This window comes from Polynucleobacter arcticus (genome assembly GCF_013307205.1).
In the GTDB taxonomy this organism is placed as follows: Bacteria; Pseudomonadota; Gammaproteobacteria; order Burkholderiales; family Burkholderiaceae; genus Polynucleobacter; species Polynucleobacter arcticus.
On sequence record NZ_CP028940.1, the window covers coordinates 351,787 to 409,457 of the forward strand.

Here is a 57,671-nt window from a genome sequence, read left to right on the forward strand (position 1 = left end):
TAAACAAAGTGTATGACGGTAATACGACTGCAACTGTCAATCTGAGTGCAACACCGCTGGCTGGCGATACTGTTTCTTCAAGCTATACAGCAGCGAGTTTTCTAGATGCGTCTGTGGGTGGTGATAAACCAGTAAGTGTTGTGGGTATTGCAATAGCTGGAGCTGATGCAGCTAATTACCAGGCAAACAGTAGCGCCAGCACTACCGCTAGCATTACTCCGAATGGGGCGCCTGATCCTAGCAATAGCATTGTTGGACTAGAGGTAGTTCCAATAATCCCACCGGGTGCTAGCAACCAAGCACCCCTTGCCTTACAGGAAGATATGCGTAACGGCGTCTCGAGTCCGTCCATAGTACCCTTGGTCGGAACTGGGCTTGCATCTGGATCTTTACTTGCACTACGGGGATCAAATCAATCCAGCCTCCTGATCATTGCAGATCCACAAAAAGGGGCTGAGCTTCAATCACTCTTTCCTGCCCCAGTAATTACGCCCTATCGAGCACCTTACCGAGCCCCAAAACAAGGGCGTAATTAATAGTAGAAGAATGTGAAAATCTACACTAAACGTCTCGTCGCGTTGATGGCACTTGCTTCTATCACTAGCGCAGCCCATTATCTCGACAATCACATTGACCTCAGTCGTGATGCCAGAAACCTTGCGGCTTGGGTCATTGATTCGGCAAACAATCAAGATCTACCATTTATCATTATTGATAAGAAAGAGGCTAAGGTATTTATATTTCGGCCTAATGGCACCTTCTTGGCATCAAGTCCTGCATTAATCGGTAGAAAAATTGGCGACGATATCACTCCGGGGGTAGGACAGAAGAGATTAGCTGAAATTAGCATCGAGGAGAGAACAACGCCTGCTGGCCGCTACTTAGCTGGACTAGGTACAAGTATAGATAAATCGGAGTTAGTTTGGATAGACTACGAATCAGGTGTATCAATACACCCTGTGACCACAAGCAATCCGTCTGAACGTCGCCTTGAACGTCTAGCAAGCTCAAGAATCTCGGATCGTCGCATTACCTACGGCTGCGTTAATGTATCAAATCGCTTCTACAAAGAGGCTATACACCCGACATTTGAAAACAGTAGCGCAATTGTTTACATCCTTCCTGAAGTTCACTCTATAAAAACAGTGTTTGGAGCTGAAGCAGATTCATTCAGTCATCATGAATGATGATGCACCACGGCTAGTGATGTTAAGACAGAGGTTACTCAAATACTTTGATCTTTATTTGCAAAGATAGAGAGCCCGCCACTCTATTAGGAATGGTTGGAATCAGTAGTAGGTTCAGACCAATCAAATCACCCTCAAGCGATAAGGCGGGTAACACCGCAGGGAACCAGCCTCCATTATTGGTATTGGGATATCCATTAAACCCGCCTGCTACTACCCCGACATGGATTGGGCCTATAGCGATGGGCTGCCAATAGGCACCAATATAGTTTGACTGATGGTAATGACTATTGCGGTAGGTACCGGCAGTGAGTGAGGTAACCGAGGAAAACTTGTATTCAGCACCAAATCCATAATTGAAAGAATTAAAGTCTTGATTACGATCAAAGTGATATGAATACATCCCTGGATTTAGCCATAACTCGTTTTTTTTCGTAGGCTCAATAATCTCAATCAAGCTATATGAATCGGCTAAACAGTGAGAGCTTAATAGAAGAAGAGAAGTGAGGATTGATGCAGTAAATGACTTAATCATTTCGAATGCTTCAAATTGGAAAGAGGCGGTACTGCGCGCTTAGAAATCGCCAAACAACTAAATGCCCGTAACAGCACCGACCCCATGAGAATTATTTCGTTGCTGCTGGCTTGAGATCTTTTATTTGATCTTCAAAGAGCTTAATTTGCATCTCTACTTCGTCTTTGGTGATCCCATAAGCCTCCTGAATTTTTCCAGCTAACTCAATACGCTTACCTGCAATCAGATCAAGTTGGTCGTCTGTTAACTTTCCCCAGCGCGAGCGAATCTTACCCTTAAATTGTTTCCAATTTCCTTCGACGATATCCCAATTCATAAAAATTCCTTTCGTTGTATGAGGAATCATCGTAGGTTAGATTCATCCATTTCTTAGTGCGATGTCGTACAAAGCAGAATGTATTTTTATTCGCTGCCATATGTCTGCTACCGAACTGTGTTGAGTAAATTATTCCCGTAAATTGAACTTTTAGAAACTGATAAAAAAGGATCTCCCATGCTAGGAACGATTGTTTTAGTACTCTTAATTTTGATGTTATTGGGCGCCATTCCTGCATGGCCGCACAGTAGAAATTGGGGATATGCACCAAGCGGAGGACTGGGTTTAATTGTCATCGTGCTATTGATCCTTCTCCTCACCGGCAGAATTTAAATTCTTTACGAAAGAAATAAAATGAAAATTGATACTAGTTTTAAAGCGGTATTTGCCTCAATGATGATTGTTTCCGGACTAGCTGCCTGTGATAAGCCAGGCCCAGCCGAAACAGCAGGTAAAAAGATTGATCAAACAACTGAGAGCGTCAGCGCAGCTGTATCTAACTCAGCCGATAAGGCCAGCACAACTATCGCAGCACAAGGTAAAGAAGCTGGTCAAGCAATGAGCGATACTGAAATTACAGCAAAAATCAAAGCAATCTTGCTTAATGAACCTGGACTGGATTCTCTTAAAGTTACGGTTGATACAGTTAAGGGTATTGTGACCCTATCAGGATCTGTGGCGAGCCAAGACAAGGCGGATAAAGTGATTAAATTATCTAAATCAGTAGATGGCGTTAAATCAGTCAATAGTAAATTAATGATTTCTAAATAATTTAATTGATGACAATAAAAAAGCCGCTTCAAGCGGCTTTTTTATCTAGTAACTAAATCAGTTAACAGTAGATTTAGTCGAGTTTGATTTTGATTTTGGAGGATTTTTCTTTTGATCTTTTTCATACTGGTCATAGATATACCCTCCAGCTGCGCCAACTGCAGCACCGCCGGCAGCACCCCATAAGAGTCCACCACCTGTCAGAGCGCCGATACCAACGCCAGCTGCGGTACCGATGGCCGCCCCAGAAAGGGTTCGCTGTTGAGTGTCACTCATATTAGTGCAGGCAGATAACGCCAAGATGGATGAAGCTGATAAAACGAGAATGGTTGTTTTCATGATATTTTTCCTATTCGCTTAACGAACGATTTTGTTCACTGCATTTGCAGGCGACATACTTGAGGCATTGCAGGGAAAGCGTACCGCTAAAAAACGTAGCAATGTATCTGCTGCAGGTGCAGTGTTGTAGACGGGATTAGCCTTGACCCAATCAACAAATTGACCCATCACTTCTCTGCGCGAGGGTGCTGGCTGAGTTACACAAACGAAATCGGGTGCTCTTTGGGGATAACGCGTAACCAAATAACTGTCAAAAACCCCTTGACCATAGATATCGCAATACGTCTGTGGCGCTGGGCTAGACTGGTCACTACAAACACCCACTAACTCTGAAGTGCTGATTGCCATGGGGCTACCTGTAGCAGCCACTACTACTCCCGCAGACATCAGCAATGAAGCTACAACTATTGATAACTTTTTCATAAGCACCTTCTCTTTCCAATTTAGACTAATAAGAATCCAGTCTATTAAGCTCAATGGCATTGGTCTGTCTGCTATCAGACATAGGAAATTTAGCTTTGTAGGCGCTTTAATTAGAAGCTGAGTATTTCTCTTTGGCTTTTAAATACCCTATCTTGATGTGTTATCGGGTCCTTAAAATACATCTCTTTTGCTAAGAGCTGCAGCGGTTTTGAGAAGTCTAGGTCATATTCCTGATACGGCGTTAGGATTGGGTAGATCTGATCATGGCGTATTGGAATTCCGAGAGCGTTGAGGTGGCAGCGTAGTTGGTGCTTTTTACCGCTACCTGGAGTTAAGCGATATTTAGCCCAGGGTGTATTTACTTCAATCAACTCAATATACGTATCTGTATTTGCTACACCTTCCACCTCCTCCATTTGCAGGAAATGTTCAGACTCTTGAATATTACTCTGATAAGTCATGGGCAATTTATCAATCAGATCTTCTGAATATGGCGCGATAGCCTCATAGACTTTCTTCACTACCCGATCTCTAAAGAGGTTTTGATACTGCGCCCTCTCATTTGGATTGATTGAAAAAACCACTAAGCCAGCGGTATCACGATCGATACGATGAATTGGGCTCAATGTCTGTATACCGGTTTTCTTCTTGAGGCGATTGAGCAGCGTTTGATGTAAGTAAAGTCCACTTGGTGTGACTGGTAAAAAATGGGGTTTATCTACCACGAGAATATGTTCGTCCTGAAATAAGATTGACTCTTCAAAAGGAAGCTCTGGTTCACGGGCTAAGCGCCGAAAATACATTAAGTGGATATTAGGCAAGTAGGCATCACTGGCGGCGACCGCCTCCCCCTCCTGCGTGAACACCAAACCCTCTGCAAAACGGGCCTCCCACTCACTGGCGTCAATATGGGGGAAGTTCCCAATGAAAAAATCCAGCAAGCAAGGGTAATTCTGCCCTGCAGGCAAATAGACTCGAGAGGAGGAAACGCCTTCAGAGTTAACTTTCATAAACCTTGGATTTCGCTTTCAATTAGATTGATGGGATTATCGCCTCCCCAATAGCTATCCTCCAAAAACCCCTCTAAAATGAGGCGGCATTACATCAAAGAATAATCGGATCCAACAGAACTACAAGAACCATGTTTGAACTCTCCGCCTTCGACATCAGCTTACTGCTCGCCTGCGCCTTGTTTGCAGGACTGGTTGATTCCATTATGGGTGGTGGTGGCATGATTCAGGTGCCCGCTCTCTTTGCCGTGCTACCCGGCTTTCCACCGGCCACCCTACTCTCCGTTAATAAGTTTGGTTCGATTGTGGGTACCATTGGCTCAGCTATTCAGTACAGCAGAGCCAATAAAAGCCCTCGGGGCTTAGTCATGATTTCTTCTGCGTTTGCGTTCTTTGCCTCGGTTGCCGGCGCCTATCTTGTGACTCAACTGCCCACTCAATGGCTCAGGGGCGCCCTGCCATTTTTATTGATAGGCCTGCTCATTGTGAATATTAAATCCAGTGCAGGACTGATTCATGAACCCAAGCACCAGCACCATAAACAAAAAGCGATAGCCTCAACTGGTGCCGGAATCATTGGTTTTTATGATGGCTTTTTGGGGCCTGGGGCCGGTGCTTTTTATAAGTTGCTTTACACCCGCTTTTTAGGGTTTGATTTTTTACGCGCTGCAGCGCCCGCCAAGTGCCTCAATATTGCCTCCAATTTAGGGGCGCTTTGCGTCTTTTTCTATCTAGGATATTTTGACTGGAAGCTCGGCATACTCTTAGCCAGTGCCAACCTGATAGGCGGTCAAATCGGTACTAAGATTGCTATCAAACACGGTAATGCTTTTATCCGTAAGGGTTTCTTTATTCTGGTAACCGTACTCATCATTAAAACCTTCTATGATGCTTTCCTGAAATAGCTTGTCGTCTAAGCAACAACCGCCCTCGATCAGTCAATTTTTAATAGATTTATCATAATTTTCATAGTAAATTAGAACGATGCAGGTGCAGTTTCTTAACTAAAAAAATAGAGGGACAAATGAAAATACTATTACCAGTAGACGGCTCCAAATCCGCACTCAATGCAGCAAAGTATGTTGCTAAGTTAGCCAAAGATTTGCGTACCAAGCCTACCGTGACATTAATTAGCGTTCACGATGACATTGGCCTGGGCCATGTGAAGCAGTTTGTTGCCGCCAGTGTAGTCAATGACTATCTTCATGAAGTGAGTGAAAAAGAATTAAAGTCTTCTCAAAAGGCGCTGGATGCAGCTGGTGTAAAGCACAGCATGGTCATTAAGCGTGGCAATGTTGCTGGTGAAATTCTTGCTCTAGCAAATAAAGAAAAGTTTGATCTCATTGTGATGGGCTCAAAAGGTAGAACTGGCATTATTGATGCCTTGATGGGCTCCATTGCTCAAAAGGTTAGCAATACGGCCAAGCAGCCTGTTCTATTAATTAAGTAATGGTTAAATAGAACTCGGAGATTCATGCGTAACAGGCCGTCTTCATGACGGCCTTTTTTATGGGCTACACAATGAGCATTCTGCTTCTCTTATTTGCACCAGGCCTCTTCGCCATTTACTGGTTTATTCGCCTACAAATCTGCCTATCAAGAGTGCGCTACCTAGTCGATACCTACGGCATGGACCGTAAGAAGTTGCGTAAACTTTCCTGCAAAGAAATCAAAACACTGCGCAATTCAATTGATGCTCTTAGGCATACGGATGATGCATTTAGCCTAGAGAATCTTGTGAGGCCTTACAGAACTTAAAGTCTATCTTTTTGTAAAGTAGCGCTCTTTAAACCACAAAGCAACAGTTACCAAACCAATCATGATGGGTACCTCAACTAGCGGACCAATCACGGCTGCAAATGCGGCTCCAGAATTGATTCCAAATACGGCAATCGCTACGGCTATAGCTAGCTCAAAGTTGTTACTTGATGCTGTAAAGGATAAGGTGCAGCAACGCTTGTAATCAATACCCATCTTGCCTGTGACCAAGAAGGTCAACAGGAACATGATGAGGAAGAAGATGAGTAGAGGAACTGCAATCGTCAATACATCCATTGGCAGACTGAGAATGAGCTTACCCTTCAGGCTAAACATCACTACAATGGTGAATAGCAGAGCAATTAAGGTGAGCTTTCCGATACGGGGTACAAACTGCTCGTGGTATCGATCCTTGGACATGAACTTGAGCAGGACTACTCGAGTCAAAATACCAGCAATGCATGGCACGCCAAGATAGATAAAGACACTCTCTGCAATCTGCCCCATACTCACGCTGACAGTCGATGCCGCTAAACCAAAGTATGGCGGCAGAACTGTGAGAAAAACATAGGCGTACACACTAAAGAACAAGACTTGGAAGATGGCATTAAATGCCACCAGTCCCGCTGCATACTCCGTTGAGCCCTTGGCAAGGTCATTCCATACGATCACCATGGCGATACATGGCGCAATACCAATCAGAATCAAACCGGCCATATACTCCGGCTGATCTGGCACAAAGATGATGGCCAAAAAGAACATTAATACCGGCGCCACAATCCAGTTCATCAATATCGATATCAGAAAAATGCGCTTGTCTTTGAATACATCGGGTAAGTCTTCGTAACGCACTTTTGCAAACGGCGGATACATCATCAATATCAGTCCAATGGCGATGGGGATATTGGTAGTACCAACCTGAAATGAATTAACCAAACCCTCAATGCCAGGAAATACAAAGCCTAGGGCGATACCAAAAGCCATAGCGGCAAAGATCCATACCGTGAGGTAGCGATCAAGAAAAGAGAGTTTTTTAGTTAAGGTATTCATACTTGTGTTTAAGTTGTATTTAGACTGCGCTTAGATTGCGTTTAAATTGATATATGGATTGATTTCAGGGTCATAGAGTCTAATTTCTCCAGAGGCATGCTAGCCAGAATATCAATCCGTTTCTTGAGACCATTCATCACCGTATTAAATGCAGCTCTTTTTTCTAACTCAGTACCCTGCACTTGCGAGGGATCAGGAAAGCCCCAATGGGCTGTAGCCGGTTGCCCAGGCCAGAATGGACAAACCTCACCGGCAGCGTTGTCGCAAACCGTGATGATGAAGTCCATCTTTGGTGCATCGGGCTGCGCATAGACATCCCAGCTTTTAGATTTCAATAGTGCACGATCCATTCCTAACTCTGCCGCAATATCTGCCGCAATCGGATTAACGCTCGTCCCTGGAGTGGATCCTGCCGAGTAACCTGCAAACTTACCACTAGGGTGAGTAGATGCCAAAGCCTCGCCTAGTATCGAGCGTGCGGAGTTGTGGGTACAAAGAAAAAGAATGTTGTAAGTTTTCATATGGCTTTGGATTTCTTGAGAGTTTTATTAGGGGTGCATGGCTGTCCGCCGCAGCAGTTATCCAATAAGAATGCACTTAAGTCCTGCACTAAAGAGGCATTAGGGCGGTAAATCAGATGACGACTTTGGCGCTCGACGAGTAGTAAATTAGCCTGTACTAATTCCTTCAAATGAAAGCTCAGAGTCGCATTGGGAATGCCCAGCTTTTCAATAATTTCACCGGGAGTTAAACCAAGTTCACCACGCTGCACAATCAGTCGGAATATATTGAGGCGGGATTCTTGGCCTAAAGCTAAAAAGGCGGCAATAGCATGAGTGTTTTTCATATTTCCAATTATATGGAAATATATGACAAATTGATGACGAATTTCGTATGAAATAGGGGCATTAAAGCCCCCATCATCACTTGGACTACTTTTTCAACTTCCCAAAGGCTGCTGCCATTGCATTATTCATTGGGGGCGCAGATCTTCTATCTTCCTGGGGCTTTCTGGCTTCTGAGGGTCTTGGAACTACGGGGCGATTTACTCTTTGCTCAGGTTTTGTACCTGGGGTGGCTTTGGGAGCCTCATCAGATAGGCGCATAGTCAGTGCAATGCGCTTGCGCTTTTCATCCACCTCTAGCACTTTAACCTTAACGACCTGCCCCGCCTTTACTACGGTGTGTGGATCTTTAACAAAGGTATTAGCTAAGGCAGAGATGTGCACGAGACCATCTTGATGCACGCCGATGTCAACGAATGCACCAAATGCTGCAACGTTTGTTACAACACCTTCCAAAATCATATCCACCTTGAGATCGCTGACTTTTTCCACGCCATCCTTAAATGTCGCTGTAGTGAACTCAGGACGTGGATCGCGTCCAGGCTTTTCTAGCTCTTTGATGATGTCCGTCACTGTTGGCAAGCCGAACTTTTCATCGGCATACTTTTCAGGACTGAGGCCTTTGAGTATTCCTGCATCCCCAATCACTTCCTTTACACCCTTCTGGATATCCTTAAGAATCTTCTCTACCAAGGGATAGGATTCTGGATGAACTGCGGAGGCATCTAAAGGATCTGAACCGTTCATGATTCGCAAGAAACCTGCTGCTTGCTCAAAGGTCTTATCACCTAAGCGCGGTACGCTACGTAGGTCTGCTCTAGACTGAAAAGCACCATGACTATCCCGATAAGAAACAATGCCTTCAGCAACCGTGTTGCTGAGGCCTGAAACTCTTGCAAGCAAAGGGGCTGAGGCGGTGTTCACGTCGACACCGACAGCGTTCACACAGTCCTCCACGACTGCCACCAATGACTTTGCTAATTGCGTCTGCATCACATCATGTTGATACTGTCCAACGCCAATCGACTTGGGATCAATCTTTACTAGCTCTGCTAGTGGATCCTGCAATCTTCTTGCAATCGATACTGCCCCACGCAAAGACACATCCATACCAGGTAATTCTTTTGAGGCGTACTCTGATGCTGAATACACTGATGCACCAGCTTCGGAGACCACAATCTTCGTCAGCTTGAGTTCTGGCCTAGCTTTAATCAAATCTTGTGCAAGCTTGTCAGTCTCACGGGATGCGGTGCCATTGCCAATTGAGATCAAGGTAGCCTGATGCTTTTCAGCCAGTTTGGCTAGCGTATGCAGCGAGCCATCCCAGTCATTCTTAGGCTGATGCGGATAAATTACCTCGGTATCTACCACCTTGCCAGTGGCATCCACTACCGCAACTTTCACACCAGTTCGCATGCCGGGGTCAAGGCCAATAGTGACCTTGGGTCCTGCAGGGGCCGCTAATAGTAAAGCCTTTAAATTTCGTGCAAATACATTAATCGCTTCGGTTTCAGAGCGCTCGCGTAGGGAGCTCATGAGCTCGGACTCCAAATGCATGGAGCACTTAATGCGCCAGGTCCACCGAACGGTCTCGGCCAACCACTGATCAGCAGGACGACCCTCATTTTTAATCTTAAATTGATTGGCAATACGGGACTCGCACGGATTATGGGGGGCATCCCATTTCGGTTTTTCTGCTTCGGTATCTAGACGAAGATTGACCGTTAACATCTGCTCACGACGGCCTCTAAATAAAGCCAATGCGCGATGTGATGGAATAGCTTGAATAGGCTCAAAATAATCAAAGTAATCAGCAAATTTCTCACCCTCTTGCTCTTTACCAGGAATGACTTTGGACTCTACAACGCCATGATCCTGCAAATATGTTCTTAGTGATTGAACCAGACCAGCATCTTCTGCAAAGCGTTCCATCAGAATTTGACGGGCGCCTTCCAGCGCAGCTTTGGTATCTGCTACACCAGGGTTATCACCTTGGTCTGAAGTAAAAGCCTCCCTGATGTATTTAGCTGCCTCTACTTCTGGCTCAAGCATTGGACTTGCTAGTAAGTCATTTGCCAACGGCTCTAATCCTGCCTCAAGAGCTATTTGTGCCTTGGTACGGCGCTTGACCTTATAGGGAAGGTACAGATCCTCTAAACGTGTCTTATCCTCGGCTAGCATAATAGCCTTGAGTAGCTCAGGCGTCATCTTGCCCTGCTCGTCAATCGAAGAAACGATCGCCTTACGACGCTCTTCGAGCTCTCGTAAATAACCTAGGCGATCTTCCAATAAGCGCAACTGCGTGTCATCTAATCCACCAGTAACTTCCTTACGATATCGGGCGATAAAAGGAACGGTAGCTCCTTCATCCATGAGGGCAATAGCGGCTGCTACTTGAGCGGGTTTAGCAGCTAGCTCTTGGGCAAGACGTTGTTCAATGGATGGCAGCATGAAATGATGTATTTACTGAGGTTTTAAGAATATGAGTATCGAAGAAAAATAAGAGCCACCCAAAGGTGACTCTTATTAAACTATCAGCGCGACTGATGAAAACAACTCGGCAAAATTACTCGCGAGAAGCTTTCTTGCGGTCATGCTCTTTCAGGTAACGCTTACGAATACGGACGCTTTTCGGCGTTACTTCCACCAACTCATCATCACTAATAAACTCAACCGCATATTCCAGAGTCAAATCAATTGGCGTTACTAAACGAACTGCTTCGTCAGTACCTGAAGAACGAACGTTTGTTAATTGCTTACCTTTAATCGGATTCACAACTAGATCGTTATCGCGACTATGAATACCAATCACCATACCTTCGTACACAGGATCACCGTGTTTTACGAACATACGGCCACGATCTTGTAATTTCCAAATAGCATAGGCAACTGCTTCACCGTCATCTTGGCTAATCAATACGCCGTTATGGCGCTCACCCAAAATGCCATCTTTAGCTGGAGCATAGCAATCAAATGTATGACTCATCAAACCGTTACCGCGAGTCATAGTCATGAAGTCGCCCTGGAAGCCGATCAGGCCACGTGCAGGAATGCGGTACTCAAGACGGGTACGACCTTTTCCGTCACTCACCATATCTTGCAGTTCGCCCTTACGCTTACCTAAGTCTTCCATCACGGCGCCTTGAGTAGCATCTTCTACGTCTACCGTTAAGTTTTCGTATGGCTCCATCTTGACGCCGTTCTCTTCGTGGAACACGACGCGTGGACGGGAAACGGCCATCTCGTAGCCTTCACGACGCATAGTTTCAACCAAAATCGTCAAATGCAACTCACCACGGCCAGAAACTTCAAACACGGTATCGTCATCAGTTTGGCGAACACGCAAAGCCATATTGGCTTTCAATTCACGGTCAAGACGCTCACGAATCTGGCGGCTCGTCACAAACTTACCTTCACGACCAGCCAATGGGCTGGTGTTGACCATGAAGTTCATGGTCAAAGTAGGCTCATCAATCTTGAGCATTGGCAATGGATCTGGCTTATCAACCGCACATACAGTTGTACCAATCGCCAACTCTTCAATACCGTTGATGAGGGCGATATCGCCAGCAACAGCCTCTTCAACGATTTCGCGCTCTAAACCTTTAAATTTCAATACTTGATTGATACGACCTTTGAATGGCACGCCATCAGGACCGTTCATGCATACCACTTCCATACCTGACTTCACACGTCCACGGCTAATACGGCCAACGCCAATCTTACCGACATAGCTGTTGTAATCAATAGAAGAAATCTGGAATTGCAAAGGACCATCTGGATCGTCATCACGCACAGGGACGTATTTCAGAACAGCGTCAAACAATGGGCGCATATCACCTTCGCGCACATCTTCTGTTGTACCTGCATAGCCATTTAATCCTGATGCATAGATGATTGGGAAATCGAGCTGCTCTTCGGTAGCGCCGAGCTTGTCAAACAACTCAAAAGTGGCATTGATGACATAGTCGCAACGTGCACCCGGGCGATCAACCTTGTTGATCACAACAATAGGCTTCAAACCAAGAGCCAAGGCCTTTTTGGTCACAAAGCGAGTTTGTGGCATTGGTCCTTCAACCGCATCCACCAAGAGCAAAACACCGTCAACCATGGAGAGCACACGCTCTACTTCACCACCGAAGTCGGCGTGTCCTGGTGTATCAACGATGTTGATATGTGTGCCGTCGTATTCCACTGCACAGTTCTTGGACAAAATAGTAATGCCACGCTCTTTTTCTAAGTCATTTGAGTCCATGACGCGTTCGGTCATTTTTTCATTAGAGCGGAATGTGCCAGATTGGCGTAAGAGTTGGTCAACCAAAGTAGTTTTACCGTGGTCAACGTGGGCGATGATGGCGATATTACGAAGTGCGCGTTTAGTCATGTGAAGCTTCTAAAGTTAAGAATATGAAATTCGGGTTAGTTAAGGTTAATCAGTTAATAAGTCAAAAATGTTAATGGGCAGAAGAAATCAAACGCTTGGGATGCAACACCCCAGAGCGCCAATCGCCAGTACCAATAAAGTTATGAGGAGCAGCCGTAGCACGATAGATGCGCACGAGTGCCTCAATAGACGGCATGTTGAGCGGGACGCGTTGCCCCATCTCTAAACGCTTTGCTTGCTGCTCATCTACCGTTAAGTGCGGCAATGTTTGCAAGAGCGCATCGACTGGCAAAATATAGCTAGAGCTGTCTTGCAAGCCTTTTTGAATCGATTCGATTGTGAAAGACTGCTCTAAAGTGAGGTGACCTACTTCAGTCCGGCGCAAGCCAACTAAGTGTGCGCCACAGCCTAAGGCTCTGCCAATGTCTTCTGCCAATACGCGGATGTAGGTACCCTTACTGCAGCTGACCTCTAAAGTGGCTTCAGGCCAATTGATATTGGTCCAGCGAATCGCATGAATCGTAATATCCCGTGGAGCACGCTCTAACTCAACGCCGGCACGAGCGTATTCATACAAAGGTTTGCCATCGCGCTTGAGCGCAGAATACATCGGGGGAACCTGGCTAATAGGGCCGGTAAATGCGGGTAGCAACGATTCCAGCGCCAACTTCATAGCAACTTCATCAGCGAATACCGGGAGTGGCAGCTCTTCAATCACTAGACCTTCAGCATCGCCCGTATCGGTGCGCTGACCAAATTTCACCTGAGCGATATAGGTCTTATCGGCCTCAAGCAAATCCTGGGAATATTTAGTTGCCTCGCCCAAACAGATCGGTAGCAAGCCAGTTGCCATAGGATCTAAGGTGCCTGTATGCCCTGCTTTTTCTGCGTTCAATTTACGTTTCACTGCTGTGACTGCACCTTGCGAGCTCATGCCAAAAGGTTTATCAAGCAAAACAACACCATCGATACGTACTGGCATGAAATTAAGCGCTCTCGTCTTTACGGTCACTGCGATCACTATCTACCGCTTGATCAATTAAACGAGACATTTCAATGCCGTGCTCAACAGAACTGTCATAGTGAAAATGCAGAGTTGGCACAGTATGAATATGCAGACGCTTAAACAATAAAGAATGTAAGTAGCCTGCCTTATCCTGAAGCGCTTTCAATGCTACCTCAGGCTCGGCGCCCAAAACGGTAAAAAATACTTTTGCATGCGCTAAATCTGGCGTCAGCTCAATACTTTGTAAAGTAATTAAACCCAAGCTAGGGCTACGCAACTCCCGAGGAATGAGCTCGGCCAGGTCTCGCTGAATTTGATCGGCGAGACGCTGGTTGCGATGAGGGCTAGTTTTATGCATATGCTCTATAGATCTTAGAGTGTTCTAGCAACTTCAGTTACTTCAAACGCTTCGAGTTGATCGCCTTCTTTGATGTCGTTGTAGCCTTTTAATGACAAGCCACACTCAACACCGGCACGGACTTCTTTTGCATCATCTTTAAAGCGCTTGAGAGAATCCAACTCACCACTCCAGATCACCACGTTTTCACGCAAGAGACGAACGCTGGAGTTGCGCTTGACAACACCTTCGAGGACCAAACAACCCGCAATTGCGCCTACTTTAGATACCAAGAAGACTTGACGAATCTCCACCATACCGGTGATTTCTTCTTTCTTGTCTGGTGTCAACATGCCGCTTAAGGCTGCCTTGACCTCATCTACTGCGTCATAAATAATGTTGTGATAACGAATATCTACACCATTGTTTTCAGCTAACTTACGCGCTGCACCATCTGCACGAGAGTTAAATCCGATGATGACTGCTTTGGAGGCAACCGCTAAGTTCACGTCAGTTTCAGTAATACCGCCCACGGCTGCGTGAACAATTTGAACCTTCACCTCTGCAGTCGACAGTTTCTGTAATGACTGAGATAAGGCTTCTTGAGAACCTTGTACGTCCGCTTTAATGATGAGTGGCAACAACTTGGCTTCAATCGCGCCCTCTTCCATGTTTTCCATCATGGTTTCGAGCTTGAATGCTTGCTGTTTAGCCAACTTCACATCGCGGAACTTACCTTGGCGGAAGAGTGCAATCTCACGAGCTTTACGCTCATCAGGCACAACTTGTACTGACTCACCAGCTGCAGGAACTTCAGATAAACCTTGGATCTCTACTGGAATGGATGGACCAGCTTCGTTACATGGCTTACCGTTTTCATCCAACATCGCACGAACACGACCGTAGGTTGAACCAGCCAACAACATATCGCCACGCTTGAGCGTTCCAGACTGAACGAGTACGGTTGCTACAGGACCGCGGCCCTTATCCAAACGCGCCTCAATAACAAGACCTTGTGCTGGAGCATCCTTGGCTGCTTTGAGTTCCAAAATCTCTGCTTGCAAAAGGACGTTCTCGAGCAGTGCATCGATACCATCACCTGTTTTTGCAGAAACACCAATAAATGGTATGTCGCCGCCGTATTCCTCAGGAACCACTTGCTCAGCAACCAATTCTGTTTTGACGCGCTCTAAATTGGCATCCGGTTTATCGATCTTATTGATTGCCACAACAATTGGCACACCCGCTGCTTGCGCATGGTGGATCGCCTCTTTCGTTTGCGGCATCACACCGTCATCTGCTGCGACCACTAGGATCACGATATCAGTTGCCTTGGCACCACGAGCACGCATTGCCGTAAAGGCTTCGTGACCCGGGGTATCGAGGAAAGTAATCATGCCGCGCGGCGTTTCAACGTGATAAGCGCCAATATGCTGGGTAATACCACCGGCTTCGCCAGTAGCTACTTTTGCAGCACGAATCTTATCGAGCAAAGAAGTTTTACCGTGGTCAACGTGACCCATTACTGTAACTACTGGTGGACGTGAGAACAATTCCGCGTCATGGCCAGCAATACCGAGATCTAAATCTGGATCATCTAATTTGGCAGCATGGGCTTTATGGCCCATTTCTTCCACGATGATCATTGCGGTATCTTGATCCAAGATTTGGTTGATCGTCACCATCTGACCCATACCCATCAAGAGCTTAATGACTTCTGCACTCTTGACAGCCATTGCATGAGCTAACTCTGCAACGGTAATGGTTTCTGGGACATTGACATCTCGCACAATGGCTTCAGTGGGTACTTGGAAGTTCGTGTCGACATTGGCCTCAGCAATTTGACGTTGCTTTCTTCTGCCGCCACCGGAACGCCAACCACCGACGCCACCAGAGCTATCGCCACGAGTCTTAAGGCCACCAGGTTTCTTGGCGCCCTCTTCTTGCCAGGTAGATGAAGTCTCGGCAGACTTAATCGTCTTGCCGCCAACTTTAGCAACTACCTTCTTCTTATCATCCGCACCCTCAACCTTAGCAGGTTTGTGTAAGGTGCCTTTTTTAGCTTCTTCAGCAGCAATCTCACTTGGTGCCTTCAGGACGCGTGCTGGAGCACTCATCATGTCACGAATAGCCAAGGCCTCAGCTTCAGCAGCGGCGCGACGTTTAGTAATATCAGCTAACTGCGCCTTGTTGGCATCAGCGATCTCTTTCGCAGCTTTATCAGCTTGGGCTTTCTTATCAGCCGCTTTAGCAGCAACTGCAGCAACATCAGCCTCTGAGTTCACTTCTTTTACAGGCGTTGGCTCAGCAATACTTGCAGCAGCCGCAGCATCCGCTTCTTTTTGGCGGGCATCTTCAGCCGCTTTCATTTCTGCTTCTTGACGAGCCAATAATTCAGCTTGACGCGTTGCTTCAGCCGCACGTTTTTCTAACTCTTCTGCAGAAAGAATTGGCTTAGCTGGAGTAGTAGGCGCAACTTCTTTAGCTTCTGGAACAGGAGCCTCTTCAGGAGCCTTATCTCCCGCCTTAACTAGCACGCGCTTTTTACGAACTTCAACCTGAACGGTACGAGTGCGTCCTGCAGAATCTGCCTGACGAATCTCGGAGTTTTCGCGCTTGATCAAAGTAATCTTTTTGCGATTACCCGTATCCGCACTACCGTGCTCTTTTTGCAAATGCTCAAGCAGGACAGTCTTGTCCTTTTCGGTAATGCTGTCGTCTTCAGAACCTTTTTCGACACCAGCCGCCTTCAACTGCTCCAGAAGGTCTGGCGCGGTACGTTTTAATTCTTTAGCGAGTACTTTTACTGTTGTTGCCATGCACTACTTCCTCTCATGAAGTAAACCAATGTTCGCGCGCTTTCATGATGAGCGTTTTCGCGGTTTCTTCGTCAATTTGTGTCGCCTCAACTAGCTCATCAACAGCCAGTTCAGCTAAGTCGTCACGGGTATGAACTTGATTGTCAGCAAGCTTAGCAATCAATTCAGTGGTCATTCCCTCTAGGGAACGTAAATCTTGTGAGACTTCGCCAACGCGCTCTTCTTTAGCCAATTCCATGGTCAAGAGAGAGTCACGTGCGCGAGTACGCAATTCATTTACTGTGTCTTCATCGAATGAATCGATTTCCAACATTTCAGAAAGGGGTACATAAGCAACCTCTTCCAATGTGTTGAAACCTTCTTCAATCAAGATGTCAGCTACTTCTTGGTCAACGTCCAATTTATCCATGAACAACTGACGCACTGAAGCAGCTTCTTTTTCAGTTTTCTCAGCAGACTCTTCAGGAGTCATGATGTTGATTTGCCAACCAGTCAAGTCACTTGCCAAGCGCACGTTTTGTCCGCTACGGCCAATAGCAATTGCTAAGTTCTCTTCATCAACCACCACATCCATTGCGTGACGCTCTTCATCAACCACAATTGAAGATACTTGAGCTGGAGCTAAAGCACCAATCACAAACTGCGCTGGGTCTTCAGACCACAATACGATATCCACTGCTTCGCCGGCCACTTCGTTACGTACCGCAGTAACGCGTGTGCCACGAACGCCAACACAGGTGCCGATTGGATCAATACGCTTGTCATAAGTAATCACCGCAATCTTGGCGCGGATACCAGGGTCGCGAGCTGCACCCTTAATCTCTAACAAGCCCTGCTCCATTTCTGGGACTTCATTCTCAAACAACTTGATCAAGAAATCTGGGCAGGTGCGTGAGAGTTCAATCTGTGGTCCACGAGCTTCACGATCCACTTTGAGGATGTAAGCGCGTACGCGGTCGCCAGAACGCAAGTTCTCTTTTGGAATCATCTGATCGCGACGCAGCAATGCTTCAACGCGGCCAGACTCAATAATTAAACCGTTCTTGTCAGCGCGCTTGACGGTACCGGTCATGACTTTTTCGCCACGCTCGAGGTAATCGTTCAAAATCTGCTCACGCTCAGCATCGCGGATGCGTTGCAAGATCACTTGCTTGGCAGCCTGCGCACCAATACGGCCAAAGGCTAAAGATTCGATTTGCTCTTCGATGTATTCACCAACTTCCATGTCGGGGAATTGCTCAAGTGCCTCAAAATGCAAGATCTCTTTATCTGGCTCTTGAAGTCCAGCTTCATCAGGAACAACCAACCAGCGACGGAAGGTTTCGTATTCACCAGACTCGCGATCAATCGATACTCGAATATCTACATCTTCTGTCGGGTAACGCTTTTTAGTGGCTGATGCCAACGCCATTTCTAGCGCCTCAAACACAATTGCTTGATCTACGTTCTTTTCACGCGCTAAGGCGTCTGCCAACATGAGAACTTCTCGGCTCATGACTTTCTTCCTTTGAAATCAATAACAGGGACCAGCCGAGTCTTATCGACCTCGGCTAAAGAAAACTCCAATTGAGACTCAGCACCATCAGTGCCTTCGAACAACAAACCAAATTTCGCGTCAGGCGAATCTAATTCACCAGTCAGCAAACCTTGCAACACACCACGAAAATTCTTACGATTGCCAACGGCAACACGCAACTTCATATCTACTTCCATCCCAGAAAACCGCTCAAAATCCGCTGCGGATTTCACTGGGCGATCCAGTCCAGGAGAGGAAATCTCTAAACGCTCAAAAGGAATGTTCTCTACTGGCAATGTGTAGCTCAGTTGATGACTCACTTTTTCGCAATCTAAAACAGTAATCAAACGTTCGTAATCGGGGTTTTCGATCGTGACACGCAGCAAACCTCCGGCTTCACGCTCGATTTCCACTAGCGTGTACCCTAAGTTTTCTACCTCTGCAGAAATAATCCGCTGATCTTTCAAAACAACCCTTCAATGCAAAACGGCAAAAAAAAATGGGCTTCAAAGCCCATATTCTCGAAATTCAGAACAGGCCGACTTACGTTGATCGCAACATCAGTCGGTAACTACCCAAAACAGCAGAAACTGCTATAAGACCAAAATTATAGCCGATTTGGAGGAAAACCGATCAAAATCAGAAGCTTTCGCCCGGATCTCGAGGCTTTCTAGGTCCCTTATTAAAGGGTTTGCGCCCTTTTGGTGCGCCCCGTTTAGGGCCATTTCCAGGGTTTTGAGGGCTAGCACTCACAAAAGCGGACTGGCCATGGTGCACTTTCTTGCCTTTGTTGCGATTCTGGCCCTGAGCCCCGCCCTGGCCACCACCTTGACCGCCCTGCCCAGCTCCTTGACCTGGTCGGCCGGCATTAGTGCGACCTCGGAAGGGACCGCGTCCTTCGCCTGAGCCACCGCGACCGCCAGCAGGCTTATCGCCCCGGCTTTGATGGGTTAGCCCATTGTGACCACTGGCTAAGGTCAATGCATCACGCGAACCCCAATAAGACACTGAGGTTTGCATTGGATCTGGTTGAAAGTCTTCGCTAGCAGGAGAGCGGCGATCGCGGCTCTGTGCATTCGGATTGCGACCCTTGTCTTGCGGCTGAGGCATTTTTAAGCCTACAAACTTCATCAGGTTATAGATACCGCCAGCCTCAATCTCCTCCCACTTTCCTCGTCTTAAGCGTGGAGGAAGTAAGAAAATGCCGTAACGCGTACGAATCAAGCGAGAAACGACATGCCCGACTGCTTCAAACATGCGGCGCACCTCACGGTTGCGGCCTTCAGTCAAGGCAACGTGATACCAACGGTTTGCACCTTCCCCGCCACCCATGGAAAGACGTAAGAATTTAGCTTGGCCGTCATCGAGCGTGATGCCACTCTTTAATAGTGCTGTGTTTTCTTGACTCAGATCACCCAAAATACGGACAGCGTATTCACGCTCGACTCCGTAACGAGGATGCATTAAACGATTAGCCAATTCACCTGAAGTGGTGAATAACAAAAGACCTTCAGTATTAAAGTCCAGGCGCCCTACTGCAATCCAACGGCCTTGACGCGGCTTTGGCAAGCGATCAAATACGGTTGGACGACCTTCTGGGTCGGACTGACTAACGATTTCACCTGAAGGCTTGTGATACATGATGACGCGTGGTGGCTTAGTCTGGATCTTGCGATGCACCGGTTTGCCATTGATGCGTACTTGATCGGTTGGACCAATGCGCTGACCAATATGTGCTGGCAAGCCATTTACCGAAACACGACCCTGGATAATCAAATCCTCCATATCGCGTCGTGAACCCATACCAACATCTGCCAATACCTTGTGCAGCTTCACAGTATCTTCATCGTCAGCATCATCGTCTAGACCATCGAGGTCAGACCACACTTCATCACGCAAACTGAGTGGCAAATCATCAATGTTTGCGAATTGCAAACTGCTCATCTCATCTTCACTAGGAACATCCGCATCCTCATCGTGACGCACACGTTGCGCACGACGTTCAGCACCAGTCTGATGAGAAATTTCATTCTCATTTAAGCCATCCGGATTTTTTGTTTCAAGCGCTTCGGGCGCATCTAATGCGGCATCAAACTCCCCGGAAACTACTGATGCAAATAGAGCTTCACTCTCTGCTGGATTGGGGGCGATTTTGACAGCGTGATTATTTCCACCTTCACGCGGAGCGTGAGATTCACCCCCCTCACGACGAGGCCGATCCTTATTGAAGGGTCGCTTCTTATTTGAGGGGTGTTTACCGGCACCTGAACCTTGACGGCGTGGACGACGTGGCCCACCCTCGCGTCCTTCAGTCTTCGCACCATCTACAGCGGAAGGCGTGGACTCACTATGAGATGAATTATCCGATGTCGGTTTAATCGGGGATGAATCGTTTTCGTTGGGGCTTGTCATTAATAATTATTTTGGTTCGTCTGATTTTGCTTCAGACTCTGGGGTAACTTCTTCTGTTGTTTCTTCTGTTGTTTCTTCTATTGTTTCTTCTGTTGCTTCTTCAGCAATCACTTCAGCGATGTCCACGCTTTCTGCTTGAATAATAGGCTGACCGCTCTCATCTAACTCAATCACTATCTCAACCGTAGCACTTGCATCAAATTCCATTACTGCTTGACCTAACTGCTCAGCAGCAGCCATCGGCGCAGCATCTTCTAGCATCGGCAAGCTTTGTAAATTAGTGAGGCTCAAATCATCTAAAAACTGTTTTGTTGTTGCATATAAGCCTGGTCGACCAATAGTCTCTTTGTGACCAATCACCTCAACCCAACCGCGATCTTCCAATTGCTTCATTACGTTGCTGCTGACTGCAACACCACGAATCTCTTCGATTTCGCCACGCGTGACAGGTTGACGGTAGGCAATAATTGCCAAGGTCTCCATCACCGCACGAGAATACTTGGGTGGCTTTTCTGGAGTCAGACGATCAAGATATTCGCGCATCGCTAAGCGACTCTGAAAACGCCAGCCAGTAGCAATGTGCACTAACTCCATACCGCTATCGTCCCAAGCCTTTTGCAACTCTAAAAGGATGTCATCAATCTCACCAGCGGCCATGTCTTCGACAAATAAGCGCGTGAGATCAGCAACGGTGAGTGGTTCTTGCGCGCACAAGAGGGCTGTTTCAATTACGCGTTTATTGTGATCATCCATAAAATTCGGGCTATCAGGTCTGGGCCTGATGAGGCTATAAAAATGTAGTTCAGTAATGGGTTGGTGGTTTTCTGGTGGCGCTCTTTAGCTAAACGGGCAATACATCTCCGAAAATCCTACTGAAAGAGCTGCCCGCACTGTAACGAAATCATTTTCGCTCACCTTCCGCCATTATAGGGGAGGCTCAATACAATAGCTATATGCACGAAATTACAGCCCTAATCCCACCTTTATCCTTTGAGACTGATTCAAGACGCCGTTTTTTAGGCTTAGGGCTGGGTTTAGGTGCCCTGATTGGAGGCTCAAGCCTGACTGGGTGCAGCTTAATGAGCAGTCGAAAACCGATTGTCGGCCTAGTTCTCGGGGCGGGAGCAGCTCGCGGGTTTGCCCATATTGGCGTGATTAAGGCGCTTGAGGCTCAAGGTATCAGGCCCGACATCGTGGTGGGTAGCAGTGCGGGGAGCATCATTGCTGCATTACTGGCCTCTGGCGCCACCGGTAATGAGCTCAACCGACTTGCCCTCAATTTGGATGAAGCCACTATTGCCGATTGGGGCTTGCCCTTTGCTGGGAGATTTGGTGGACTCATTAAAGGGGATGCCCTTCAAAATATGGTGAACCGCGAAGTCCAAAATAAGTCTATCGAGCAAATGCGCATTCCCTTAGGTATTGTGGCTACCGACTTACAGTCTGGCAAAGGCGTTCTATTTAGATCTGGTAATACGGGCCTAGCAGTGCGTGCCTCTTGTAGTGTCCCCGGCATTTTCCAGCCGGCCATTATTAGCGGTAAAGAGTATGTGGATGGCGGCCTAGTCGCACCCGTCCCAGTAAGTTACGCTAAACAAATGGGTGCAACTCTCGTGATTGCAGTCAACATTTCTTCGGAGCCTGTTCATCAAGACGCCAGCGGTACTTTCGGCGTGATGCAGCAGACCATCTCCATCATGCAGCGGAGCATCAATCAATATGAACTCAAAAGTGCTGACGTTGTGATCACACCTCTACTGAAGCAAATGAGTAGCGGTGATTTCAGATCCAGAAATGCTGCAATCTTGGCTGGCGAGGTGGCCGCGCAAGAGCAGATGGGTTTGATTAAGGAAAAACTTAGAGGCTAAGGCTGGCGCTAGAGCTGGGGTTGGGGTTGGGACCATAGCTGGCCCAGAACTTAAAGGTTGCGTGATTTACGCTTGAGCTTATTCACTTCGTTCAACAACTCTTTACGCTCCGAGTCCCCTAGGTTGTCGCTACCGTCTAAACGGCGTGCACCATCAAAACGCTTGTCCCAATAGAGACTACCCAGATCATCTACACGTACGCTGGTACCTTTTGAGGGAGAGTGAATAAATTTGTTGTCGCCAACGTAAATGCCGACATGGGAAAAAGTGAGGCGCATGGTGTTGAAGAACACTAGATCACCAGGCTGTAATTCATCGCGAGTAATTGGCTTGCCTACACGACTCATTTGAGTCGACTTACGCGGCAATAAAAATCCTAACTTATCTTTAAAAACGTAGCCAACAAAACTGCTGCCGTCTAAACCCGATTGTGGCAACTCAGCATCCCAGCGATAACGCACACCAATCACTTCCATGGCTCGATTAATCAACTCGTCTGATTTGACTGTAACGGAATCAGCCAAGCGATCAGATACTCGGGCAAAGTAAGACTTGCCCACCTGAAACATGGTTTCTTTAGGAGCGTCTTTGGCAATCTCAAGGGAGGACTCTTTTGCGGCATCAGCCGCAGAATCAGCCGCAATTGCCGGATGAGTGGCGAGCAAGATTACTAGCAACAACGCCATGGGCATCTGCTTGACTAGCACTGGCAGTCGGTCTTTTTGAAAGGACATTCGATCATTCTATCAAAGAAGCCCCATTTAACCAAATAAGAGATATTTTTCTAAGCTATTGTTTTCAATAGAAAATTTATCATTATTGGCCATGAATACACCAATTTAGGGCCTTGCAGGATCCTTTTTTGCCAGACCCTAAGTCAGTTCAGCGGCTGTAAAAAGTGCTTTGGTATAACTCTGACGAGGATGCTGAATCATAGTCTCGGTATCCCCAAACTCAACCACTCGACCCTCTTTAAGAACCATGATCTCGTGTGACATTGCCCGAATCACCGCCAAATCGTGACTAATCATGAGGTAGGCCAAGTTGTATTTTTTCTGAAGCTCGGTCAGCAAGGCAAGTACTTGTTTTTGAATCGAGACGTCTAATGCCGAAGTCGGTTCATCCAAGACCAAAATCTGCGGTTTCAGAATGAGAGCGCGAGCAATGGCAATTCGTTGCCGCTGACCGCCAGAAAATTCATGGGGATAACGCAGGAGCGCCGAGCGATCCATTCCAACCTCTCGCAAAATATCTAAAACGCGAGATTCTCGCTCTGTTGCCGACAACTTGGGAAAATGGACATCTAGGCCTTCTGCAACAATTTGCATCACATTCATCCGCGGAGAAAGCGAGCCGAATGGATCCTGAAAAATGACCTGCAAGCCCGAACGCATCGCTCGGCGCTCTACTGGCTTCAGCTGTTGCCAATCAGAGCCGAGCACATCTACCTCGCCAGTAATTTGCGCAGCAGAATCACCTAGCAAACCTAAGACCGCCATACCTAAAGTGGTTTTGCCGGATCCAGATTCACCAATGACGCCAATCGTCTGACCTTGTTTCAGCTCAAAACCAACTTTACGAAGCACCTGATGTCTTGGTGATTTTTTAAACCAGCCTACTGAATCCGTCCCCGGATAGGAGACCGATAAATTTTCAGTCTTCAATAGGACCGGCGCCAATGGCATGACTGGCGCTAGAGCACGGACCGGCTCGCTATTCACTAGGGCTTTTGTATACGGATCTATTGGATGCTTGAACACTTGTGTAGTGAGGCCCACTTCGATGAGCTTGCCTTGGTTGAGCACAGCAACCCGATGAGCAAAATACTTCACCAAATTGAGATCATGCGTGATGAGCAAAATGGCCATGCCACCCTCATCTTTGGATTCTTCTTGCAACTCTTTGAGCAAATCCAAGATCTGCAGGCGCAAGCTCACATCTAAAGCTGTAGTCGGTTCATCGGCAATCAAGAGTCTTGGCTTGCAAGCCAAGGCCATTGCAATCATGGCGCGCTGACGTTGACCGCCCGACAATTGATGCGGATATGAGTGGAAGCGTTTGTCTGGCTCAGGGATCCCTGTCTTTTTTAGCAAATCAATTGCCGCAGACATGCAGTCTGCTTTGGAGATCAGGGGTTGATATACCTGTACCGCCTCAACAATTTGATTGCCTATAGTGAATAAAGGATTGAGCGCCGTCATTGGCTCTTGAAACACCATGGCAATCTCACGACCACGAATCTTTCGAATATCCCGCAACGGTAGTGATAGCAAATCGACAGGACTCGCGCTAGCTTGCTTGCTACCACTCCATAGAATTCGGCCCGAAGTTTTAGCGCCCTCTGGCTCAAGTCTTAACGGAGCAAGGGCAGTCAGCGTCTTACCAGAACCAGATTCCCCGACTAGGGCAAGACGTTCACCTGCGTGAATCTCTAAATCCAAATGGTTCACAGCAAACTTCTCACGTCGCCCCAAGCCAAATGAAATCGAGAAGTCTTCATACCTCAGCAATGGACTGGCTAATTGATTAGGGTTATTCGATGGGCTCATGAGCGACCTCCACTCGCATTGCCTGACTTACGAGAATCAAATGCATCACGCAAGGCTTCGCCCATAAAGGTCAGTAATAACAATGTAGCAACGAGCACTACAAAAGTAGATAGTGAAATCCACCATGCATCTAAATTACTCTTACCTTGAGAAAGCAGCTCACCAAGGCTTGGAGTTCCAGGAGGAACGCCAAGACCTAAAAAATCCAAACTCGTGAGCGACAAAATCGCAGCACTCATTCTGAAAGGGAGGAAAGTAATCACTGGCGTCAAACTATTGGGCAGAATATGACGGCGCATGATTTGCAAGTTAGTCAATCCCAATGCCCTAGCAGCGCGCACATACTCCAGAGCGCGATTGCGGAAAAACTCTGCCCGTACATAGTCAGATAAGCCCATCCACCCGAAAGCAGCGAGCAAAATGATTAATAGCCAAATACTGGGATTAAAGATGGACGCAAAAATAATGAGCAAGTAGAGCTCTGGCATCGCCGACCAAATCTCAATTAAGCGCTGGGAGATCAGATCGAACTTCCCACCAAAGAAACCCATTAAAGAGCCGGTGATGATGCCCACACTCACACCCACAATGGTTAAGGCCAAGCCAAACAATATTGATAAACGAAAACCATAGATTAAGCGCGACAACACATCGCGCCCGCGATCATCGGTCCCCAACCAATTATCAAGCGATGGTGGTGCAGGGTTAGGTACCTTTGAAAAGTAATTGAGCGTTTCATAGCTGTATGGAATCGGTGGATAGATGGCCCAATTGCCATTGCTAGTAATGTTGTGGCGAATATCGGGATCTAAAAAATCGGTTGGCGTCGCAAAGTCGCCACCAAAGACCCGTTCTGGTTGAGACTTAATAATCGGGAAATAAAACTTGCCTTCATAACGCACGATCAAGGGCTTGTCATTGGCAATCAGTTCGGCGCATAGGGAAAGGCCAAAAAGGATCATAAAGATCCAAAGGCTGGCATAACCCACACGGCTATTTTTAAAGCGGTGCCACCGACTCATGATCCACCTCCCGCACCAAACTGAATACGGGGATCAATATAGACGTAGCACAGGTCAGAAATGAGCTTGGTGAATAAGCCAATCAAGGTAAAGAGATAGAGCGTACCAAACACTACCGGATAGTCGCGGCGCATCACGGATTCATATGAGAGTAAGCCTAGTCCATCCAAAGAGAACAGTGTTTCTATCAAGAGTGAGCCAGTAAAGAAGGCGCCAATAAATGCTGCCGGGAAACCCGTCACCAAAGGCAGTAATGCGTTTCGGAATACGTGCTTCCAAAGAACCTGTTTCTCAGTCAGCCCTTTTGCTCTTGCTGTCAAAACATATTGCTTACGAATCTCTTCCAAGAATGAGTTCTTCGTCAACATCGTAATCACAGCAAAGCTTCCTAAAACTGAAGCAGTAATCGGCAGGACTAAATGCCATAGGTAGTCCATCACCTTACCCATCATGCTCAGATCAGCCCAATTATCTGAGGTAAGTCCACGCAGTGGAAAGATTTGCAAGAAACTGCCGCCACCAAAGATGACGAGCAAGAGCACACCCAGTACAAATCCTGGAATCGCATAGCCGATCAAAATCATCGTGCTGGTAATGGCATCAAAGCGCGAGCCATCTCGGACTGCTTTAGCAATCCCTAAGGGTATCGATACTAAGTAGGTAATGAAGAAGGTCCACAGGCCAATACTGATCGAGACTGGTAGTTTAGAAACGACTAGCTGCCAAACACTTTGGTGCTGGTAGTAACTCTGACCTAAGTCAAATTGTGCAAAGCGCTTGAGCATCATGAAGTAACGCTCTATTGGTGGCTTATCAAAACCATATAAAACTTTGACTTCAGCTAGGCGCTCAGCATCAACACCCTGGCGCCCTCGATAGTTACTGCCACCACCGGAAGACTCAGCGCCACTAACTGCAGCATCACCTTTACCTTTTAATTCCAACATCAACTGCTCAACTGGTCCACCTGGTACAAATTGCACTACGGCAAACGTGAGCGTCAGAACACCTAGCAAGGTAGGGATCATCAAGAGCACGCGCTTGAGGATATAAGACCACATTTGCCCTTGCATTAGCGCGCTCCTTCTTTCCACCAATTGAGCAGAATCCATGATTCAGCGGTGTAATACAAAGGAGGCTCTGGATAGCGCATCTCCTTACGATACGCGATTCGGTGGGTCGGGTTGTACCACTGCGGAATCACGTAATAGCTATTCCACAAAACCCGATCTAAAGCTCTAGTGGCAGCGCGAAGCTCTTCGCGGGTTTGGGCTTTCACAATCGCATCGACCAAAGCGTCGACTACCGGGGATTGAACCCCAATCACATTATCAGAACCCTTTTCTTTGGCAGCTTGACTACCAAAGCGATCCCAAAGCTCATTACCGGGGCTTTGTGAGTCTGGGAAACGAATGGTGGTCATATCAAAATCGTATTCATCCATACGCTTCTGATGTAGAGCGAAATCACTCGTCCGAATATCCACCTGAATGCCCAGCTTCTCCAAGTTGCGGACATAAGATGAAATCACTCTCAAGAAAAATGGGCCATCTTCCACCATCTCAAAGCGGAAGGGCTCTCCCTGCATATTGCGTAAGGCGCCATCACGATATTGCCAACCAGCCTGAGTCAATAAGTCGCGTGCTTTACGCAGATTCTGGCGCAGACTATCCGGTGACGCAGTGGACGGTGCGGCAGGCATCGGACCGAAGACCGCATCCGGTACCCACTGAGGATATTGTGCCTTTAGTGGTTTTAGTAATTTCAATTCTGCTTCAGTAGGTTTGCGAGGACCATCAAAGTTGGCACTTAAGTCGCTGTTCGTGAAATAACTATTGATACGACTGTATTGCTCAAAGAATAACTGGCGGTTTAACCATTCAAAGTCGAGCGCATAACCCAAGGCTTGTCGAACACGGGGATCTTGAAAAATTGGCCTACGGACATTCATCGCAAAACCTTGCATGCCTGCACCGTTATGATTTAAGAATGCTTTCTTCTCTAGGGTGCCATCATTAAATCTCGGACCCACATAACTCTTCGCCCAATTCTTTGCACGGTACTCCACCAGAGCATCAAACTCCCCTGCCTTAAAAGCCTCTAGACGAACAGCATCATCACTATAAAGTTTGTAGTTCACGCGATCAAAGTTATAAAAACCCACGCGGACATTGAGCGTCTTGCCACCTTGGTCAGCCCAGTAGTTTGGATTGCGCTTAAAGATCATGGTCTTACCTGCCTTGTAAGACTCAATCACATAGGGGCCACTCGCAATAGGTAACTCAAAGGTCAACTTATCAAACGGGGTGATCGTGCCATCAGGTTTCTTACCCCAGTTACGTGAGAATACGGGTAAGGTACCCACCATCACCGGCAATTCTGGATTGCGATTCTTGAAATCAAATCGGATCACACGATCAGAGACGATGACCGCCTGTTTCACATCAGCATAGACAGTCTTATATTGGGGATTTGCCAGAGAGCTCATTAAGGTATCAAAGCTATGCTTAACATCGCTCGCCAAGATAGGGCTACCGTCAGAAAACTTCGCCTCAGGACGAATCCGAAACACTACCGACATTTTGTCTGTTGCCACTGCAATGTCTTCAGCAATCAAACCATAGGCACTAGAGACTTCATCAGCACTACCTACTGCCAAAGACTCAAACATCAACTGAGCTACGCCAGGGGCAGCCACACCGCGCAAGGTGAAGGGATTGAACTTGTCAAAGCTGGTACGGCGATCCGGATTAGGTAGAACCAATGTCCCGCCCCTAGGCGCTTGAGGATTGACATAGTCAAAATGACTAAATCCATCAGCATATTTGGGCTTCCCGTACTGAGCAATCCCTTGGGCAGCATGGGCCACATTGACTGCCAGCCCAACCAGAATGGCTAGGAGCAGGAAAGTGGTGATTTGGCGGATGGCGGGGAACATGGGCATATATGCAACAATTGTAGATAGCAAATCACATTTGAAGCAAAGGACACAATATGGGCTTTCTCGCTGGCAAAAAAATTCTCATCACCGGCCTACTTTCTAACCGCTCAATTGCCTATGGTATCGCCAAGGCATGTCACCGCGAAGGGGCTGAATTGGCCTTTACCTACGTCGGCGAGCGCTTTAAGGACCGAATTGTTGATTTCGCTAAAGAATTTAAGACCGAATTGATTTTTGACTGCGATGTTGGCAGCGATGAACAAATTTCTGCCTTATTTAAAGATCTCGCTAAGTCATGGCCTCAATTTGACGGTTTCGTACATGCCATTGGCTTTGCTCCACGTGAAGCCATTGCTGGCGACTTTTTAGAGGGTCTCTCACGCGAAGGCTTCAAGATTGCCCATGACATCTCTGCTTACAGTTTTCCGGCGATGGCAAAAGAGGCTTTGCCGATGTTGCGCGACAAGTCGTCTTTGCTGACGCTGACTTACCTCGGAAGCTTGCGCAACGTACCCAACTACAACACGATGGGTCTTGCTAAAGCCTCATTAGAGGCTTCAGTACGTTATATCGCTGGCTCTGTTGGACCTAAAGGCATTCGCGCGAACGGCATTTCTGCCGGCCCTATCAAAACTCTCGCAGCCGCTGGCATCAAAGGCTTCAGTAAGATTTTGGATGCTGTTGAGCAAACTGCCCCCATGCGCCGTAACGTCACGATTGATGATGTTGGCAATACTGCAGCCTTCTTGTTGTCAGATTTAGCCAACGGCATTACCGCTGAAATCATTTATGTAGACAACGGCTTTAGCCAAGTCGTTGGTGGAATGGAAGAAGTGTGAATATCCCCCTCAGCGAGGCTTTGAAGTTTTGGGCCAAGCTGGGCTTTATTAGTTTTGGTGGACCTGCAGGACAAATTGCTGTCCTTCATCAAGAGCTAGTTGAGAAGCGTCGCTGGATTTCTGAGCGGCGCTTTTTACATGCCCTCAACTATTGCATGCTCCTTCCTGGGCCAGAAGCCCAGCAGCTCGTGACCTATATTGGCTGGCTCATGCATCGCACTTGGGGTGGCGTCATTGCAGGCGTCCTCTTCGCGCTTCCCTCACTCTTTATTTTGATTGGCCTATCTTGGGTCTATTTGACCTTTGGTCAAGTACCGTGGATTGCAGCCATCTTCTTTGGCATCAAACCCGCAGTGACCGCGATCATCTTGTATGCTGCTGTCCGAATTGGTAAACGCACAATTCACAATCGGGCATTGCGCGCGATTGCGCTGATTTCATTTTTGGCAATCTTCGTCCTTAACCTGGCTTTTCCCATCATCGTCTTGTGCGCTGCCTTGGTCGGTATTTGGGGTGGCAAACGTTATCCAGACTATTTCCAGCAAACCTCGTTACATGCCGGGGATGGCGAAAAGCATTACGGTACCGCGGTGATTGATGATCACACGCCTACTCCAAATCACGCTCAGTTTTCCTCAAGAAAACTCATTTTGCAGAGCACAGTCTTTGTTGCGCTCTGGTCGATTCCGTTTATTGCACTTGCTCTGATCTTTGGCTGGAAAACGCTCTACCCCCAAATTGCTTGGTTTTTTACTAAGGCCGCCTTCCTCACTTTTGGTGGCGCCTATGCTGTACTGCCTTACGTATACCAAGGTGCTGTAGATCAATTTCAGTGGCTTAGTGCTGGTCAAATGATGGATGGCCTAGCGCTTGGTGAAACTACTCCTGGACCACTCATCATGGTGGTGGCCTTTGTTGGCTATCTAGCAGGGCATATTCAACATCTCATTGGCAATACCAATCCATTTTGGTTTGGCGTATTGGGTGCTATTGTTGCCACTTGGTTTACCTTTCTCCCCTCCTTCTTTTTAGTCTTGGTCGGTGGCCCACTCATTGAATCCACCCATGGCAAGCTGAGCTTTACGGCACCGCTCACCGCAATCTCTGCAGCCGTGGTGGGTGTGATTGCCAACCTGGGCCTATTCTTTGCCTATCACGTCTTTTTTCCGCATGGAATAGGAGGATCAATTTCTTGGATCTCCATCGCGATCACTCTATTTGCTGGGCTAGCTCTGTTCCAATTTCAAAAAGGGGTCATCAGTGTTTTGACTGGTTCCGCGCTTGCTGGTCTGCTCAGTTATTTACTGACTACTTTATTACTCTAGTAAAGCGGTAACGAGGGCTGAAATTGGCATAATGGAACTTATGCGAATCGAACCTCAAACTATCACCCATCTCCAAGAGTGGCTCGGCAAAACTGAGACTCTTCACGACACCGTTACAGCCGCACCTGTAAAAGCCTTATCGGCAACACTAGACCGCTCTGATCCAGCGCCAAGTAAAGGGACATTTCTGCCAGAGTTATGGCACTGGCTCTATTTTTTACCCTGCGACCTTCAATCTGAAATTGGTTCCGACGGTCACCCGAAACGTGGTGGATTTTTACCACCAGTACCATTACCACGACGCATGTGGGCTGGTAGTCGCGTCCAGTGGTTGGCCCCATTATCAGTAGGCGATGAAATCCAACGTGTTTCTAAAATTGAGTCCGTCACTCATAAAGCAGGTCGCACTGGCGACCTCATCTTTGTTTTAGTGAAACATGAGATCACTAATCAACATGGCTTAGCTTTAATTGAAGAGCACGATATTGTGTATCGAGATGCTCCCGGGCCTGACGATAAGCCGGTTGCGCCAACGCCAGCACCTACAAATGCAAAATGGACCAAGGCGATTACGCCTGATGATGTTTTGTTATTTCGTTACTCGGCACTCACCTTCAATGGTCATCGCATTCATTACGATCGCAAATACGTTACTGAGGTTGAAGGCTATCCCGGCTTAATTGTTCATGGTCCTTTGATTGCCACCTTATTAGTAGACCTTGTTCGCCAAAGTATTCCAGGGTGCACCCTCAAGCGTTTTGAGTTCCGTGCTATTCGTCCGACTTTTGATATCAATCCGTTTAAAGTGAGCGCTCAACCTGATCTAGAAAAAGATCCCTCCGGAAAAACAATTTCGATTTGGGCAGAGGATCACGAAGGATGGCTCACGATGCAAGCAACTGCTGTATTAGCGTAACCAAATAAATCACTCACTCATGACTACTCCCCATTTATCTAAAACCTTAGCTACATTTGCCTCTCAATTAAAGATTGGCGACATTCCCGATGACGTGATTGCACGTACTGAAGATTTATTGGTAGATTGGCTTGGTTCGGCTATTGCCGGCAAAGGTGCGCGCCCAGTAGAAATCATGACGCAATTTGCAGAAAGCATGGGGGGCTTTAGTGTTACCAATCCAGGTACCGCAGAAATCCTCATTCATCGTACTAGTACGAGCCCATTCTTGGCTGCCCTAGCCAATGCAGCCGCCTCTCACGTAGCTGAGCAAGACGACGTTCACAATGGCTCTGTTTTTCATCCTGCGACTGTGGTGTTCCCTGCGGCCCTAGCAACTGCGCAGACGATTGGCGCTTCGGGTGAAGACCTCTTGGTGGCAGCTGTGGCCGGCTACGAAGTCGGTATTCGGGTCGGAGAATTTTTAGGCCGCTCACACTATAAAGTTTTTCACACCACCGGTACTGCTGGCACATTGGCAGCGGCAGCTGCTGTAGGCCACCTACTCAAACTCAACCCCACTCAAATGTTGCATGCATTTGGTTCAGCGGGTACGCAATCTGCTGGCTTGTGGGAATTCCTTCGGGATGCTGCAGACTCCAAGCAGTTACATACTGCCCATGCCGCCGCTACCGGACTCATGTCAGCCTACTTGGCTCAATCGGGATTTACTGGTGCGGAGCACATCCTCGAGGGCAAGCAAGGTTTAGCTGCTGGTATGTCGAGCGATGCTGATCCTAGCAAGCTAATAGATGGACTAGGTAGTCGCTGGACTCTTGCCGAGACGAGCTTTAAGTATCACGCCTCGTGCCGCCATACTCATCCTGCTGCAGACGCACTCTTGCAAGTGATGATGGCCCATGATCTCAAGCCGAGCGATATTGCCAAGGTAGAAACCTTAGTACACCAAGGTGCGATTGATGTTCTTGGCCCTGTGACTGATCCAGTAACAGTGCATCAATCCAAGTTTTCTATGGGTACCGTACTAGCGCTGGTCGCCCACTATCAATTTGCAGGCCTACAAGAATTTGATCAGCACTTTCATGATCAAGAGATCTGCGCATTCCGTGATCGCGTTACCATGACATTGGATCCCGAAGTAGACGGCGCTTATCCGCAACGCTGGATTGGTAAAGTCCAAGTCTATTTACAGAATGGTGACGTACTTACAGGTCGCGTTGATGAGCCTAAGGGTGATCCTGGAAATACCTTAAGTCGCGCCGAAATTACCGATAAAGCCATGCGCCTTGCTGCATTTAGTGGTGGCGCTACTCCGACTGAAATGGCTGTGGCGATTGAGCGCTTGTGGAATATCCGAAAGCAGCCCAAGATAGGCCTCTTGATCTCGTAATCTCCTAGATTCTTACTCTTAACTTCTAATATGAACCCACTGGACACACCAATCGGCTTTAGTAGCTCTTTCTTATTTGTACCTGGTACGCGCCCGGAGCGTTTTATTAAGGCCCTAGAGAGTGGCGCCGATGGTGTCATCATCGATCTAGAGGATGCGGTTGCCGAGGGAGATAAAGAATCTGCTCGTGCTGCTATCCGGACTGCTTGGCCTACATTTACCGCGGAACAGAAAAAACGCTTAATTATTCGCTCCAACTCCCCTGGTACTCAGTTTTATGCAGCCGACTTGATCCTGGCACAAGAATTAGATGCCACTTGCCTACTCATCCCCAAAAGCGAGTCACTCGATCAAATCAATGGTGCCGCGCAGATACTTCCAAATACTGCAATCATTCCAATGATTGAGACTGCCATCGGGCTTGATCGTCTTAATGAAATTGCCAACTCGGAACAGGTATTACGCCTTGCTTTGGGTAATATTGATTTACAAGCCGATCTGGGAATGGTGTGCGACCCCCAAGAAAGTGAACTGCGCACCGCCCGTTTTCAGATCGTATTGGCCTCACGCCTGGCCCAAATTGCCCCTCCAATAGATGGGGTTACTCCTTCAACTGACGATATTGAGCGCATTATCGATGATGCTGAGCGCGCCAAAAGAATGGGTTTCGGGGGCAAGCTTTGCATCCATCCAAAACAGGTTCCCTTAGTCAAGAATGCCTTTATGCCTACAGATGAAGAGCTCGCATGGGCACGCCAAGTCATTGAAGCCGATAAATCCTCCAAGGGTGGCGCAGTGAAATTAGACGGTCGCATGATTGACCGCCCCGTGGTTCTGTTGGCCCAAAGAACACTAGCGCTTGCTGGTAAACCCTAAAGCCGTTCATATTTAAAAGTGGCAAAATAAGGAAGCATCACAATTATGGAGACATTGATGAAATTTAAGAAAACACTATTCGCTGGCATCACTGCTATTGCAGGGGTCAGCGCTTTACTCACTAGCAACATGGCATCAGCCCAAAAAGATTGGCCAACCAAGAATATTCAATTGATTGTTCCATTTGCAGCTGGTGGTCCAACTGACACGATTGCACGCTTAATTGCAGTGCCAATGGGTCAATCATTAGGTCAAACGGTTGTAGTTGAGAACGTTCCTGGTGCTGGCGGAACAATCGCCTCTACCAAAGTAGCGCGCGCTGCTCCAGATGGCTACACCATTTACATCCACCACATGGGTATGGCAACAGCACAAGCTTTGTATGACAAACTCCCGTATGACCCAATGACAAGCTTTGAGTACATCGGTCAAGTGGCTGACGTGCCAATGGTATTGCTGGGTAAAAAAGATTTGCCTGCTAACAACTTTAAAGAACTCGAAGCCTACATTAAAGCTAACGGCTCTAAAGTAACAATGGCTAATGCCGGCCCTGGTGCGGTTTCTCAGTTGTGCGGTTTATTGTTTCAAAGTCGTCTAGGTGTCAGATTGACCAACATCCCTTATAAAGGAACTGGCCCTGCATTGACCGACCTCTTGGGTGGTCAGGTTGATCTCTTGTGCGACCAAACTACACAAACTATCCCGTACATCAAGGATGGCCGTGTAAAAGCATTTGGTACAACCACTATGAAACGTTTACCAGCGATTCCTAACGTTCCGACTTTGAACGAACAAGGCCTCAAAGGTTTTGAAGTCAAAGTGTGGCACGGTGTGTACGCTCCAAAAGGTACTCCACAGCCAGTTCTCAACAAGATCAATGCAGCCCTCAAGACAGCATTGAATACTCCTGATGTGAAGAAGCGTTTGGAAGATGCCAATATTGATATCGTGCCAGCAGAGAAGATTTCTGCAAAAGGCCTTCAAGATCACCTTGATAAAGAAATCAACGTTTGGGGTCCAATCATTCGTAAAGCCAACATTCCAGATTAATTCCGGAATAGCAGCAAACAAAAAGGCCAGCGTACTGCTGGCTTTTTTGTTGCCTAAAAATTGATCATCAAACTTACATACCAAATCTGCGAATCTACAACTCTAAATTTACAAACTCTTTTACCCCGCTCTAAAGAGATAACCTGACTGGGCTTTCTCACGACGTTTGAGGAGAATTGCATTGGGGATAGAGTACAAAGCCCAGGCAGCTAGGAAAGGATCTAAAAGGTAATCCCAAAGATTGGCTGATTCATGCCAACCCACTGCCCACGCCATGATGGCGATGGAGAGAATCCAAATGCCCTTAATCCAACCAGTAAGACCGCAGAGGATAGCAAAGACAATGACTGCAATTAAGAGGCCAATAAAGTTGTAGCCCCATGCATAAGGATCGAACATGCCAAAGCCGAGTGCCAAGGGATAAAACACTACAGCGATCAGAGCTACTGATAACTTAAATCCCAGCGGCGTCTTTTGTGCGGAAGGAAGTAAGGAGCTCCACAATATCAGCATAGTCACCATACTGAGCTCACCAATAACACCGCGAACGTAAGCAGACAGAGGCAACTCAAGGGACATACCGAGCGGCCAGAAGAATATGTTACCCAAGAATAAAACTACAGCTATACGAGCTGCTAATGGAAAAGGCATTTTCAATAGTTTTTGCAGGAGAATGATGATTACTACGGCGCAAGTAATCGACATCTCAAGTAGTGCAATCAGTTGTAGATATTGATTCATTATTGCGCCTCCTTTTCTGTTAAGTTACTCGCGGCGTGTTTAAACCAATTAGCCGGAAAATAAATATGGCGAATCTTTTTTCTGTCCCAGGTGTAAGTGAGATGCGCATCTTCGCCGCTCACTGAAATTAAATAGGGGTAGGAAAATTCGCGTCTTTGGTCGCCCGCGAGCAGCTCATCATCCTCAATGACCTGTACGACTTTCCATTCAGTAGAGTTCATATTGCCCATCACCATTACCAAGCGATGGCGCCCCACAGTAATATCATTGAGCACCATTAAGCGCGTCCCATTACTTAAAGTGAGTGCGGCAAGAGCTGCATTTGGATTAGGGATCTCTAAATCTTTTGCTACCACCCAAGACTGTCCAGCATCTTTTGTTTCGCTGACCGGAATTTGCTTCGGCTGCGAGCTGGGTCGTGTTTGACGAAAGAATGCACTGGCATCTTGTATGTTATCTATAAACACTGCAGGCTGAATCGCACTCCTACCTGAGCTCATGCGCCGTTTATCAATCACTTGGCTTGCCTCAATTCGAAGGAACTCTCCAAAGCGACCAATCCACTCGTGATATGCCGGCAAACCCATGCGACCGTCAGCAAAGGCGATAGCCGGAGATTTAACTAGGGTGCTCAGATTGATCAATGGAGAAGCAATTAAACGCTGAGGCCGTCCCCAAGTCAGGCCTTCATCATCAGAAATCATGCTAGAAATTGAGCTCCCTGCCCAACCCCCAATAGACACGGTCACAAAAAATAGCTGCATGCGACCATCCGCCATTCTCGCTGGAACAGGATTACCCAATTTAGCAATGTAACGAGATAAACCTTTTTCTGCGCCGACCCGATTAATCACCATTGTGGGTGCACTCCATCTGGCGGCTTGCGGATCAAATACTGCTGTGTTGATCACCACATCGGGCGCGCCTTCTCGACTGCCTGCAAACCAAAAGGCTCTTACTGCGCCATCCTTCAGCGCAATTAAAGAGGCAGCATGCACTGAAGGAGCGCCTGTGTCTGGTAGCCAATCCATACGCAAGCTAGGCTGAACGGCTTTTACTGGCACGCTATTCTTCAGCGCCTTCCCAGACTTATTGGAATCCGTTGATTCCTGTGACAAATCAGAACCAGTGATGACATCGACTTGATAATCAACGATAAAAGGTGACCATGCTGGACGACTATCAATATGTAGATAACCCAATACTGATGCAAGTAATAAAAAACAAAAAGCAATCACACGATTCATCGACAAGCATCCTTATCTACTAAGGGCAACACCATCGTTGCGGGCGTAGAAATTAAATATTCATTCACAAAAAGATGTTCCCCAATTTGACCCATCAGCATCGCCCGAATTTGGGCGTCAGAATGACGGGCTCGCATCTCCATACGTTTACCAACAATCTTGCAAGCTTCGCACAGCACGGGCTCTACGCCAATCGCTGACTGCACAGCCACCAATGGATAAGCATTACTCAGTAAGCTGATTTGGTCCGCCTCTTTTGCGCTGTAGCCATGCAACTTGGCGCCTGGCAATAACAGTCGATACTCCTCGTCTTTTGCACGAAAGTCGCATGGCACCCAAACATCTTGCCCTGCTACGCCTTGGATAGTAGATTGCGAATATCGGCCCAACGCCCCCTCTAAGGGAGCCAAGCTGCTCGTCAGAGCGCAATAGCACAGAAAGCATCCAGTTAATGCTAGGGTCTTGCAGCGAGCTGAATTCAATAAACCCAATAACACTAGCGTAATTGAGGTGCCCATAAGACCCCAGTGCCAGAAGGAATAGTCCCAAATGCCGGGCTGACCCAAAAAGTTCGATAACTGTAGATTGCCACCAACCCAAGTGAGAGCAGAAAGCAATATCAACTGCAGAACTAAGGCGATCCTAAATCCCCATAAAGGCAATCGATCCCAGTACAAAGCGATCAAAGCAGCCAAGGCTGGCATCACCGGCAAAAGGTAGCGACCAGAGCGCTGACTCGGCAAGCTAAATACAATAAAAAAAGCTGCAACCAATAACAGTAATAAGACTTCTTCAAGAGAAATAAAACGCCGCTCTCGCCAGCACTGCACTAAAGCAGAAATCAATACGAAAATGAATAGACCGGCATTAGCCAAGGTCGTTATCACCAACATCCAAATACTATCGCCGCCACGTACCAAATCTAAAAGGTAGTTGGTACTACGCGCCTCAAACTTCCCTGCATTTTCACCAAGGACGAATTCCTTCCAGACCGCCTCAGGAAATGGATCAAGTAAAAACCAAAGCCCAAAAATACCTAAAGCTAGAACTCCAATCAGAATGACTTTGTAGAGGTCCCGAAGCAAGACTTGCGGAATGCTCCACTCACGCCAGCGCCAATAGAGCAATCCCAAGGCAAATGTGGCTGGAACAATATAAGCAAATGACTTCGCCAACAATGCCATACCAAAGCAGGCGCCTGCTATTAGCGGAAATAGTAATTTGGATTCAAAAGCAGCCCTACCCCAATAGAGCAAGGCGAAGAATGGCAGACTTAACCAAAATACTTCAGGAGGATCCGTCAAAAAGGGCCGGCCATAGCGATAAGTCGCAAAAAAGGAAAGCCACACCAGGGCAGCCAGGAGCCCAGTTTGTTTTTTTCCACTAAAGCGCGCCACCACCAAAAATAAGAAAAGAGCCGTTAAGCCGGTGTACAAGACACTGGGCCAACGCAGTGCTAACAGCGTCCAGTCACTTCCCCATCCCGTACTAGCAATGCCCTCCCAAAACACTAAAGGAGGTTTGGTATTTTTAATCCCATCCATGTCCGATTGCAGTGGTAGCCATGCACCAGCATCCGCAGTCATACGAACTATGTGCATATAGGGATATTCATCCCCATTTTTAGGGGCAAACCGACTATCTAAGCCATAGAGATAGGTAATTACACCTAGCAGTAGGATGAGGATGCCGCTTCGAAAGGTAAAGATGCCTCGCATACCGGTAGTTTATAGGTCTTGAGGCTGAACACTCAATTTACCCTCATTCTCATCCCTACTTTTTGATCTGAGCTTATTGATAATGAATATAAGCAAATGTACTCATGAACTGACCTAATTTTTAGTACCACTCCAAAAGAGAGGATTTTTGATAATCTTCACCCTAAAGGAGTGCTAAATATGGCAAAAGGCCAACGTCTCAAACCCGAACAAATAGTCACCTTATTGCGTCAAATCGATGTTTTAACCACCAATGGCAAAACCCTAGCCCAGGCCTGTAAAGAAGTGGGAACGGTTGAGCAAAGCTACTACCGTTGGCGCAAGATCTACGGCGGCATGAAAGTCGATCAGGCAAAGAAGTATAAAGATCTGGAACTGGAAAATACCCGGCTTAAGAAACTGGTTGCCGATCTCTCCTTGCGAGAAGTCATGCTCAAGGAAGTCATTAAGGGAAACTTCTAAGCCCTACTAGGCGTAAAAATGCAGCGCAGCTGCTCATGGATAAGCATCTTGTCTCTGAGCGGTCTGCCTGTAGTTTGGTAGGGCTCTCCAGAGCAGCGTATCGGTACATGCCGCTCCCTCGAGATGACGAAGGGCCGCTTAGGGCTGAGGTCATCCGTATGGCGAGCACCTATGGCAGGTACGGCTACCGATTTATTGCAGGCATGATGCGCAATAGCGGTTGGGGACAAGCGACTACAGCCAAGGTCGCTCGTATCTGGCGGCAAGAAGGCCTAAAGATCCCACAAAAGCAACCCCCTAGAGGCAGACTCTGGCTCTCCGATGGCAGTTGTATGCGCCTGCGAGCTACCCACCCCAACCATGTGTGGAGTTATGACTTTGTCTTTATTAGAGATGCTTATGGCGGCAAGATCAGGATGCTCACGATGATTGATGAGTTCACCAGGAAATGCTTAACGATCCACTGCGCTAGAAGGATTGGCTCGATCCAAGTGATTGAACAACTGGCGAACGCCATGATCGCCAACGGTATCCCGGAATACATACGCTCGGACAACGGCCCAGAATTTATTGCTAAAGACCTACGCAGTTGGTTATCTGGCATTGGAGTGAAAACCGCTTACATTGAACCAGGGAGCCCCTGGGAGAATGGCTTTTGTGAAAGCTTTAATGGCACCTTCAGAGACAACCTTGTGGATGGTGAAATCTTCTACAGTCTTAAAGAAGCCCAGATCATCGTGGGGGAATGGGTGAAACACTATAACCATGTCAGGCCGCATAGTGCATTAGGTTATAGGCCACCAGCACCTCAAACCCAAGTACCCCAACTATTACAGAATCAACCCATGGTGCTGCAATGATTTACTATGGAAAAACTCTCTTTGGTTGTGGACCTAAATTGACAGCAGTTCACTCATTTTGAGCGTATCTGATTAAGATAGGGGCACTAAGCGTTGCCCTTAAAACAGCTACAGGTAAGACGGAGATCATTCCTATGCAAGTGAAGTACTTAAAACCCATTTTGGTGGCTAGCGCCATGGTTGGCTTAAGCCAGTGGAGTGGGCTAAGCATGGCACAAACAGCCGACCAACTATACAAGCGTAGTCTTTCTGCAACCTGCGCCAATTGCCATGGAACGGATGGTAAGGGTGTGGTTGATGGCGGCATGCCGCTGATTAATAACCTCACTAGCGAACAAATGCTTGCCAAGCTCAAAGCGTATAAATCTGGCGCATTAGAGGGCACCATCATGCCGCAACTCGCTAAAGGTTATACAGACGAACAACTCACCACTATTGCCAATCAGCTTGGCAAAAAACAATAAGGAAGCGCTATGGATCGTCGACATTTTATGGGTCAAAGCGCTGCCGTTCTCGGCTTACTCGCTGGCCTCTCTACTCAAGCACGCGCTAACCTGCCAAAAGCAGAAATTCTAGTGATTGGTGGCGGCTATGGTGGCGCAACTGCTGCTAAATATTTACGCCTATTCTCTAACAACACGGCACGAGTTACTCTGATTGAGCCTAATACAGCTTTTGTTTCCTGCCCAATGTCCAACTTGGTGATTGGTGGCTCACGTAGCTTAGCTGAAATGACCTCTCCCTATGACACTTTGAGTAAGCGTCATGGCATCAAGATTATTCAGGACAGTGTTAGCAATATCGATGCAGAAAAGAAAATGGTGAAGCTTGCTTCTGGCAAAACTTTGCGCTACGACAAGCTGGTTGTATCGCCCGGCATATCTCTCAATATGAACAGTATCGAAGGCCTTGCACAAGCCAACAAGGATGGCGTGACTCTGCAAGCCTGGAAAGCCGGCCCAGAAACTGTTGCCCTACATAAGCAAATTGCTGCTATGCGTGAAGGCGGTACCTTTGCCCTGACTATTCCAGAGGCGCCTTATCGCTGCCCTCCTGGGCCGTACGAGCGAGCATGCCAAGTTGCAAATTACCTTAAGCAACATAACCCCAGAGGCAAGGTATTGGTTTTGGATGCAAACCAAGATATCGTCTCCAAGGGAGCCCTATTTAAGAAGGCATGGGCAGAGCAGTATCCGGGGATGATCGAATATCGCCCAAAGAGCAACGTCATTGGCGTTGATGCAAAAAATAAAACACTCAAACTCGAAGTCGAGGATGACGTGAAAGCAGATGTACTCAATGTCCTGCCACAAATGGCCGCTGGGGAAATCGCTATTAAAGCTGGATTAGCCAATTCCAATGCTCGCTGGGTAAATGTGAACTTCCTGAACTTTGAATCGACTGCCCGCAAAGATATTCACGTGCTAGGTGATGCGATTCAAATTGCGCCATTAATGCCTAAATCTGGGCATATGGCCAACCAACACGCTAAAGTTGCAGCGGCTGCCATCGTTGCAGAACTGAGTGGCTGGGAAGTCAATCCAGCGCCAGTGCTCACCAACACCTGTTACAGCTTTGTGAATGATCGAGAAGTGGTTCACGTCGCCAGCGTTCATCAATACAACGCTGCTGAGAAAACCTTTAAGACCGTTCCCGGATCTGGAGGCTTGTCACCTGCGCCATCCATCCTTGAGGGTATTTATGCTTGGGGTTGGGCTCGTAATATTTGGGCTGACAGCCTAGGATAAGCTTGCAATGCTTTCATTGATTAAAAAAGAGGCTCCGGCCTCTTTTTTAATATCTACTGAGGCTTTCCCATCTCAGTAATTCGTTTACGTCGCCTCTTACTAATGACCAAGAAAATGATCGCCACCACTGGAGCAGCAATTGCAGCGATGATATCCGGATGAATAGCAAGACCCACTTCTTTTCCACCCTTTGCCATATAGGCCAAAAGGCTAACTACATAGTAAGTTAACACCAGCACTGAAAGACTTTCAACTGTCTCCTGTAAACGCAATTGCAGGCGCGCGCGCTGATCCATACTGGCTAGCAATTTCTGAGTCTGCTCTTCATTCACAAACTCAATGCGCGTTCTCAGTGTTTGTGTCGTCCTAGAAATACGATCAGATAGCTCTTTTAATCTCCGTTGAGTCCAAATACAAGTACCCATTGCCGGCTGAAAACGTCGATCCATAAACTCTGAAAGAGACTGCACACCAGGAATAGGAGATTCAGCTAGTTCATATAAATTTTTAGTCAACAACTGGCTATAGGCCTCTGCTGCAGTAAATCGCAACCCGTAACCTGAGATCCACTGCTCTGCCCTGGAGGCCAAATGAGAGAGCTCTCCCAAAAATTTTCCATCCTTCTCAGTCTGAACACCAGGCTCAGTTTGTAATTGAGATATATTTTTAGATAACTCAGCCAATTCTGACTCTGCACTTCTGAGGGGCATGGACAGACTTTTAGCTACTGGGAAGGCAATCATTGCCGCCATACGATAAGTTTCAGCTTCAGCAAGCGCTCGCGCGATACGACCGGCCTGCCTCGATCCTAAAAGCTCATGGGGGATAAGGTAAGAGATAAAACCATCTTCATCCAAACGCAAATCGGTCCATAGCTGCGCTTGTTTGCTAGAGAGAATATAGCTACCTAGTACCGTATTGCCATTAAATATGGACGATACCTCTTGAGCCTCCGAAAACAAAGGGCGGTGCTCAAACACCAAATCCAACGCAGAAATTCGTTCGCCACCCGCCTCAACAATTTTTGGGCAACCGAGCTTCTCAAACAATTTGTCTAAGCTCGCTTCAAGAGCAAGGCGCGACTCTAATAGCGGCTTCGTAATTTTGACGGGATTATGGGTAATCGCCGCAATGGTTGCAAACTCGCCATGCAGCTCCCACTTAATCAATACCCTCTCTGGTTCAGGCGCCAAAGTCAGCATTTTGAAAGAATGATCCTGCTCATGATCATTAGGTATAACTAATGCAGCACTTAAATTTTTAATCCACTCAATTTGAGACTGTCGAGAACGGGCATCCAGTAAAAAAGATTGCGACAGCACCCTTTCATTTGGCCAAAGAGCGATTGGTGGGCGCGCATGTACTTCTTCATGCAACTGTCTTCTGGCGGGATGATCGTAAGGTCTCATAGCGTTAATGTATACCTTTAAATAGGGGCAACTTGTACAGCGGTCAAATCTTCTCGGGCCTGGTACGGATGTACCCCACGGTTTAAACAATTCCGAACGTAGTCAATGCTAGTGCGTAAGGCATAGTAGTCCCCAGATAGGCTTTTAGAGACCCTTAACTGCAATGCTTGATATTCTAATAAGTCCAACTTCTTCAAGTATTCATCTTTGACTTCTGGTAAAAATCGCTCAGTCAGCTCTTGCTCATAAGTCTTAAGAATGCCGTATAGCTTATCGAGCTTGCGACGCATCAGCTTATTACGATAGCCTGGCAAGCTCAGTAGGACGGGATATGCTAAGGCACAGAACGGCAGCAATACAAAAATCAAGCGATCTATTAGCTCCGCCAACCAAAATGGAAAATAGAGCATCAATAATGGCGAGCCATTTTTTTCGTAATGCAAAGATACTGGACTTTGCGGAACTCCGGATTTTCTAAAAGAGGGAAATTCACCTTGCCCCGAAAAGAAGCTTGCTTTACCGTTAATCTCCCGAGCAGCCTCTAAGAACAAAAACTGTAGGGCTGGGTGCATTCTGTCATCAATCAACAAGTTGGTCGTCGCAGCCATCAGCTTGATATCAGTCGGGGGGAAATTTCGCGTCAAACTAAATGCACCCTCCGGAACATCCAGAATTTGCATATATGGTAACAAGCGGGCATATGCCTGCGCACGATCAAATGTAGCAAGATGTAACTTTGGGTCCGCTAGTAATTTCTGAACATTCGGGGCCTCATAAGCATCCACAATAAATGCCGCATCAATCTCGCCTTTTTGCAAAGCAGCAACTGATTCAGGGGTAGAGAGATTGAGAAAATGTGGCCCCTCCTGAAATCCGTTCGCCTTCAGAATATGCATTGCTTGAGCATAAGTACCACTACCCTTAGTGCCAACAGATATTCTTGCATTCAAAAAGAAATTGGCGCGCGCTTTAATGGCCTGAAAATCACTGCCCTTAACTTCTGGGCCGCGATAGAACAACCAAATCGGGTTGTAAGCAATTGTGCCAAGCGATAGAACCCCAGTAAGCTCCTGTGGGTTAAATGTGCCCGCCTGAGCAAAAGCAGCCTGAACTGGATCGTTGCGATCGGCTAAATGCGCGACATTTTCCTCAGCACCCTGTGTTGGGAGTAATTCGAGGGTAATTCCTTTTTTCTCAAAAAAGGCTGCGTACTTTTTTCCTAAGGCATCGTAGGAGCCACCGGGTTGCCCAGTGGCCATGATGACATTTCTAGGTGGCGGCGGATCGGCGTACCACCAAACTCCGACCAAGCCTACTAAGAGAATCGCCAAGATAGGCCAAGCCTCCCTCAAAAACTGTACAAAATCATCATACTTTTCTTGTGCAGTCTCAAAAAGCCCGAGACAAGTTTCTTTAAGATCTTGTTTGATGCTTCCCATGTAAGGCCAATCAGCAAATGTGTCAAAAGCTCATGATAATAGGCTTATCCACTTTATAGAAAGACTCTTCCATGCTGACCCTCAGAAAATCCCAAGATCGTGGCTATGCTGACCACGGATGGCTCAAAAGCTTCCATTCCTTCTCCTTTGCTGGCTATCATGATTCCCAATTTATGGGCTGGGGTAATTTAAGAGTCATCAATGAGGATCGGGTTGCTGCCGGCATGGGCTTTGGTAAACATAGCCACCGCAATATGGAAATCGTCAGCTATGTTTTATCCGGTGAATTGGCTCACGAAGACAGCATAGGGAATATTGAAGCCATCCCTCCGGGCGACGTCCAACGTATGAGCGCTGGAACCGGCGTTACCCATAGCGAGTTCAATCACGCTAAGGATCAAACCACCCACTTTTTGCAAATTTGGATCGAACCAAATGTCTTAGAAATCGCCCCGAGCTATGAGCAAAAAACAATTGCTGCGATCGATAAACACGGGAAGCTTTGCTTAATTGCATCGCCGGATGGCGCAGGCAATGCAGTCAAGATTCATGCAGATGCTAAAGTGTATGCGGGACTTTTCGACGGAATGCAATCAGCCCAGCTCAGCCTAGATATGAAACGCAAAGGCTATGTGCACCTCATTCAAGGTGAACTCAACATCAATGGCATTACCCTCCAAGGCGGTGATGCACTACTCATTAGCGATGAAACAGAAATTCGGATTGACCAAGGAAAAAAGGCTGAGGTCTTAATTTTCGATCTTCACGCATGAAGGCAATATAAAAAGAAAAAAGGTGATGTTTGCCTCAGCAAACATCACCTCATTTAAGGAAAAACCGCAATTAATCGAGCTTAATTTTTGCTTTCTCGATTACTACCTTCCATCTAGCGATATCAGAATTATATAAATCGGTAAATTGCTGAGTATTCATTGGTGCAATTTGAACGCCCGCCTTGACAAACCGCTCCTTCATTTCTGGTGTATCTAAAATTTTCAAAATAGTACTGCTCAAGGTATTCATAATTGCAGGCGGAGTTCCTGCCGGCACGAATAGCCCTTGCCAGAGAGCCATCTCATAACCCCTTACTCCAGCCTCTTGCATTGTGACCAGTTCAGGAGCGCCGCTAAAACGATTCTTGCCAGTCACTGCCAAGGCATTGACTTTATCCCCCTTGTACAAAGGCAATCCAACCGGCATGCCTGCAAAGTAAAAATCAATTTGACCACCTACTAAATCGGTCGCTGCTGGGGAGCCGCCCTTGTAAGGAATATGAATTGCCTGTGTTCCCGTGGTCGATAAAAATAATTCACCAGCCATATGATCTGAGTTTCCAATACCAGAGGAGCCAAAGCTCAGCTTACCTGGATCAGCCTTCAGCATAGCAATCAACTCGGCTACATTTTTAGCCTTTGAGTTATTGTTCACGATCAAAATATGGGGAGTTGCTGCAACACCCACTACAGGCAATAGGTCTTTTTGGCCATTAAATGGCAGTCTTGGATTGGCAGCTACGTTAATTGCTAAGCCGTTCTGCGCAAAAAGGACGGTGTAGCCATCGGGAGCGCTCTTAGCTACAGCATCTGCCGCCAAACTTCCTGCCGCTCCACCTCTATTTTCCACGATGACTGACTGCTTAAGAGCAATACTGAGTTCATTTGCCACCATTCTGCCAACGATATCCGTTGAACTTCCTGGGGCGTAGCCGACTAACATCTTGATAGGCTTATCTGGATAGGCAGCAAACGCTGTTCCCAGAACCAGTGGTAATACTAAAGAACCCAATACTATTTTTTTTATTGATTTTTTAATCATTTTGTCTCCTCCGGTAAGTTTATAAATCTAAAGTTGTAATTCCACACTCCTTGGCACAGTGATTCAACGACTCTTGTAATTCGGTTGATATCGGTATTCCATGTTGTAGTCGCTCTGCCATCACTCTAGCCGCACCATCGCCAGGAACCCGAATCTGATTTACACCAGGCAATTTAGAGGAAGCTTTCAAATCATTTACCAAAGCAATGACTCGATTAACAAATTGCTCCTTATCCCCAAAGGCACTTGGATCTACCGCAATAATGGTTTGCCCTGTATTAGTAATCAGATCATGATGTGCATTAAAGTCAATAGTGTCTTTTCCAACAGCTGCGTTGTTGAGTGCCCCGGCTAGCAATCCAATCATGACTGCAAGTCCATATCCCTTATACCCACCAATCGGCAGCAATGAACCCTCGCTTGATTTTTGAGGATCTGTAATAGGCTGACCGTTCCGATCAATCATCCAGGTATCTGGAATAGACTCCCCTTTTTGAGCGGCTACTTTTACCTTCCCATACGCAGCAACTGTAGTCGCAATATCCAAAAGCACAATAGGATGTTCGCCAGCAGGTACTGCAATTGCAATAGGATTGGTTGATAAAAGCAAATCGATGCCGCCCCAGGGAGCCATATGATTTGCATTACCAACAGCCATATAGATTCCGATATAGCCCTGCTCTGCCAACCTTCTTACATAAACAGAGGCAGCACCAGAATGGTTTCCATAGTGACTGCCTACCCAACATACGCTGTGTTGCTTCACTTTTTCTAAAGCTAACTCAACCGCTTTATTCATGACTAAATGGCCTAAAGCATTATCTCCATTTAGCAAGGCAGTTGCGCCTTGCTCACGCTCAATATGAATATGGGGATTGAGATTGATGCCCCCGGCCCGAATTCTTTTGATGTAAGCAGGCAATCTAAAGATCCCATGACCATCAGCGCCAACAAGATCTGACTTAACCATCAATTGCGCCACAATTTTGGCGTCAGCTGCGGGCACTTGATTAGCCTGCAATGCCCTGGTAATAAATTCTTCAGCTTGAGTTATTGGTAAATATTTCATATCTAATATTGCCGTTTAATTTCCAACACCACTCTTAAACTCCATCTTATAGGTGTATTTATTTTCAGGATGGTAAGTAAATGTAATTTCAAAAAGTTTATCCTGATCATCGAAGTAACGTCGAACAATCACTAAACAGGGATCATGCGGCCTCAATTGAAGCTTTTTGGCAATGTTGGCAGGGGCACCAACAGCATAAACATCCACTTCTGCTCGGTCAATTCTGGTGCCATATTTTTTTTCAATTTGCTCAAACACCATCACCTGAGAATGCTCAGGCTCGGATGTGAGCGATGCAAATTGGGGAAGAATATAAATATCAGTCCAAGCAATCACTTGCTCGGTATCTCGCTGCTTTCGAATGCCGCCAATGTGATACCAGGAAGAGCCTACCGCACCCCCAATCATTTCGCTCAGGGGCTTATCGAGCTCTATAAATTCTTCAACAATATTTTTCCGATAAGTATTTCTTGGATAACTCAAAATATCAATAGGAGAATTAAAACTTTGAGTAAATCTTCTCACTTTTTGGCGAGAAATTACCTGAGTTGGTACGCCCTGGCGACGTAATACCAAGCCATCGGATTCTATAGTTTGAAGTGCATGTCTCAATGTATGTCGGCTTGCATCAAAGCTGGCACACAGGGCTTCCTCGGAGGGCAAGTTTGATCCTACCGCCCAATCACCATTGTGAATGCGCTGAGCCAGCGCATTCGCCAAGGTTTTATAAAGCGGTAGAGACCCTTTCAATTTAGGAAAGACCGAACATCTTCTTGCCAGCTACTGGTAAACGCGCTTTCAAAATGTCGCCAGAAAGGGATTCAGTAATGTAGAGATCTTTACCATCTGGTCCGCCGAAGCACATGTTAGCGAGGTGGTGGTGATGTGGGTTATCAGAATAGATAAGGTGAGTTGGGAGCATATTGCTATCAAATCTCCAGATACCAATTCCCAGGTGGCAGACTAATAAACCATTCTCGGAATCCATTTCGATACCATCGGGACCAGCAACACCACCTGTTAACTGAATTGCTACACCTGTTTTAGATACGGAGCCATCAGCCATGAGCGGCAAGCGCCAAATTTGCTGGGATCTGGTAGCAGCAACAAACACATGCTTTTCTTGGGTGTTTAAAGTAATGCCATTCGGACTGGGTACGTTAATCGCCAAGCGATCAAGCTGACCATTCTCACGCAATCGAAATACTCTGCCTGTAGGGTCTGCAATTCCAGTTTGACCTTGATCGGTAAAGTACAAGTCACCATTAGAGGCAAAATGTAAATCATTCAGACCCTTGAAGTTTTCGCTGTACATCGATCCCAGGATCGTTTCAACTTTTCCAGTTTTCGGATCCAGAGCCAACAAACCTAACTTGTAATCACAAATAAATGCGCGGCCGTCTTTATGAAACTTCAATCCATTAGGCCAGCCGTCAAACTGAGTTACCAAGTCCCAGTCACCTTTAGGAGTAATTCTGAATACCCTGCCAAAAGGGATATCTAAAAACCACAGATTACCTTCACGATCAAAAGATGGCCCCTCTAAAAAGCACTCTACTTCGGCACCTTGACGATTTGGGTCGGACCAACCTGTGCGAGATTTCTTTCTAAATTTCGCGGGCATCGACATGAAAACTTCTGCCTTGATTTTCTCAACAGGCTGAAAGGGGTTATGCATGGTCATAATTACTGGCTCCAGGTGATAGTTATACGGATAAGTTAACTTAAATGATTCACAATTAAAACATAATTGATGATAATGTACTGCAAATAGGTATTTCAACCCTTTATCTTGTTTTATAACTTAACCGTATAAGTAAGGCTGTCCATGAGCTACGTTGCTGTGATTGGTACTGGAATAATGGCCGCAGGCATTGCCGCCGGATTCATTGCAAAAAGTATTCCTGTTGTGATCTTAGGAAGAAATAAAGAAAAAGCAGATACATGCCTAGAGAAGGCGCTTATTCTCGCCGAGAAGATTGGCATTACAGGCCCTTACTCAAGTCAAAACAAAGACGCAATCAAGGCAGAGCAAACTACCGATATTCTTGAGGACTGGTCTAGCTGGAATACCTGTGATTGGGTTATTGAAACCGTAGCTGAAAACCTCGCTCTCAAACAAGCCGTTTTTCAACACTTAGATGAACGCGTTCCAGCGCATATTCCGATTGGCAGTAACAGCTCAGGCTTTCCAATCAGCAAAATTGCGAGTGGGCTCAAAACTGCTAATCGCATGATGGGCGCCCACTACTTTATGCCGGCAGAAGTAGTGCCATTAGTAGAAATTGTGATGGGCGAGAAAACGGGACTAGCCTTTGCAGATAAAGCATGTCAGCTGTACAAAAAAATCGATAAAAAACCGGTCCTGGTTAAAAAAGATATTCCTGGATTTTTAGCCAACCGCATACAGCATGCACTCATGCGCGAAGCGCTATCCCTTGTACAAGAGGGTATTGCAAGCCCTGAGGATATTGATGACGCCGTACGCTATAGCTTTGGATTTCGATATGCTGCTGTTGGCCCCATGACTCAAAAAGAAATTTCTGGATGGGATGGGATGGCTAATGCAGCAAAGGAAATCTACCCCTCCCTATCTAATATCACCACCCTTCCACCAAAGGTGGTGCAACTGATGAGCGAGGGTAAAACCGGCATGAAATCAGGCGAAGGTTTTAGAAAATGGACGCCAGCAGAGATCGAAAAGGTATCAGAATCCTACTCGAGAAGACTCAAGGCTGCCTTTGATGTACTTAACATTGAATAACTGAGTACCCCTTGGCAATGACCTCTCTCACCCGATTGATGCTTGGTGTCACACCAATGCCAGTGGATGCCAATTGGCTTACCTCTAGGTATCCATGCTTGGCAATGAGGGGCGCATCACACACATCAAACTTCAAGTATTGATTCGACATGCTAAAACCCCAGGACACCTCTCCCGTCGCAAAGCCGATTGATGCTGTCGCTGCTGCCGATAATGAAGTCTCAGCAATCTTGCAGGCTAAATTTAAGCCTAACTTATGCTCACTGAGTAGCTTAGCGCACTCAAGAGCTTTAATGATGCCGCCTGTCTTAATCAACTTCAAGCTAGCGCCTCCAATAGCATTGGCATCTATGAATTGTTCCAGCTCGGCAACACCATGGATGGATTCATCTAAACCGATAGGAATGCCAGAGCTATTTTTTAAAAGGGCAAAATCATCCATAGATAAATCTGCCGGTATTAGCTGCTCTACAAATGTCAAACGACTAGCCTCTTCCGATTGGCAAAAGCGGATGGCATCTGTCAAAGTCAATGCACAGTTAGCATCAACAGAAATCACATCACCCGCCAAGCTATCGCACAGCATCTTCACTCTATGGAGATCCTCCTCCAGTGAAGGTGAGCCGATTTTAATTTTCCAGTGCCTAAAACCCAGATCACGGAATGTTTTAGCGTCACTAAGCTCTTTTTCTAAAGATCCACCTAACATTCTCAACAAGGGAATAGCGGTAGGCGGCAGTTCATTGAGGGATTTGTTTCTGCTGCGCAAATATTGCCATAAAGGAACACAGGCTTCTTGCGTATATAAATCTAATAAAGCCATCTCCACACAGGATTTAGCCGATGCATTTGAATACAAGAACAGACTGAATGTGTCCGCAAAATTATCAGGCTCTAGCCAGTCAATAGATAACGATTTTTCTACCAAGTATCGAATGCTGCCAATCAGACTATCCAAAGTTTCACCAGTCATCAAGGGTGCTACGGATGCCTCACCCCAACCCTGCCTACCTTTTTCATCAGTAAGGCACAGCAATACCGTTTTTGCATCAACTACGATTTCCCGCGACATTTTGATGGGCTCAATGAGGGGGATTGATAAAGGGTAGATATCTGCGCGGAGTATTTTCATTTTTTTGTTTTACTAGGTTTAATGTAGCAACTCATATTCTAAAAAATTAAGGAGACAATACATGAGAAAATTTATTTTGACACTAACAGTCTTGGGAGCTTTGTCCCCCTTTTTGACTAATGCACAAAGTTATCCGAATCAACCTATTAAGTTAATCATCCCCTTTGCCGCTGGTGGACCGTCAGATGCCCTTGCACGTGGCTTTACTCCAAAGCTAAGTGAGAACCTTGGTCAACCCATCATTCTTGAAAACAAGCCTGGCGCGGGCGCTAATTTAGCAGCTGAATTCGTAGCAAACTCCAAGGCTGATGGGTACACACTATTTTTAATGATGGTGGGAACCCAAGCAATCAATGAGACTTTGTATAAAAAATTAAACTACAACGTTGTCAAAGATTTTTCCCCAATCTCATTGGTTGCATCTTCATCACTCATGCTAGTGGCTAACCCCTCAGTTCCAGTAAAGAGTGTTGCCGAACTGATTGCTTTTGATAAAGCCAATCCAGGCAAGGTTAGCTTTGGTTCATCTGGAGCAGGAACGCCCCTCCATTTAGCTGGAGAGTTATTTAATACCCAGGCAGGAACCAATATTCTGCACGTGCCATATAAGGGTGCAGCTCCGGCATTGACTGATGTATTGGGTGGACAAATTCAAACAGCAATTGTTGGAACGCCAGCGGCACTCCCCTATGTTAAATCCGGCAAGCTTACCGGCTTGGGTGTTACAAGCCTGAAGCGCTCCTCAAACGCGCCTGAGATTCCAGCTATTTCTGAGACTCTGCCAAAATTTGAAGTAGAGTTGGTGTATGCAATTGTTGCTCCTGCAAACACGCCCAAGGCAATCGTTGATAAACTGAATTCGCAATTAGTGAGCGTGCTCAATAATCCCGATATCAAATCTCAATTGAATTCCAGAGGGTTTGATGTAGTCACTAGTACCCCAAACCAATTGGGCGAATACATCAAGTCTGAGGTTGCTAAATGGGCTCCAATTGTCAGGAAATCAGGCATCACGGCTGAATAATTCAAATTTAATAGTGGAATAGACTCATGATTGAAACGTCTGGAAAAAAATTAGCGGGGCCCATTATTCGGCTTCATCCCAATGACAATGTCGTTGTAGCCCGAGTAGATGTACCTATTGGCGAATCTGTACCGAGCGAAAATTTTACAAGTCGCAGTCAAGTACCCGCGGGCTACAAAATTGCCAGCAAGAAAATTCTCCAGGGTGAGCCGATTCTGAAATACAACGTGACCGTGGGTTTTGCTAATACAGATATTGAGGCTGGCACGATGGTGCATAGTCACAATACGGAGTTTCGTGAATTCGATCGTGACTATGCATATGCTAGTGAATATAAGCCCACCACCCTTTTGCCTGAATCTGAGCGAGCTACCTTTCAAGGCTATGTCAGATCTAATGGCAAGGTTGGGACGCGTAACTTCATCGGTATTCTATCCACTGTCAATTGCTCAGCAACCGTTGTGAATAAAATTGCCGCTTGGTTTACACCCGAACGTTTAAAGGATTTTCCTAATGTCGACGGTGTGGTCGCGTTTAGTCATGACATTGGTTGCGGCATGGAAATGAGCGGTGAACCAATGCAGTTACTGCGTAGAACGATGGCAGGATATGCTCAGCATCCCAATCTAGCTGCTGCACTCATTATTGGTCTAGGCTGTGAGCGCAACCAACTCAAAGGCTTAATGGAGCAAGAAAGTCTCAAGGAAAATTCCACCTTACATACGTTCATCATGCAAGAAACTGGTGGCACGCGCAAAACAATTGAAGCTGGCATTGAAGCCGTCAAAGCACTTCTGCCTGAGGCGAATAAGGTAAAGCGTCAAACCGTCTCCGCAAGCCACCTCTGCGTGGGTTTGCAATGTGGCGGCTCTGATGGCTTTTCCTCTATAACTGCCAACCCTGCATTGGGTGCTGCGATTGACATTCTGTCGCGCCATGGTGGTACAGGCATTCTCTCGGAGACCCCAGAAATTTATGGGGTTGAGCATACCCTCACTCGCAGGGCTGCTAGCCAAGCAATTGGCGAAAAACTTATCCAACGTATACGTTGGTGGAAGGACGAATACTCTGTTGGCCGCGATGTCCAGATTAATGGTCAAGTCAGCCCCGGCAATCAAATTGGCGGCCTTGCCAATATCTTTGAAAAGTCTCTGGGCTCTTCCATGAAAGGCGGAACAGGACCACTAATGGAAGTGTATCGATATGCAGAACCTGTAACAGCCAAAGGCTTTGTTTTTATGGACACCCCGGGCTTTGATCCTGTCTCAGCAACCGGTCAGATTGCCGGCGGGGCAAACCTGATTGCGTTCACTACAGGACGGGGTTCCATGTTTGGATCCAAACCGGCACCCTGTATTAAGCTGGCAACCAATACGCCTATGTATACACGCCTAACCGAGGATATGGATATCAATTGTGGAGAGATTTTGGATGGCACCGTTTCTGTTCAAGAGATGGGGCAGCGTATTTTTGAACTATTCCTCAGAACAGCCTCTGGGGAGCAGTCTAAAAGCGAGTTATTAGGTCTGGGGGATTATGAATTTGTACCCTGGCAAATTGGGGTTATGAGCTAAGCGAATCCCCATATCCACGGCAATAGCAAGCGGGCATCTAGCCCGCTTTTTCTTTGCTCAAAAGTCAGTAGGAATCAGCGCTAAGAACTGTAGAATTAAGCTTATTGATTTAATCAGGGCTTATCAGAATCATGAAATTTAGGGATTACTACGAAACACTCGGCGTCGCACGGGGCGCTACAGAAGCTGAAATTAAATCAGCCTACCGAAAGCTCGCCCGCAAATATCATCCAGATGTCAACAAAGAGGCTGGCGCAGAAGATCAGTTCAAGGAACTTGGGGAAGCCTACTCCGTCTTAAAAGATACTGAGAAGCGCGCTGCTTACGATCGCATGGGCGCCAATTGGAAGAATGGTCAAGACTTCACACCGCCACCAAACTGGAACGAAGGATTTGAGTATTCAGATGGTAACTATGGTGGTGGTCATGGCGGCTTTGGTGGTGGCTATGAGGGCGATCAAAGCGAGTTCTTTGAATCACTATTTGGTCATGGCCGACATCGCCAAGGGGGACGTGGCGGCAATCCGCGTCAAGGTATGGACTTTAAGGGCCAAGATCATCACGCCAAAATACTGATTGATCTTGCTGACACTTATAACGGTGCAAAACGCACCATCTCTCTACATATGCCGACCCAAGATGCCAACGGTCATGTCAGCACTCAAGAGCGCAAACTCGATGTCAGCATCCCCAAGGGTATTAAGGCTGGACAAAATTTACGCTTAGCCGGTCAAGGAGGTCCGGGCATGGGTGCTGGCGGCGCAGGTGACCTCTACCTTGAAATTGACTTCCACCCTAATCCGATTTATCGCATAGATGGCAAAGATGTTTATTTAGATCTACCCCTGGCTCCATGGGAAGCTGCATTAGGAACCACAGTCAATATTCCCACCCCTGCAGGATCTACTCTGGAGTTAACTATTCCCGCTGGAACTGCTACGGGTCGCAAGATGCGACTCAAGGGCAAAGGTATTCCCAGTAAAGATGCTGGCGACTTATACGTAGTTCCAAATATCGTCTTGCCCGGCGCAGAAACTGATGCACAAAAAGAAGCCTATCAAGCCTTAGAAAAAGCTTTTGATTTCAAGCCTAGAACCCACCTGAAGGGATGATAAATATGACGCAAACACAAATCACCTGGATTGAGAGTGCCATCGTTGAAGATGAGGTACACATGACCATTGTGGAAATTTCACAAGCTACACGAGCGCCAGAAGAACTCATCATGTCCTGGGTATCTGAAGGCGTTCTTAGTCCAGCCGGCTCATCTCCCGAAGACTGGCGATTTAGCGGTGACTCACTCAAGCGTGCAAGAACTGCCGCTCACCTTGCTCACGACTTAGAACTCAATACTCCTGGTGTTGCACTGGCACTCGATCTCTTGGATGAGATTACACGCCTACGCAATCAACTACTTCGTGAAAATATAGCTTAAGACTCTGAGCAAATCACAATAGTGCACTTTGCAATTTAGGATGAAACATATATGACAGCATTACCCTGCATTGAAATTGAAACTGCCCCCAATCCAAGCGCATCTGTAATTTGGCTTCACGGATTAGGTGCTGATGGAAACGACTTTGTACCCATCATTCCACAGCTAAACCTGTCTGAGTGCCCCGCTATTCGCTTTGTTTTTCCGAGTGCACCAAGCATATCCGTCACCGTGAATGGTGGCTATATCATGCCAGCCTGGTATGACATCACTGGAAGAGATATCAGCGACCGCGAGGACCTTGCTGGTATTCATAAATCGGCGGCAGCGATCTCGGAGTTGATTGAACGAGAAGCAAGTCGTGGTGTTGCCTATGAAAAAATTGTTTTAGCTGGCTTCTCTCAAGGCTGCGCCATGTCTCTCCAAGTGGGCTTACGCTTTCCACATGCACTTGCAGGCATCATGGCGTTATCAGGTTATCTACCCCTAGCAAAAACCTTACCGCTCGAACGAAGTGAGGCTAATGCCAAGACTCCTATTTATATGGCTCACGGTCTTTGGGATGCTGTAATCACTCCAGAACGTGCAGAGGCTTCGGCTGATACCCTAGAAAAAATGGGTTATCAGATGGACTGGAACACCTACCCAATGGAACACTCTCTTCACCCAGATGAGCTAGTAGATATTTCACGGTTTTTGACCATGGTACTGAGCAAGCCCCCTCAAAACCAGGCGCCTTAAATGAGATTAAGACTCGGAGCGACTCAGCAACAATTCCCAGCGTTGTAACTTCACATCTAGATCAGCGGTAATTTCGGAGAGACGGGCTTGCATGCTTGCAGCCAGTTCAGGCTCATTCTTATAAAGTTCTGGATTGCTCATTGCAATACCAATCTCAGCCTGCTCCTTCTCCAGCACTTCAATCTGTAGAGGCAATGCCTCAAGCTCTTGACGTTCTTTGCCATTGAGCTTTTGTACGGCGTCCTTTGCCGGCGCAGGTTTCGATTCAGTCTTAAGCTCGGCCTTTACCTCTGATTTTGATTCAGACTTCTCTACAGCCTTAGCGCCACCATTAGCGGCGCGAATTTTATCTGAGCGGGCCTTCTGAATCTTCCAATCCTCGTATCCGCCCTCATACTCCCGCCAGAATCCATCGCCTTCATTGGCAATAATGCTAGTAACTACGTTATCCAAGAAGTAACGATCATGACTAACTAAAAAGACCGTACCCTTGTAGTCTTGGAGTAATTGCTCAAGTAAGTCCAGGGTATCAATATCCAAGTCATTGGTCGGCTCATCTAAAACCAAGACGTTCGCAGGCCTTGCAAATAAACGTGCCAATAGCAAGCGATTACGCTCGCCACCAGACAAGGTGCTTACAGGTGAATTAGTGCGCTCTGGTGCAAATAAGAAATCGCTTAAGTAACTCTTGACATGTTTCTTGTTACCGTTGATTTCAATCCACTCGCTACCTGGACTAATGTAATCCTCAAGCGAAGCATTGAGATCGAGACCTTCGCGCATCTGATCAAAATAGGCAACCTCAATTCGGGTACCCATCGTCGCAGTACCAGAGTCCGGCGCAATAGTTCCGAGAATGAGTTTTAATAGAGTAGTCTTACCAGCGCCATTGGGACCAAGCAAGCCGACTTTATCACCACGCAAAATCGTAGCCGTGAAATCCTGCACGATCGGTCGACCATAAGATTTGGAAACATTTTGAAGATCAGCGACGATCTTGCCACTTCTA

The 57,671-nt window shown here is 46.8% G+C and carries 57 protein-coding genes (1 of these 57 running past the window's edge); 24 read left to right on the forward strand and 33 right to left on the reverse strand.

The window, feature by feature from the left end; translation table 11 throughout:
• Both DN92_RS01945 and DN92_RS01950 read left to right on the forward strand, forming a co-directional pair.
• Positions 1-536: YDG domain-containing protein (locus DN92_RS01945; RefSeq protein ID WP_254598320.1), on the forward strand; the 536-nt coding region annotated here is incomplete at its 5' end.
• 12 nt (positions 537-548) lie between these two features.
• On the forward strand, positions 549-1,187 hold the full coding sequence (locus tag DN92_RS01950; RefSeq protein WP_173959664.1) for a L,D-transpeptidase: 639 nt from the start codon (positions 549-551) through the stop codon (positions 1,185-1,187).
• A 34-nt stretch (positions 1,188-1,221) separates the two neighbouring features.
• On the opposite strand, the gene DN92_RS01955 is transcribed toward DN92_RS01950, so the two are convergent.
• Together DN92_RS01955 and DN92_RS01960 are read right to left on the reverse strand one after the other, a co-directional pair.
• Positions 1,222-1,590, reverse strand: a complete 369-nt coding sequence (locus tag DN92_RS01955; protein ID WP_254598321.1) for a hypothetical protein — start codon at positions 1,588-1,590, stop codon at positions 1,222-1,224.
• 223 nt (positions 1,591-1,813) lie between these two features.
• A complete protein-coding gene (locus DN92_RS01960; RefSeq protein WP_173959666.1) occupies positions 1,814-2,038 on the reverse strand; it encodes a CsbD family protein in 225 nt (74 codons plus the stop codon).
• 177 nt (positions 2,039-2,215) lie between these two features.
• Here DN92_RS01960 and DN92_RS01965 point away from each other — a divergent pair, with 177 nt between their 5' ends.
• Both DN92_RS01965 and DN92_RS01970 read left to right on the forward strand, forming a co-directional pair.
• Positions 2,216-2,371, forward strand: coding sequence for a DUF3309 family protein (locus DN92_RS01965; RefSeq protein WP_173959667.1), 156 nt, complete (start codon positions 2,216-2,218; stop codon positions 2,369-2,371).
• Positions 2,372-2,392: 21 nt separating this feature from the next.
• Complete coding sequence (locus DN92_RS01970; RefSeq protein ID WP_173959668.1) at positions 2,393-2,809, forward strand: BON domain-containing protein; 417 nt, start codon at positions 2,393-2,395, stop codon at positions 2,807-2,809.
• A gap of 57 nt (positions 2,810-2,866) precedes the next feature.
• Here the strand turns inward: DN92_RS01970 and DN92_RS01975 are convergent, their stop codons facing one another.
• The 3 genes from DN92_RS01975 to DN92_RS01985 form a co-directional block, all read right to left on the reverse strand.
• Positions 2,867-3,148: a YMGG-like glycine zipper-containing protein gene (locus DN92_RS01975; RefSeq protein ID WP_173959669.1), complete on the reverse strand. Its 282-nt coding sequence runs from the start codon at positions 3,146-3,148 to the stop codon at positions 2,867-2,869.
• Between the two features lie 18 nt (positions 3,149-3,166).
• Positions 3,167-3,571: a Rap1a/Tai family immunity protein gene (locus DN92_RS01980; protein ID WP_173959670.1), complete on the reverse strand. Its 405-nt coding sequence runs from the start codon at positions 3,569-3,571 to the stop codon at positions 3,167-3,169.
• A 110-nt stretch (positions 3,572-3,681) separates the two neighbouring features.
• Entirely contained in the window at positions 3,682-4,581 is a 900-nt protein-coding gene (locus tag DN92_RS01985; protein ID WP_173959671.1) for a pseudouridine synthase, read from the reverse strand.
• A 131-nt stretch (positions 4,582-4,712) separates the two neighbouring features.
• On the opposite strand from DN92_RS01985, the gene DN92_RS01990 reads away from it, so the two are divergent.
• From DN92_RS01990 to DN92_RS02000, 3 genes are all read left to right on the forward strand, one after another.
• Positions 4,713-5,486: a sulfite exporter TauE/SafE family protein gene (locus DN92_RS01990; RefSeq protein ID WP_173959672.1), complete on the forward strand. Its 774-nt coding sequence runs from the start codon at positions 4,713-4,715 to the stop codon at positions 5,484-5,486.
• Between the two features lie 119 nt (positions 5,487-5,605).
• A complete protein-coding gene (locus DN92_RS01995; RefSeq protein ID WP_173959673.1) occupies positions 5,606-6,031 on the forward strand; it encodes a universal stress protein in 426 nt (141 codons plus the stop codon).
• 44 nt (positions 6,032-6,075) lie between these two features.
• Positions 6,076-6,339, forward strand: a complete 264-nt coding sequence (locus tag DN92_RS02000; protein WP_173959674.1) for a hypothetical protein — start codon at positions 6,076-6,078, stop codon at positions 6,337-6,339.
• A 3-nt stretch (positions 6,340-6,342) separates the two neighbouring features.
• Here DN92_RS02000 and arsB read toward each other — a convergent pair whose 3' ends face one another.
• From arsB to scpB, 12 genes are all read right to left on the reverse strand, one after another.
• Positions 6,343-7,389, reverse strand: a complete 1,047-nt coding sequence (gene arsB, locus DN92_RS02005; RefSeq protein ID WP_173959675.1) for an ACR3 family arsenite efflux transporter — start codon at positions 7,387-7,389, stop codon at positions 6,343-6,345.
• Positions 7,390-7,430: 41 nt separating this feature from the next.
• The gene (locus DN92_RS02010; protein WP_173959676.1) at positions 7,431-7,910 is read right to left on the reverse strand and encodes an arsenate reductase ArsC; all 480 of its coding nucleotides are present in this window, start codon (positions 7,908-7,910) and stop codon (positions 7,431-7,433) included.
• Positions 7,907-8,236 (reverse strand): ArsR/SmtB family transcription factor, encoded by a 330-nt coding sequence (locus tag DN92_RS02015; RefSeq protein ID WP_173959677.1) that lies wholly within the window; start codon positions 8,234-8,236, stop codon positions 7,907-7,909. The genes DN92_RS02010 and DN92_RS02015 overlap by 4 nt, the downstream gene beginning before the upstream one ends.
• An 85-nt stretch (positions 8,237-8,321) precedes the next feature.
• Entirely contained in the window at positions 8,322-10,685 is a 2,364-nt protein-coding gene (locus tag DN92_RS02020) for a Tex family protein (RefSeq protein ID WP_173959678.1), read from the reverse strand.
• Between the two features lie 115 nt (positions 10,686-10,800).
• A complete protein-coding gene (gene typA / locus DN92_RS02025; RefSeq protein ID WP_173959679.1) occupies positions 10,801-12,618 on the reverse strand; it encodes a translational GTPase TypA in 1,818 nt (605 codons plus the stop codon).
• Between the two features lie 70 nt (positions 12,619-12,688).
• The gene (gene truB, locus DN92_RS02030; protein ID WP_173959680.1) at positions 12,689-13,600 is read right to left on the reverse strand and encodes a tRNA pseudouridine(55) synthase TruB; all 912 of its coding nucleotides are present in this window, start codon (positions 13,598-13,600) and stop codon (positions 12,689-12,691) included.
• 4 nt (positions 13,601-13,604) lie between these two features.
• Entirely contained in the window at positions 13,605-13,982 is a 378-nt protein-coding gene (gene rbfA, locus DN92_RS02035; RefSeq protein WP_173959681.1) for a 30S ribosome-binding factor RbfA, read from the reverse strand.
• Between the two features lie 14 nt (positions 13,983-13,996).
• On the reverse strand, positions 13,997-16,780 hold the full coding sequence (infB, locus tag DN92_RS02040; protein WP_173959682.1) for a translation initiation factor IF-2: 2,784 nt from the start codon (positions 16,778-16,780) through the stop codon (positions 13,997-13,999).
• A gap of 13 nt (positions 16,781-16,793) precedes the next feature.
• Positions 16,794-18,275 (reverse strand): transcription termination factor NusA, encoded by a 1,482-nt coding sequence (nusA, locus tag DN92_RS02045; RefSeq protein ID WP_173959683.1) that lies wholly within the window; start codon positions 18,273-18,275, stop codon positions 16,794-16,796.
• Positions 18,272-18,763: a ribosome maturation factor RimP gene (gene rimP, locus DN92_RS02050; RefSeq protein ID WP_173959684.1), complete on the reverse strand. Its 492-nt coding sequence runs from the start codon at positions 18,761-18,763 to the stop codon at positions 18,272-18,274. Before rimP ends, nusA begins: the two co-directional genes overlap by 4 nt.
• Positions 18,764-18,935: 172 nt before the next feature.
• On the reverse strand, positions 18,936-20,708 hold the full coding sequence (locus DN92_RS02055) for a pseudouridine synthase (RefSeq protein ID WP_173959685.1): 1,773 nt from the start codon (positions 20,706-20,708) through the stop codon (positions 18,936-18,938).
• A 6-nt stretch (positions 20,709-20,714) separates the two neighbouring features.
• Positions 20,715-21,461, reverse strand: coding sequence for an SMC-Scp complex subunit ScpB (scpB, locus tag DN92_RS02060; protein ID WP_173959686.1), 747 nt, complete (start codon positions 21,459-21,461; stop codon positions 20,715-20,717).
• A gap of 200 nt (positions 21,462-21,661) precedes the next feature.
• Here scpB and DN92_RS02065 point away from each other — a divergent pair, with 200 nt between their 5' ends.
• Positions 21,662-22,576, forward strand: a complete 915-nt coding sequence (locus DN92_RS02065) for a patatin-like phospholipase family protein (protein WP_173959687.1) — start codon at positions 21,662-21,664, stop codon at positions 22,574-22,576.
• A 50-nt stretch (positions 22,577-22,626) separates the two neighbouring features.
• Here the strand turns inward: DN92_RS02065 and DN92_RS02070 are convergent, their stop codons facing one another.
• The 5 genes from DN92_RS02070 to DN92_RS02090 form a co-directional block, all read right to left on the reverse strand.
• The gene (locus tag DN92_RS02070) at positions 22,627-23,310 is read right to left on the reverse strand and encodes a C40 family peptidase (protein WP_173959688.1); all 684 of its coding nucleotides are present in this window, start codon (positions 23,308-23,310) and stop codon (positions 22,627-22,629) included.
• Between the two features lie 138 nt (positions 23,311-23,448).
• Positions 23,449-25,125, reverse strand: a complete 1,677-nt coding sequence (locus DN92_RS02075; protein ID WP_173959689.1) for an ABC transporter ATP-binding protein — start codon at positions 25,123-25,125, stop codon at positions 23,449-23,451.
• A complete protein-coding gene (locus tag DN92_RS02080) occupies positions 25,122-26,147 on the reverse strand; it encodes an ABC transporter permease (RefSeq protein ID WP_173959690.1) in 1,026 nt (341 codons plus the stop codon). Before DN92_RS02080 ends, DN92_RS02075 begins: the two co-directional genes overlap by 4 nt.
• The gene (locus DN92_RS02085) at positions 26,144-27,208 is read right to left on the reverse strand and encodes a microcin C ABC transporter permease YejB (protein ID WP_173961229.1); all 1,065 of its coding nucleotides are present in this window, start codon (positions 27,206-27,208) and stop codon (positions 26,144-26,146) included. The genes DN92_RS02080 and DN92_RS02085 overlap by 4 nt, the downstream gene beginning before the upstream one ends.
• 11 nt (positions 27,209-27,219) lie before the next feature.
• Positions 27,220-29,091 carry an extracellular solute-binding protein gene (locus DN92_RS02090; RefSeq protein ID WP_173959691.1) on the reverse strand — a complete coding sequence of 624 codons (1,872 nt, stop codon included), beginning with the start codon at positions 29,089-29,091 and terminating at the stop codon, positions 27,220-27,222.
• A gap of 50 nt (positions 29,092-29,141) precedes the next feature.
• Here DN92_RS02090 and fabI point away from each other — a divergent pair, with 50 nt between their 5' ends.
• Genes fabI through DN92_RS02120 form a run of 6 tightly spaced genes read left to right on the forward strand, consistent with a single transcriptional unit; the run spans position 29,142 to position 35,484 of the window.
• The gene (gene fabI / locus DN92_RS02095; RefSeq protein ID WP_173959692.1) at positions 29,142-29,927 is read left to right on the forward strand and encodes an enoyl-ACP reductase FabI; all 786 of its coding nucleotides are present in this window, start codon (positions 29,142-29,144) and stop codon (positions 29,925-29,927) included.
• Positions 29,924-31,252, forward strand: a complete 1,329-nt coding sequence (gene chrA / locus DN92_RS02100) for a chromate efflux transporter (RefSeq protein ID WP_173959693.1) — start codon at positions 29,924-29,926, stop codon at positions 31,250-31,252. Before fabI ends, chrA begins: the two co-directional genes overlap by 4 nt.
• A gap of 31 nt (positions 31,253-31,283) precedes the next feature.
• The gene (locus DN92_RS02105) at positions 31,284-32,168 is read left to right on the forward strand and encodes an HTD2 family dehydratase (protein ID WP_173959694.1); all 885 of its coding nucleotides are present in this window, start codon (positions 31,284-31,286) and stop codon (positions 32,166-32,168) included.
• 19 nt (positions 32,169-32,187) lie between these two features.
• Complete coding sequence (locus DN92_RS02110) at positions 32,188-33,558, forward strand: MmgE/PrpD family protein (RefSeq protein ID WP_173959695.1); 1,371 nt, start codon at positions 32,188-32,190, stop codon at positions 33,556-33,558.
• A 30-nt stretch (positions 33,559-33,588) separates the two neighbouring features.
• The gene (locus DN92_RS02115) at positions 33,589-34,434 is read left to right on the forward strand and encodes an HpcH/HpaI aldolase/citrate lyase family protein (protein ID WP_173959696.1); all 846 of its coding nucleotides are present in this window, start codon (positions 33,589-33,591) and stop codon (positions 34,432-34,434) included.
• 57 nt (positions 34,435-34,491) lie between these two features.
• Positions 34,492-35,484 (forward strand): Bug family tripartite tricarboxylate transporter substrate binding protein, encoded by a 993-nt coding sequence (locus tag DN92_RS02120; RefSeq protein WP_173959697.1) that lies wholly within the window; start codon positions 34,492-34,494, stop codon positions 35,482-35,484.
• A gap of 120 nt (positions 35,485-35,604) precedes the next feature.
• Here DN92_RS02120 and DN92_RS02125 read toward each other — a convergent pair whose 3' ends face one another.
• From DN92_RS02125 to DN92_RS02135, 3 genes are read right to left on the reverse strand one after another with little or no spacing between them, the layout of a single operon-like run.
• The gene (locus DN92_RS02125) at positions 35,605-36,225 is read right to left on the reverse strand and encodes a hypothetical protein (protein WP_173959698.1); all 621 of its coding nucleotides are present in this window, start codon (positions 36,223-36,225) and stop codon (positions 35,605-35,607) included.
• Positions 36,225-37,472, reverse strand: coding sequence for a sialidase family protein (locus DN92_RS02130; protein ID WP_173961230.1), 1,248 nt, complete (start codon positions 37,470-37,472; stop codon positions 36,225-36,227). The genes DN92_RS02125 and DN92_RS02130 overlap by 1 nt, the downstream gene beginning before the upstream one ends.
• Entirely contained in the window at positions 37,469-39,190 is a 1,722-nt protein-coding gene (locus DN92_RS02135; protein WP_173959699.1) for an ArnT family glycosyltransferase, read from the reverse strand. The genes DN92_RS02130 and DN92_RS02135 overlap by 4 nt, the downstream gene beginning before the upstream one ends.
• A 180-nt stretch (positions 39,191-39,370) precedes the next feature.
• On the opposite strand from DN92_RS02135, the gene DN92_RS02140 reads away from it, so the two are divergent.
• The 3 genes from DN92_RS02140 (at position 39,371) to DN92_RS02150 (ending at position 42,260) form a co-directional block, all read left to right on the forward strand.
• Positions 39,371-40,512 (forward strand): IS3 family transposase gene (locus DN92_RS02140; RefSeq protein WP_173959700.1). Its coding sequence is split into 2 segments (ribosomal slippage): positions 39,371-39,638 and positions 39,638-40,512, totalling 1,143 coding nucleotides; the frame shifts between segments, so codons are not numbered across the junction.
• A 134-nt stretch (positions 40,513-40,646) separates the two neighbouring features.
• The gene (locus DN92_RS02145) at positions 40,647-40,976 is read left to right on the forward strand and encodes a c-type cytochrome (RefSeq protein WP_173959701.1); all 330 of its coding nucleotides are present in this window, start codon (positions 40,647-40,649) and stop codon (positions 40,974-40,976) included.
• A 9-nt stretch (positions 40,977-40,985) separates the two neighbouring features.
• Positions 40,986-42,260, forward strand: coding sequence for an NAD(P)/FAD-dependent oxidoreductase (locus tag DN92_RS02150; RefSeq protein ID WP_173959702.1), 1,275 nt, complete (start codon positions 40,986-40,988; stop codon positions 42,258-42,260).
• A 53-nt stretch (positions 42,261-42,313) separates the two neighbouring features.
• On the opposite strand, the gene DN92_RS02155 is transcribed toward DN92_RS02150, so the two are convergent.
• Entirely contained in the window at positions 42,314-43,669 is a 1,356-nt protein-coding gene (locus tag DN92_RS02155; protein WP_173959703.1) for a DUF3422 domain-containing protein, read from the reverse strand.
• Positions 43,670-43,686: 17 nt separating this feature from the next.
• A complete protein-coding gene (locus tag DN92_RS02160; protein ID WP_173959704.1) occupies positions 43,687-45,108 on the reverse strand; it encodes a TAXI family TRAP transporter solute-binding subunit in 1,422 nt (473 codons plus the stop codon).
• 71 nt (positions 45,109-45,179) lie between these two features.
• Between DN92_RS02160 and DN92_RS02165 the strand changes: the two genes are divergently transcribed.
• Positions 45,180-45,881, forward strand: coding sequence for a pirin family protein (locus DN92_RS02165; protein WP_173959705.1), 702 nt, complete (start codon positions 45,180-45,182; stop codon positions 45,879-45,881).
• 70 nt (positions 45,882-45,951) lie between these two features.
• Here the strand turns inward: DN92_RS02165 and DN92_RS02170 are convergent, their stop codons facing one another.
• Genes DN92_RS02170 through DN92_RS02185 form a run of 4 tightly spaced genes read right to left on the reverse strand, consistent with a single transcriptional unit; the run spans position 45,952 to position 49,670 of the window.
• A complete protein-coding gene (locus DN92_RS02170; protein ID WP_173959706.1) occupies positions 45,952-46,923 on the reverse strand; it encodes a Bug family tripartite tricarboxylate transporter substrate binding protein in 972 nt (323 codons plus the stop codon).
• Between the two features lie 19 nt (positions 46,924-46,942).
• A complete protein-coding gene (locus DN92_RS02175) occupies positions 46,943-47,992 on the reverse strand; it encodes an Ldh family oxidoreductase (RefSeq protein WP_173959707.1) in 1,050 nt (349 codons plus the stop codon).
• A gap of 15 nt (positions 47,993-48,007) precedes the next feature.
• Positions 48,008-48,742, reverse strand: a complete 735-nt coding sequence (locus DN92_RS02180) for a GntR family transcriptional regulator (RefSeq protein ID WP_173959708.1) — start codon at positions 48,740-48,742, stop codon at positions 48,008-48,010.
• Between the two features lies 1 nt (position 48,743).
• A complete protein-coding gene (locus DN92_RS02185; protein ID WP_217426036.1) occupies positions 48,744-49,670 on the reverse strand; it encodes an SMP-30/gluconolactonase/LRE family protein in 927 nt (308 codons plus the stop codon).
• 150 nt (positions 49,671-49,820) lie between these two features.
• Here DN92_RS02185 and DN92_RS02190 point away from each other — a divergent pair, with 150 nt between their 5' ends.
• The gene (locus tag DN92_RS02190; protein ID WP_173959710.1) at positions 49,821-50,756 is read left to right on the forward strand and encodes a 3-hydroxyacyl-CoA dehydrogenase family protein; all 936 of its coding nucleotides are present in this window, start codon (positions 49,821-49,823) and stop codon (positions 50,754-50,756) included.
• On the opposite strand, the gene DN92_RS02195 is transcribed toward DN92_RS02190, so the two are convergent.
• Positions 50,743-51,888 (reverse strand): mandelate racemase/muconate lactonizing enzyme family protein, encoded by a 1,146-nt coding sequence (locus DN92_RS02195; protein WP_173959711.1) that lies wholly within the window; start codon positions 51,886-51,888, stop codon positions 50,743-50,745. The two genes, DN92_RS02190 and DN92_RS02195, sit on opposite strands and share 14 nt — an antisense overlap.
• Before the next feature lie 61 nt (positions 51,889-51,949).
• On the opposite strand from DN92_RS02195, the gene DN92_RS02200 reads away from it, so the two are divergent.
• The 5 genes from DN92_RS02200 (at position 51,950) to DN92_RS02220 (ending at position 56,662) form a co-directional block, all read left to right on the forward strand.
• A complete protein-coding gene (locus DN92_RS02200) occupies positions 51,950-52,912 on the forward strand; it encodes a Bug family tripartite tricarboxylate transporter substrate binding protein (protein ID WP_173959712.1) in 963 nt (320 codons plus the stop codon).
• A 26-nt stretch (positions 52,913-52,938) separates the two neighbouring features.
• On the forward strand, positions 52,939-54,486 hold the full coding sequence (locus tag DN92_RS02205; protein ID WP_173959713.1) for a UxaA family hydrolase: 1,548 nt from the start codon (positions 52,939-52,941) through the stop codon (positions 54,484-54,486).
• 131 nt (positions 54,487-54,617) lie between these two features.
• Positions 54,618-55,598, forward strand: coding sequence for a DnaJ C-terminal domain-containing protein (locus DN92_RS02210; protein ID WP_173959714.1), 981 nt, complete (start codon positions 54,618-54,620; stop codon positions 55,596-55,598).
• Between the two features lie 5 nt (positions 55,599-55,603).
• Complete coding sequence (locus DN92_RS02215; protein ID WP_173959715.1) at positions 55,604-55,921, forward strand: chaperone modulator CbpM; 318 nt, start codon at positions 55,604-55,606, stop codon at positions 55,919-55,921.
• Between the two features lie 51 nt (positions 55,922-55,972).
• Positions 55,973-56,662 (forward strand): alpha/beta hydrolase, encoded by a 690-nt coding sequence (locus DN92_RS02220; protein WP_173959716.1) that lies wholly within the window; start codon positions 55,973-55,975, stop codon positions 56,660-56,662.
• Between the two features lie 6 nt (positions 56,663-56,668).
• On the opposite strand, the gene DN92_RS02225 is transcribed toward DN92_RS02220, so the two are convergent.
• Positions 56,669-57,671 carry the 3' portion of an ATP-binding cassette domain-containing protein gene (locus DN92_RS02225; protein WP_173959717.1) on the reverse strand. It continues 929 nt past the right edge of the window, so only the last 1,003 of its 1,932 coding nucleotides appear in the window; the start codon falls outside the window, past its right edge; its stop codon occupies positions 56,669-56,671.

What these genes read in the sequence shown, in the direction of transcription:
- DN92_RS02210 (WP_173959714.1), top strand. Translation starts at nt 54,618, where the DNA reads ATGAAATTTAGGGATTACTACGAAACACTCGGCGTCGCACGGGGCGCT.
- rbfA (WP_173959681.1), bottom strand. Translation starts at nt 13,982, where the DNA reads ATGCATAAAACTAGCCCTCATCGCAACCAGCGTCTCGCCGATCAAATT.
- DN92_RS01955 (WP_254598321.1), bottom strand. Translation starts at nt 1,590, where the DNA reads ATGTATTCATATCACTTTGATCGTAATCAAGACTTTAATTCTTTCAAT.
- DN92_RS02165 (WP_173959705.1), top strand. Translation starts at nt 45,180, where the DNA reads ATGCTGACCCTCAGAAAATCCCAAGATCGTGGCTATGCTGACCACGGA.
- DN92_RS02105 (WP_173959694.1), top strand. Translation starts at nt 31,284, where the DNA reads ATGGAACTTATGCGAATCGAACCTCAAACTATCACCCATCTCCAAGAG.
- DN92_RS02215 (WP_173959715.1), top strand. Translation starts at nt 55,604, where the DNA reads ATGACGCAAACACAAATCACCTGGATTGAGAGTGCCATCGTTGAAGAT.
- DN92_RS02010 (WP_173959676.1), bottom strand. Translation starts at nt 7,910, where the DNA reads ATGAAAACTTACAACATTCTTTTTCTTTGTACCCACAACTCCGCACGC.
- DN92_RS02200 (WP_173959712.1), top strand. Translation starts at nt 51,950, where the DNA reads ATGAGAAAATTTATTTTGACACTAACAGTCTTGGGAGCTTTGTCCCCC.
- DN92_RS02115 (WP_173959696.1), top strand. Translation starts at nt 33,589, where the DNA reads ATGAACCCACTGGACACACCAATCGGCTTTAGTAGCTCTTTCTTATTT.
- nusA (WP_173959683.1), bottom strand. Translation starts at nt 18,275, where the DNA reads ATGAGCCGAGAAGTTCTCATGTTGGCAGACGCCTTAGCGCGTGAAAAG.
- DN92_RS01980 (WP_173959670.1), bottom strand. Translation starts at nt 3,571, where the DNA reads ATGAAAAAGTTATCAATAGTTGTAGCTTCATTGCTGATGTCTGCGGGA.
- scpB (WP_173959686.1), bottom strand. Translation starts at nt 21,461, where the DNA reads ATGGATGATCACAATAAACGCGTAATTGAAACAGCCCTCTTGTGCGCG.
- DN92_RS02190 (WP_173959710.1), top strand. Translation starts at nt 49,821, where the DNA reads ATGAGCTACGTTGCTGTGATTGGTACTGGAATAATGGCCGCAGGCATT.
- DN92_RS01960 (WP_173959666.1), bottom strand. Translation starts at nt 2,038, where the DNA reads ATGAATTGGGATATCGTCGAAGGAAATTGGAAACAATTTAAGGGTAAG.
- DN92_RS02055 (WP_173959685.1), bottom strand. Translation starts at nt 20,708, where the DNA reads ATGACAAGCCCCAACGAAAACGATTCATCCCCGATTAAACCGACATCG.
- DN92_RS02150 (WP_173959702.1), top strand. Translation starts at nt 40,986, where the DNA reads ATGGATCGTCGACATTTTATGGGTCAAAGCGCTGCCGTTCTCGGCTTA.
- DN92_RS02090 (WP_173959691.1), bottom strand. Translation starts at nt 29,091, where the DNA reads ATGCCCATGTTCCCCGCCATCCGCCAAATCACCACTTTCCTGCTCCTA.
- DN92_RS01990 (WP_173959672.1), top strand. Translation starts at nt 4,713, where the DNA reads ATGTTTGAACTCTCCGCCTTCGACATCAGCTTACTGCTCGCCTGCGCC.
- arsB (WP_173959675.1), bottom strand. Translation starts at nt 7,389, where the DNA reads ATGAATACCTTAACTAAAAAACTCTCTTTTCTTGATCGCTACCTCACG.
- DN92_RS02080 (WP_173959690.1), bottom strand. Translation starts at nt 26,147, where the DNA reads ATGAGTCGGTGGCACCGCTTTAAAAATAGCCGTGTGGGTTATGCCAGC.
- DN92_RS01985 (WP_173959671.1), bottom strand. Translation starts at nt 4,581, where the DNA reads ATGAAAGTTAACTCTGAAGGCGTTTCCTCCTCTCGAGTCTATTTGCCT.
- DN92_RS02075 (WP_173959689.1), bottom strand. Translation starts at nt 25,125, where the DNA reads ATGAGCCCATCGAATAACCCTAATCAATTAGCCAGTCCATTGCTGAGG.
- DN92_RS02135 (WP_173959699.1), bottom strand. Translation starts at nt 39,190, where the DNA reads ATGCGAGGCATCTTTACCTTTCGAAGCGGCATCCTCATCCTACTGCTA.
- DN92_RS02120 (WP_173959697.1), top strand. Translation starts at nt 34,492, where the DNA reads ATGAAATTTAAGAAAACACTATTCGCTGGCATCACTGCTATTGCAGGG.
- DN92_RS01995 (WP_173959673.1), top strand. Translation starts at nt 5,606, where the DNA reads ATGAAAATACTATTACCAGTAGACGGCTCCAAATCCGCACTCAATGCA.
- DN92_RS01965 (WP_173959667.1), top strand. Translation starts at nt 2,216, where the DNA reads ATGCTAGGAACGATTGTTTTAGTACTCTTAATTTTGATGTTATTGGGC.
- DN92_RS02110 (WP_173959695.1), top strand. Translation starts at nt 32,188, where the DNA reads ATGACTACTCCCCATTTATCTAAAACCTTAGCTACATTTGCCTCTCAA.
- DN92_RS02220 (WP_173959716.1), top strand. Translation starts at nt 55,973, where the DNA reads ATGACAGCATTACCCTGCATTGAAATTGAAACTGCCCCCAATCCAAGC.
- DN92_RS01975 (WP_173959669.1), bottom strand. Translation starts at nt 3,148, where the DNA reads ATGAAAACAACCATTCTCGTTTTATCAGCTTCATCCATCTTGGCGTTA.
- DN92_RS02170 (WP_173959706.1), bottom strand. Translation starts at nt 46,923, where the DNA reads ATGATTAAAAAATCAATAAAAAAAATAGTATTGGGTTCTTTAGTATTA.
- DN92_RS02070 (WP_173959688.1), bottom strand. Translation starts at nt 23,310, where the DNA reads ATGTCCTTTCAAAAAGACCGACTGCCAGTGCTAGTCAAGCAGATGCCC.
- infB (WP_173959682.1), bottom strand. Translation starts at nt 16,780, where the DNA reads ATGGCAACAACAGTAAAAGTACTCGCTAAAGAATTAAAACGTACCGCG.
- DN92_RS02155 (WP_173959703.1), bottom strand. Translation starts at nt 43,669, where the DNA reads ATGAGACCTTACGATCATCCCGCCAGAAGACAGTTGCATGAAGAAGTA.
- DN92_RS02195 (WP_173959711.1), bottom strand. Translation starts at nt 51,888, where the DNA reads ATGAAAATACTCCGCGCAGATATCTACCCTTTATCAATCCCCCTCATT.
- DN92_RS01970 (WP_173959668.1), top strand. Translation starts at nt 2,393, where the DNA reads ATGAAAATTGATACTAGTTTTAAAGCGGTATTTGCCTCAATGATGATT.
- DN92_RS02175 (WP_173959707.1), bottom strand. Translation starts at nt 47,992, where the DNA reads ATGAAATATTTACCAATAACTCAAGCTGAAGAATTTATTACCAGGGCA.
- truB (WP_173959680.1), bottom strand. Translation starts at nt 13,600, where the DNA reads ATGCCAGTACGTATCGATGGTGTTGTTTTGCTTGATAAACCTTTTGGC.
- DN92_RS02130 (WP_173961230.1), bottom strand. Translation starts at nt 37,472, where the DNA reads ATGAATCGTGTGATTGCTTTTTGTTTTTTATTACTTGCATCAGTATTG.
- DN92_RS02205 (WP_173959713.1), top strand. Translation starts at nt 52,939, where the DNA reads ATGATTGAAACGTCTGGAAAAAAATTAGCGGGGCCCATTATTCGGCTT.
- DN92_RS02000 (WP_173959674.1), top strand. Translation starts at nt 6,076, where the DNA reads ATGACGGCCTTTTTTATGGGCTACACAATGAGCATTCTGCTTCTCTTA.
- DN92_RS02125 (WP_173959698.1), bottom strand. Translation starts at nt 36,225, where the DNA reads ATGAATCAATATCTACAACTGATTGCACTACTTGAGATGTCGATTACT.
- DN92_RS02020 (WP_173959678.1), bottom strand. Translation starts at nt 10,685, where the DNA reads ATGCTGCCATCCATTGAACAACGTCTTGCCCAAGAGCTAGCTGCTAAA.
- DN92_RS02085 (WP_173961229.1), bottom strand. Translation starts at nt 27,208, where the DNA reads ATGTGGTCTTATATCCTCAAGCGCGTGCTCTTGATGATCCCTACCTTG.
- DN92_RS02185 (WP_217426036.1), bottom strand. Translation starts at nt 49,670, where the DNA reads ATGCATAACCCCTTTCAGCCTGTTGAGAAAATCAAGGCAGAAGTTTTC.
- DN92_RS02015 (WP_173959677.1), bottom strand. Translation starts at nt 8,236, where the DNA reads ATGAAAAACACTCATGCTATTGCCGCCTTTTTAGCTTTAGGCCAAGAA.
- fabI (WP_173959692.1), top strand. Translation starts at nt 29,142, where the DNA reads ATGGGCTTTCTCGCTGGCAAAAAAATTCTCATCACCGGCCTACTTTCT.
- DN92_RS02145 (WP_173959701.1), top strand. Translation starts at nt 40,647, where the DNA reads ATGCAAGTGAAGTACTTAAAACCCATTTTGGTGGCTAGCGCCATGGTT.
- DN92_RS02160 (WP_173959704.1), bottom strand. Translation starts at nt 45,108, where the DNA reads ATGGGAAGCATCAAACAAGATCTTAAAGAAACTTGTCTCGGGCTTTTT.
- typA (WP_173959679.1), bottom strand. Translation starts at nt 12,618, where the DNA reads ATGACTAAACGCGCACTTCGTAATATCGCCATCATCGCCCACGTTGAC.
- DN92_RS02065 (WP_173959687.1), top strand. Translation starts at nt 21,662, where the DNA reads ATGCACGAAATTACAGCCCTAATCCCACCTTTATCCTTTGAGACTGAT.